This window comes from Herbaspirillum sp. 1173 (genome assembly GCF_031455335.1).
Classification (GTDB): Bacteria; Pseudomonadota; Gammaproteobacteria; order Burkholderiales; family Burkholderiaceae_D; genus Herbaspirillum; species Herbaspirillum huttiense.
On sequence record NZ_JAVDSP010000004.1, the window covers coordinates 115,344 to 172,103 of the forward strand.

The window sequence follows — 56,760 nt, forward strand, 5'->3', positions numbered from 1 at the left end:
CGCTGGAAAAACTGGCGGAGGTCTATCTCGGTCCGCTGGTGGGCAGCGGCATCGAAGGCTGGTTCGCTTACGTGGCCGCCTTGGCCTTCCTGCTGGTCAGGCCCAGTGGCCTGTTCGGCCAGCGTGCATGGCAAAGGGCCTGACATGACGACTTCTCTCGCTTCTTCGCCGCGCGTGCTGCCCCTGCGTGGCCTCTCGTGGCGGCGTGCTGCACCCTGGCTGCTGTTGCTGCTGGTGGCCTGGGTCATTCTTCCCTGGTTCGCCTCGCCCTATGTCATCGATGCCTTGCTGATTCCTTTCCTGGCACTCTCGCTGGCGGCGGTCGGACTCAATTTGCTGACTGGTTACGCGGGCCAGCTCTCGCTGGGCAGTTCGGCCTTCATGGCGGTGGGTGCCTTCGCTGCCTACAACCTCAACTTGCGCGTGGAGGGCCTGCCGCTGCTGGTCTCCATCGCGCTGGCCGGCGTGGCGGCGACCGCCATCGGTTTGGTGTTCGGCTTGCCCAGTCTGCGCCTGCGCGGTTTCTATCTGGCCGTCTCGACGCTGGCGGCGCAGTTCTTCGTGCAGTGGGTGCTGGTCAAGTTCAGCTGGTTCAGCAATGACAATCCGTCCGGCGTGATCGATGCGCCGCCGCTGGTGGTGGGCGGGCTGGCCTTCGATACGCCGGCGGGCCGCTACCTGTTCGCGCTGGCCATCGTCACGGTGCTGACCTTGCTGTGCTGGCGGCTGGTGCAGAGCCAGACCGGCCATCACTTCATCGCCGTACGCGACAACGAACAGGCCGCCCGCGTGATCGGCGTGCCGGTGCTGCGCACCAAGCTGCTGGCCTTTGCCGTGTCGTCCTTCGTCATCGGCGTGGCCGGTGTGCTGTGGGGCTTCGTCTACCTGCGCACGGTGGAGCCGGCCGGCTTCAATCTGGATCGTTCGCTGCAGATTCTCTTCATCGTCATCATCGGCGGGCTGGCGACCATTCGCGGGGCCTTCCTGGGGGCGGCGCTGATCGTGGTGTTTCCGCTGCTGCTGTCGCGCCTGGGCAGCCTGCTGCTGGGGCAGTGGTTCGACTCGGGCGTGCTGGAAATGAGCCAGCGCATCGTGCTGGGGGCGCTGATCATCTTCTTCCTCATCGTCGAGCCGCAGGGCCTGGCGGCCCTGTGGGAACGCGCACGCCGTCGCCTTCACAAGCGCGCGCCTGCGCCATAACTATTTACCTTCACTTCCACCCTCACCACGGAGAAGCTCTCTCACCATGCTGCACGCAAAATTATTAAAAACCTTCATTCTCTCCGCAGCCCTCCTGTCTGCAGGCCTGCAACATGCCCATGCCGATGAACAATTCTTCCCCCTGCAGAGTTACCGGGTGGGTCCGTATGCGGCTGGCGGGACCGGCTTCTTTGGCGGCTTCATCGATTACCTGAACCTGGTCAACCTGCGCGATGGCGGCGTGGGCGGCGTCAAGCTGACCTGGGAAGAAGGCGAGACCCAGTACGAAGTGGAGCGCGGCGTGGAAGTCTACGAGCGCCTCAAGCAGCGTCCCAACATCGCCACCTGGAACCCGCTCTCGGTCGGCATCGCCTATGCGCTGCTGGATCGCGTCACGGCCGACAAGGTACCGCTGCTGACCATCAACCACGGCCGCACCGATACCACCGATGGGCGCGTGTTCAAGTACATCTTCCCGCTGCTGCTCAACCCTTACAGCGAGACTTCGGGCATCGTCAACTACATCGCCAGCAAGGAAGGCGGCAGCGACAAGCTCAAGGGCAAGAAGATCGTGGTGCTGTATCACGGCTCGCCCTATGGCAAGGAGACCATCCCGATCTACAAGCTGCTGTCGGAAAAATATGGTTTCTCGCTGCAGCAGATCGAAGTGCCGCACCCCGGCAATGACCAGCAGGCGCAATGGCTGGCGGTCCGCCGCGCCAAGCCCGACTATGTGGTGCTGCGCGGCTGGGGCGTGATGAACCCGGTGGCGCTGAAGACGGCGCAGAAGTCGGGCTTCCCGGCGGATCACATCATCGGCAACGTCTGGTCCAATTCGGAGGAAGACGTGATCCCGGCCGGTGACGCTGCCAAGGGCTATGTGGCCATCACCACCGTGGCCGCAGGCGCGCAGTATCCGGTGCTGCAGGAAATCCAGAAGACCGTCTACGGCGCTGGCAAGGGCAACCTGCAGGATCCTAAGCGCATCGGCAGCGTCTATCACAATCTCGGCGTGCTCAACGGCATCCTCAACGTGGAAGCGATCCGCATCGCCCAGGCCAAATTCGGCAAGCGCACGCTCACCGGGGATGAAATCCGCTGGGGTCTGGAGAACCTCAATATCGACCAGGCCCGTACGGCTGCACTCGGTGCCAAGGGCCTGTTCCACTCCATCCACGTGACCTGGGACAACCACGAAGGCGATGGCCTGGTGGCCTTCCAGCAATGGGATGGCAAGCAGTGGAACGTGGTCTCCGACTGGATCGCCCCGGACTGGAAACTGCTGCGTCCCATCATCGAAAAGTCCGCCCTGGCCTATGCCAAGGAAAAGAACATCAAGGTGCGCAAGAGCATCGATGACTGAGGGCAGGGCGGTCCTGCGGTGATGCAGTGATGCGCTGATGCGGGACCACCTGCCGTCTTCTTCCACTTCCCCATTTTTTCTGAAAGGTCCGACCATGTCTGCCGTGCTCGCCCCCTCCACACAGTCTTATTCTCCCGCCAGCGGCCCGGTACCCGGCTTGCCGCGCGCGGCGCAACCGGCGCACGTGATCCGTGATGACGCCGAAGCCATCGCCGTCGCCCACACGCTGGCCAAGCGCCTGGCGCAAGGCGCTTCCGAACGCGACCAGCTGCGCCGCTGGCCGGTGGAAGAGATCGAGGCCTATTCGCAAAGCGGCCTGTGGGCCATCAACGTGCCGCGTGCCTTCGGCGGGGCCGAAGTCTCCTATGCCACGCTGGCCGAAGTGATCGCCATCATTTCCGCGGCCGACCCGTCGCTGGGCCAGATCACGCAGAATCACCTGGGCTTCGTGGCGGCGGTGCGCACCGTTTCCGATCCGGAACAGCAACAGCGTTTCTTTGCCGATTTCCTGCGCGGCGTGCGGTGGGGCAATGCCTTCTCCGAGTCGGGATCCAAGCGGGCTGCGGACTTCGAGACGCGCTTCGTCGATGCCGGTGACCACGTCATCGTAAGCGGCAAGAAGTTTTACTCCACCGGCGCGCTGCTGGCGCATTACGTGCCCATCGTCGCCAATGATGAAGAGAACCGCACCTGGTACGTGGTGGCCGAGCGCAATGCACCGGGCTTGACCGTCATCGACGACTGGTCAGCCTTCGGCCAGCGCACTACCCTGAGCGGCACCGTCATCATCGATCAGGTGAAAGTGCCGAAGACGCATCTGATCCCGGCCTACAAGGGCTACCTCGAACCCTCCGCCGACGGGGCCATCTTCCAGATCATCCAGGCTGCGGTGGACGTGGGCATTGCCCGCGCCGCGATTGCCGATACCCAGGACTTCGTGCGCACCAAGTCGCGCCCGTGGATCGACAGCCAGCGCGATCACGCCTGGGAAGATCCGTATTCCATCCAGGCCGTGGGCGACCTGCAGATCCGCCTGCATGCCAGCGAAGCGCTGCTGGAACGCGCGGGCCGCGCCATCGATGCGGCCGTCGCCGCTCCTGATGCCGAGAACGTGGCGCGTGCGCAGATCCTGACGGCGGAAGCCAAGGTGCTCTCCACCGAGATCGCCATCCACGCCACCAACAAGCTGTTCGAACTGGCGGGCACGCGTTCCACGCTGGGCCAGTACAACCTGGACCGTCATTGGCGCAATGCGCGCACGCACACGCTGCATGATCCGGTGCGCTGGAAATACGCCATCGTCGGCAATTACTACCTCAATGGCGTCAAGCCGCCTTTCCACGCATGGAGCTGAGATGAGTGCGCCGCTGTTGCAGATCGAGTCCATCGAGGTGCGTTATCAGGGCGCGCTGCTGGCCTTGCAGGATGTGAGCCTGGACGTACAGGCGGGCGAGATCCACGCCCTGCTGGGGGCCAATGGCGCGGGCAAGTCGACCACGCTCAAGGCGGTCTCCAATCTGCTGGCGGCGCAGCGCGGGCAGGTACGCGGCGGACGCATCCTGTTCGAGGGGCGGGAGGTGGCGCGCAGCAGTCCTGCCGACTTGGTGCGGCAGGGACTGGCGCAGGTGCTGGAAGGACGGCATTGTTTTTCGTCCCTCAGCGTGGAAGAGAATCTGCTGACCGGCTGGCCTGCGCACTTCACGCGGCGTGCCGTGCTGCGGGAGGCACTGGATCGCATCTATGCCTTCTTTCCGCTGCTGCATCAGCGTCGCCGCAGCCTGGCCGGGCTGTGCTCGGGCGGCGAGCAGCAGATGCTGGCCATCGGCCGCGCGCTGATCTCGCGGCCGCGGCTGCTGGTGCTGGATGAGCCCTCGATGGGGCTGGCACCGAAGGTGGTGGCGGACATCTTTGCGCAACTGAGCCGGCTCAACCGCGAGGAGGGCGTGGCCCTGCTGGTGGCCGAACAGAATTCGGCGGTGGCGCTGCAGTACGCGCATCGCGCCACGGTGCTGGAGCACGGGCACAGCGTGTTGAGCGGCGACGCCCGGGCGCTGCGGGAGCGCGCCGATATCCAGGCCTTCTATTTCGGCGAGGGCAATGTCGCGCAGGCCGCCTGACCTGCGTGAACAGGCCCTAATCCTGAAAGGCCTTCATGCGCGTACTCAGGTGCTGCAGCAGCCGGTTGGCCGCCGTCGACAATTGCCGTCCGGTGCGCGTGATGAGATGCGCCTCCGAGCGTGTCAGCAGCGTATTGCGCACCGGGATTGCGTACAGTTCACGCGCCGCCAGTTCGGTAGTGACCGCGAAGAGGGGCAAGAGCGTGAAGCCCAGCTCGGACTTCACGAAATGCTTGAGGATGGCAATCGAGTTGGTGGTGATGGTCGGCGTCAGGCGGGTCTTCTCGATCAGCGTGGCGGCTTCCACCAGTTGCCGCGTGCCATAGGCCAGATGCGTGAGCGCCATCGGATAGGCCGCCAGCTCGCGCAGCGTCACCGATTCCACCTTGCCCAGCAAGGGAAACTGCCGTCCCACGATGGCATACATGGGCTGGCGCGCCACCGCGCGGCTGACGATCTTGGCTTCCACCGGCGGATTGAAGACCAACCCGATTTCCGCCTCATCGGCCGCGACCGCACTGACGACTTCGTTGGTGCCTGCCAGATCCAGCACCAGTGAGATCTCCGGATACTTCTTGCAGAACTGCTTGATGGGTCCGCTCACCATGTCCGAGATGAATCCTTCCCCCATGATGATGTTGATCGATCCGCGCTTGAGTCCGCGGATCTCCTGCAGCTTGGCCAGCACGTCGGACTGGTGCGAACGCTGTTCGCGGTAATACTCCAGCAGCAGGGCCCCGGCCTCGGTCGGACTGACGCCGCGTTTGTGGCGTTCGATCAGCGGCACCGCCAGCTCCTGTTCCAGCAGGCTGATCTGGCGGCTCACCGCCGAAGGCGCGATGTCCAGCGCGTCGGCCGCAGCGCGCACGCTGCCGCTGCGTACTGCCTCGTGCAGATAGGCGATGCGGTGGTCGTTGAGGGTCTCGCCCATCGGATTCTCCGTGTTCTCGAAATTAGAACAATAAACATGATCTGTGCGGATTGATTGTAGTGATCAAAGCCGCCAAACTCAACGTCCATCAAAGGCAAGTTCGTGCAAAACACAGTGAACACCGTGCATCTTGTGGTGTATTTCGGTGATTTTGCTGCGATGCGCAAAATCGGTGCGAGCCGCGCATCACGCTGGCGCAAGCCTGCCTCGATTTGGTGAAGATGAGTTGATCGCAAGAGAACGCAGAGGACAAGGATGAAGAAAATCGGAGTGATTGGCCTGGGCAACATGGGCCGTGGGATGGCATTTTCCCTGCAGCGCGGGGGCTATGAGGTGACCGGCTATGACGCCCTCGCAGCGACCCGCACGGAGCTGGCGCAGCGGGGATTGCATTGCGTGGAGACGATTGCGGCTTTGGCTGCGGCGGTGGAACTGGTGGTGCTGTCGCTGCCGACCTCGGACATCGTGGAGCAGGTCGTGCTGGGCGAGGGCGGGCTGTTGCACAGTGGCAAGGCCGGACTGGTGATCGTCGATACCACTACCGCCGACCCCAACAGCACGCGCCGCCTGGCGGCCGAGTTGCAGGCAGCGGGGATGGAACTGGTCGATGCGCCGGTCAGCGGCGGCCCCAAGGGCGCGGCCACGGCCACCATGGGCATGGTCATCGGCGGCAGCGCCGAGATCGTGGCGCGCATCGAACCGGTGCTGGCCGTGATGAGCGCCAAGCGCGTGCACGTCGGTCCGGTGGGTGCCGGCCATGTGGCCAAGCTGCTCAACAACCTGGTCACCGGCACCCATCTGCTCATCGCCGGTGAGGCCGCGCGCATCGCTGCGGCTGCCGGACTGGATGCGCGCCAGATCTTCCAGGGGCTGGCCGCCGGCTCGGCCAACAGCAAGGTGATCGAGCATTTCTATCCGACCTGGATCTTCAATGAAGCCTTCGATTCCGGCTTCACCATGAAACTGATGCGCAAGGACCTGCGCCTGGCCATGAACCTGATCGAACAGACCGGGAGTGCCACGCCGCTGGCGCAGGAAGCCGGGCGGCTGTGGGCCAGGAGCGTGGAGCGCCTGGCTGATGCGGAAGATTTCAACCGCATCGTGACTTACATCGAACCTTCCCAACATTGATTGCCGGAGCACGCATGCAGCCCCATGACACAGACCAACTGATGCTGGCCTTCGGCCATTTCTTCCCCGCAGCCAAGGAAATCGGCTCCTGGATCAACGGCGAGCTGGTGGCCGGGCAGGGCGAGAGCATCCAGCTCTACAACCCGGCGACCGGCCGTCCTTCGCTGAGTTACCGCGATGGCGGTGCCGCTGCAGTGGAGGCCGCTGCAGCGGCCGCCCAGCTTGCGCAACGCCAGTGGTGGGCACTGAGCCATGCGGCCCGTGGCCGCGCGCTGTACGCGGTGGGCGCGGTCATCCGGGCCGAGGCCGAAGCCCTGGCGCGGCTGGAAGCGATCTCCTCCGGCAAGCCGATTCGCGACTGCCGTGCCGAGATGCAGAAGGTTGCCGAGATGTTCGAGTATTACGCCGGATGGGCCGACAAGTTCTATGGCGAAGTCATTCCGGTCCCCAGTTCGCACCTGAACTACACCCGCCGCGAACCTTATGGCACGGTGCTGCAGATGACGCCGTGGAATGCCCCGGCCTTTACCTGTGGCTGGCAGCTAGGTCCGGCGCTGGCCACCGGCAATGCGGTACTGCTCAAGCCCTCGGAGCTGACGCCGTTCTCGTCGCTGGCCATCGCGCGCCTCGGTGAGCAGGCCGGTCTGCCGGTCGGGCTGGTCAACGTGCTGGCCGGCCTCGGCCAGAGCATGGTGCCGCAGGCCATGGCGACCTGGTCGGTGAAGAAGGTGATCTTCGTCGGCTCGCCCGCCACCGGTGCGCTCATCGCCAAGGCCGCCGCCGAACGCGTGATGCCCTGCGTGCTGGAATTGGGCGGCAAGTCGGCCAACATCATCTTCGATGATGCCGACCTGCGCCTGGCCGCCTTCGGTGCGCAGGCGGCCATCTTCTCGGGGGCCGGACAGAGTTGCGTGGCGGGTTCGCGCCTGCTGGTCCAGCGCAAGGTGTATGAGCAGTTCGTCGAGACGGTTGCGGCCGGCGCGGAAAAGATCCGGCTCGGCGCACCGCTGGAGGACAGCACCGAAGTCGGGCCCATCAACAACCGCCGCCAGTACGAACACATCCAGCGCATGGTGGCCAGCGGACTGGAAGCGGGCGCGACCCTGGCCGCCGGTCATACGCGTTATGGCGATGAGGGCTATTTCGTGCGGCCGACCCTGCTGGCGCAGGCCAACAATGCGATGGAGGTGGCGCGCGCGGAGATCTTCGGTCCGGTGGCCGTGGCCATTCCTTTCGAGGATGAAGCCGAGGCCATCGCCATTGCCAACGACAGCGAATTCGGTCTGGCCGGTGCGGTGTGGACGCGCGACGTGGCACGTGCGCATCGGGTGGCTGCGGGCGTGAACGCCGGTACCTTCTGGGTCAACAGCTACAAGACCATCAACGTGGCCTCGCCCTTCGGCGGTTTCAATCGCAGCGGCTACGGGCGCTCCAGCGGCATGGAAGCGCTCTACGACTACACGCAGACCAAGAGCGTGTGGGTCGAGACCGCAGCCAATCCGGCCACGCCCTTCGGCTACGCCGGCTGACGATTCCGTTCCAGGCAGCACCACACCGACCGATCCACCATCACAGAGGGCTGCCCGGCCGATGCCGGGCGGCCAACGTCACGAGGGAGAAGCAAGATGCAAGCAAGCTACGCAAGCCATGTCGCGCAACCACAGGGAGAGCGGACCCGCTTTCCCTTCCTGAAGCTGTACTTCTTCACGGCCATCGTGATGTTGCTGGCCGACTGGATCGGTTCGGTCACGCTCAATGTCGGTCCGGGCAAGGTGGTGTTGCTGCCGATGGTGTGGGCCATCATCATGGGCGGGTTGCTGGGCTTGCTGCACAAGTCCATGCCCGCGCCCTTGCGCCTGGATACGTCCCTGCAGTTTCGTGCCGCGTCGGTGCTGCAGCCGGCGCTGCTGCTGTTCATCGCCAAACTCGGTCTGATGGTCGGCAGTTCGCTGCCCAAGCTGGCCGCCGCCGGCTGGGCGCTGGCCTTCCAGGAGCTGGGCCACTTCGTCGGCACCATCCTGATCGGCCTGCCCCTGGCACTGCTGCTGGGCATCAAGCGCGAAGCCATCGGTGCGACCTTCTCGGTGGGGCGCGAACCCAGCCTGGCCATCATCGGCGAGCGCTATGGCATGGATTCTCCCGAGGGACGCGGCGTGCTGGCCGAGTATCTGACCGGCACCCTGTTCGGTGCCGTGTTCATCGCCATCCTGGCCGGTTTCCTGGCCAGCCTCAACATCTTCCATCCCTACGCGCTGGCCATGGGCGCAGGTGTCGGATCGGGCAGCATGATGGCCGCCGCCGCCGGCGCCGTGGCTGCCCAGCAGACCGCGGAAGTGGCCAAGGATGTCATGACCTTCGCCGCCGCCAGCAACCTGATCACCACCACGCTGGGGACTTACTTCACGCTGTTCATCTCGCTGCCGCTGGCGGTGTATGGCTATCGGATTCTGGAGCCCATCCTGGGCCGCACCACGCGTGCCTCGACCGAGCAGAGCCAGGTCACGGCCAGCGATCATGCCGAAGTTCCTGAACTGAGCGAACTGCAGAAGTGGGGAGCCTGGGGCGTGGCCGCAGTACTGACGCTGGTGAGCGACTGGATCCTGTATGGCAGCAAGCCCGTCGAGACCTTGCCGGGCATGCTGGTGATCGTGGCCGCAGTGGCCGTGGGCGACATGCTGTGCCGCCTGACCGGCCGCAAGGTGCCGGCGGTGTGCTGGGTCTCCATCGTGGCCATGGCGCTGACTTCGCCGCTCTGTCCGTGGGCCGCACAACTGGTGGCGCTGACCGGCAAGATCAATTTCCTGTCGGTGACACCGGTGATGCTGACCTTCGCCGGTCTGTCGCTGGCCAAGGATATCCCGGCGTTCCGCCGCCTGGGCTGGCGCATCGTGCTGGTGTCCTTCGCCGCCAACGCCGGTACCTTCATCGGTGCCACACTGGTGGCCGAGATCTTCCACTGAGGGACCATAAAACTGGCGCTTGGCTGGCCCAGATCAAAACATCGGCAATGAGCGCAACAGCGCACTCACCCGGCTGACTATACTTGGCACCAGGATGGCCGCACGGCAACAGGCTGTGCGGCCATCTTGCTTTTACAAGTCTTCCAGGATGATGCGATGTTCAATCAACTCAAAGCCACCTTCAAGTATTTCAACGATGCCGTCCCGTTCAAGCTGGGTCCGGCCCTGATCGCCACGGCGGTCCTGATCCTGCTGCTGCTCACACCCTGCCCGGCGGGGCTGGAGCCCAAGGCCTGGGCGCTGGTGGCGATCTTCCTCACCACCATCGTGGCCATCATCCTGAAGGTCATGCCCATCGGCGTGATGGCGATGATGGCCATCGTCATCGTCTCGCTGTCGCAGGTCACCTCGACTTCCTCCAAAGGCGCGATTGCCGATGCGCTGGCCAGTTTTTCCAATCCGCTGATCTGGCTCATCGTGGTGGCCATCCTGATCTCGCGTGGCTTGAAAAAGACCGGGCTCGGCCGCCGCGTCGGGCTGATGTTCATTGCGCTGCTGGGCAAGCGCACGGTGGGCATCGGCTACGGGCTGGCCATCTGCGAACTGGTGCTGGCCCCGTTCACGCCCAGCAATACGGCGCGTGGCGGCGGCATCGTGCATCCCATCATGAAGTCGATTGCCAACGCCTTCGATTCCGATCCGGCCAAGGGCACGCAGAACAAGGTCGGCACCTATCTGGCGCTGGTCAACTATCACGCCAATCCGATCACCTCGGCCATGTTCCTCACCGCCACCGCGCCCAATCCGCTGGTGGTCAACTACGTGGCCAAGGCCACCGGCCATGCGCTGCAACTCTCATGGACCACCTGGGCGCTGTGCATGCTGCTGCCCGGCCTGGTGTGCCTGCTGATCATGCCGATGGTGATCTACCTGCTCTCGCCGCCGGAGCTGAAGTCCACGCCCAATGCGGTGGACTACGCCCGCAGCGAACTCGACAAGATGGGCAAACTCGGGGCCAGCGAAAAGGTGATGCTGGGGACCTTTGCGCTGTTGCTGCTGCTGTGGGCCAACGTCCCGGCCATGCTGCTGGGGGCGGCCTTCACGCTCGATCCCACGGTGGTGGCGTTCGTTGGATTGTTCGTGCTCATCATCACCGGCACGATTGACTGGGATGACGTGCTCTCGGAAAAGAGCGCGTGGGATACGCTGGTGTGGTTCGGTGCCCTGGTGATGCTGGCCGAGCAGTTGAACAAGACCGGCGTGGTGGCCTAGTTCTCGGAAGGCATGAAGGCCGCCATCGTGGCCAGCGGCATGGGCTGGATCGCGGTGGCTGCAGTGCTGCTGCTGGTGTTCGTCCTGTCGCATTACTTCTTCGCCAGTACCACCGCGCACATCAGCGCGATGATGCTGGCCTTCCTCACGGTGGGCGCGCAATTGCTGCCGCCGCAGTACGTGGTCCCCTTCATGCTGATGATGACCGCGGGCTCGGGCGTGATGATGACGCTGACGCATTACGCTACTGGCACTTCGCCGATCATCTTTGGTAGCGGTTACGTCTCCATGGGCAAGTGGTGGGGCGTGGGTTTCGTGATGGCGGTGGTGGAATTGCTGGTGTTTGCGACGGTGGGGATGGTGTGGTGGAAGGTGTTGGGGTATTGGTAAGAGTGCGGTGAGATCGAAGCGAAGCCAGATTGTCATCAGTTGTTCGCGATGCTGCTTCGCTTCGTGATTCGGCTCGGGCAGAATGCTGCTCCCTTTGTTACTTCCGAGAGACAGGCATCATGCGAGAGATCAGGGCTGTATCGCCCGGCGAATTGCTCAAGATCGAATTTCTGAAGCCCTGCGGTATTACCCAATACCGCTTGGCCAAGGAAATCGGCGTATCGCAATTGCGCATCAGCGAGATCGTCAATGGCAAGCGTGCCGTGACAGCCGATACCGATTTGCGGCTCGCACGCTTCTTCGGCCTCTCCGACGGATACTGGCTGCGCGCGCAAGTCGCGTATGACACTGAAGTCGCGCGTGAAAAGATGCGTGATGTGCTCGCTGGTATCAAGCAGTGGCAACCCAAGGAGCCGAGCCCGGTTTGAGCAGGCAGCGGCTTCAACGAAAATGACGGCTTCCCGAGAAGCCGTCATTTTTTATTGCGTCAAAGTTCTGCGTACGCCGGGACTGCTTACTTCAAGTCCAGCACAATCCGCCCATCAATCTTGCCCTCTTCCATGCGCGCAAAGATGGCATTGATGTTGTCCAGCTTGTCCCAGGTAAAGTGCGCCGCCACCTTGCCTTCGGCCGCGAAGACCAGCGACTCTTCCAGATCCTGGCGCGTACCGACGATGGAGCCGCGCACGGTGATGCGCTTCAACACCGTATTGAACACCGGCAGGCTGATGTCGCCCGGTGGCAGGCCCACCAGCGCCATGGTGCCGCGTGCACGCAGGAAACCGAACGCCTGTTCCATCGCCTTGGGCGACACCGCCGTTACCAGCGCACCATGCGCGCCACCGATGATGCGCTGGACTTCTGCCACCGCATTGTGGTCGCGGCCATCGACGGTCAGGTCGGCGCCCAGTTTTTTGGCCAGCGCCAGTTTGTCTTCGTGGATGTCGGCAGCGACTACGTGCATGCCCATGGCCTTGGCATATTGCACGGCCATGTGGCCCAGGCCGCCGATGCCGGAGATCACCACCCATTCACCGGGGCGCACCTCGGTTTCCTTCAAGCCCTTGTAGACGGTCACGCCTGCGCACAGCACGGGGGCTGCCGGGCCGAAGTCCAGGCCAGCGGGCAGGTGGCCGACGAAGTTGGGATCGGCCAGGCCATATTCGGCAAAGCTGCCGTTGACCGAATAGCCGGTGTTCTGTTGTTCGGCGCACAGGGTTTCCCAGCCGGTGCGGCAGGGCGAGCAGCAGCCACAGGCCGTATGCAGCCAGGGCACGCCGACGCGGTCGCCTTCCTTGACGTGCTTCACGCCCGCGCCCAGTGCTGCGACGTAGCCCGTGCCTTCGTGGCCGGGAATGAACGGGGGTGTGGGTTTGACGGGCCAGTCGCCATGGGCCGCATGCAGGTCGGTATGGCAGACACCGCTGGCTTCGAACTTGACCAGGATCTGGCCCGGACCAGGCGTGGGGACGGGCACTTGTTCAATCGACAGGGGCTTGCCGAATTCGCGGACGACGGCCGCTTTCATCATTTGCGTCATATGCACTCCTCGGGGGGATCAACGGGATGCCAGGGCAGGACGCGGCCTTGTGCTGCAATGGCCAACTGTTGTTCCTGCCTGCAAGCGTCAATATCCTCCGCGTGCCGCACGACGACAATCGATGATTGCGCATGGATTGATCCATGTCGCCCATCGTTGAAAAACAAGGTGAGTGCAGTTGCGCATGCCTTTGTCGCATGCGTGCCTGACGCGCTTACTTTGCGATCACCACTTCCACATCGGTTTCCGCCAGCAGGGTCGCCAGTTCCGGCGGGGGCGGGGCATCGGTGAAGAGCACGTCGATCTGCGACAGGTGCGCCATCTTCACCAGCGCCTGCCGCCCGAACTTGCTGGCATCGGCCACCAGCCAGACCTGGCGCGACTGCTCGATGATGGTCTGGGCGACCTTGACTTCACGGGCATCGAAGTCACGCAAGACGCCATCCATCTCGATGCTGGAAATGCCGATGATGCCGATGTCCACCTTGAACTGCCGGATGAAATCGATGGTGGCCTCGCCCACGATGCCGCGATCGCGCGCGCGCACCACGCCGCCGGCAATGATGACCTCGAGCGCCGGATTGCTGGCCAGCGAATTGGCCACGTTCAGGTTGTTGGTCACCACGTGCAGGTTCTTGTGCTGCTGCAGGGCGCGCGCCACCTCTTCCGTAGTCGTGCCCAGGTTCAGGATCAGCGAACAGCCATCCGGCACCCGCGCCGCCACCGTGCGGCCGATGCGGCGCTTGGCGTCGGCATGCATGACCTGGCGCTCGGGATAGGCAATGTTCTCGGTCGAGGACAGCAGCCCGACCCCGCCGTGATAACGCGCCAGCAAACTGGCATCAACCATCGCCTTGACGTCGCGGCGCACGGTCTGGGTGGTCACGTTCAACTGCTGGGCCAGCTCTTCCACCGAAATGGTGCCGTGCTTGCGAACGCATTCCAGCAGCGTCTGTTGCCTGGGATTGAGCATGGAGGTGATCGAAATCCGTTGATTTTTGGGAAACACTTTTGATTGGATATGAACATTAAAAAACATAAACGAACATAAAACAACAAATAATTGTTGATTTACTTTCGGGATGTCGCTTATCTTACGGTGCATTGGCAACTCCCGGGAAAGTGCGGGGTTGCCCCGGCAGCTGTTGCACGCAAACACAGCGGAACCGCTGAGACGGCAATACGGTTACCGCACACAAGCAACACGGCACCAATACGGCACCAATACGGCAGTAATACAGCGGAAACACGACAGCAATACAGTGGCAGCCCCGACAGCAGTACGGTGTCATTGGCGCGGCCAGTACAGTTTTGCTGCGGCACCAATACAGTTACAACCCGGAACCCATACGGATCCAATACGGAGAAGCGGCGAATGACGCTCGAATATGATCTCTTGGTGGTAGGCGGCGGCATCAACGGCGCAGGCATTGCGCGCGATGCGGCCGGGCGCGGCCTGCGCGTGCTGCTGTGCGAGCAGCATGACCTGGCCCAACATACCTCCTCGGCCAGCACCAAGCTCATCCACGGCGGCTTGCGCTACCTCGAATATTACGAATTCAAGCTGGTGCGCAAGGCCCTGCAGGAACGCGAAGTCCTGCTGCGCTCGGCACCGCACATCATCTGGCCGCTGCGCTTCGTCATGCCGCACGACGCCAACCAGCGTCCGGCCTGGATGATCCGCGCCGGCCTGTTCATGTACGACTACCTCGCCAAGCGCGAGATCCTGCCCGCCTCCGAAGGCGCGAACCTCGCCCGCCATCCGGGCGGGCAGCCGTTGAAGGGCGACTATCGCAAGGGCTTCGTCTATTCCGATGGCTGGGTCGACGATGCGCGCCTGGTGGTCTTGAACGCCATGGATGCCCAGGAACGCGGTGCCCGCATCCTCACCCGCACCAAGTGCATCAGCGCCCGCCGCGAAGGCGATACCTGGCATGCGGTGCTGGAACACCAGCACGCCAGCGGCGTACAGCAGGAAGAAGTGCGCGCCCGCGCCATCGTCAACGCCGCCGGTCCTTGGGCCGCGCGCTTTGCGCAGTCGGTGCCGCAGGCCAAGACCGGGCGCAGCCTGCGCCTGATCAAGGGCAGCCACATCGTGGTCAAGCGCCTGTTCGACCACCCCTACGCCTACATCTTCCAGAACCCGGACAAGCGCATCATCTTCGCCATTCCCTATCAGGAAGAGTTCACCCTCATCGGCACCACCGACCTCGAATACCACGGCGATGCCGGCAAGGTCGAGATCGATGCGGAAGAAATCGATTATCTCTGCGAGATGGCCAATCGCTACTTCAAGCGCCAGATCGGCAAGGAAGACGTGGTCTGGACCTACTCCGGCGTGCGTCCCCTGCTGGACGACAGCGCCGAGAATGCCTCGGCCATCACGCGCGACTACCTGCTCGAATGCGATGATGCGGGCGCGCCCATGTTGAACGTCTGGGGCGGCAAGATCACCACCTATCGCAAGCTGGCCGAAGAAGCGCTGTCCATGCTGGCCCCGCACCTGGGTGCGTCGAGCCAGCCGTGGACGGCCGGTGCGCCGCTGCCCGGCGGCGACCTGGAACAGCCCGGCAAGATGGTGGCGCGCTACGACTTCGATGCTTACCTGCGCAAGCTGCAGGCGCGGACTCCGTGGCTGCCGGCCGGGCTGGCCCATCGCTATGCGCGCAGCTATGGTTCACGCGTGGACCAGATCATCGGCCAGGCCGACAGCCTGGCAGCGCTGGGCGAAGAACTGACACCGGGCCTCTACGAGGCCGAGGCGCGCTACCTGGTGCAACACGAGTGGGCGCGCGGTGCGGATGACATCCTGTGGCGGCGAAGCAAGCTGGGCCTGCACTGCGGGCCGCAGCACAGAGGACGGCTGGAGGCGTGGCTGGCGAATTTGCCGGACGCCACGCCCCACTGAGCCAGGTCACCGCATACCAGATCAATCAAAAATGTAGCGAGGAGACAGCGTGACCCTGGAACTGAAACAAGTGGCCAAGACGGTCGGTGCCGAAACGCACCTGTACCCGCTTGACCTCCATCTCGCCAAAGGCGGCATCAACGTCCTGCTGGGCCCGACCCAGGCCGGCAAGACGTCCCTGATGCGCATCATCGCCGGGCTCGACAAGCCCACCGCAGGGCGCGTGCTGGTCGATGGCCAGGACGTCACCGGCGTGGGGGTGCGCGAGCGCAACCTGGCGATGGTGTACCAGCAATTCATCAACTATCCCGGCCTGACGGTGTTCGAGAACATCGCCGCGCCGCTGCGCCTGCAGAAGCAGCCCGAGCAGGAGATCAGCAAGCGCGTCAAGGAAATCGCCGACAAGCTGCACATCACCCACCTGCTGCAACGCCTGCCGCTGGAACTCTCCGGTGGCCAGCAGCAGCGTTGCGCGCTGGCGCGTGCGCTCATCAAGCGCGCCCCGCTGGTGCTGCTGGATGAACCGCTGGTCAACCTCGACTACAAGCTGCGCGAGGAATTGCGCAGCGAACTGATTTCGCTCTTCGCCACCGGCGACACCACCGTGGTCTACGCCACCACCGAGCCGCAGGAAGCGCTGCTGCTGGGCGGCCACACCGCCGTGATGCACGAGGGCCGCCTGCTGCAATTCGCGCCGACCCTGGAGCTGTTCAACAGCCCGGCCTCCACCCGCGTGGCAGCGATCTTCAATGATCCGCCGATGAACCTGCTGGACGCCACGGCCATCTCCACCGGCCAGGGCGTGGCTGCCATCCGCATGAACGATGGCAGCGTGCTGGAGATCGCCGGACGCAACTTGTCCCTGTCGGAAGGCCAGCCCTGCAAGCTGGGCATTCGCTGCAATGACGTGCGCCTGGAAGCGCTGACTGCACCGGGGGTAAGCCTGGGCTGCAGCGTGACCCTGGCCGAGCTCTCCGGTTCCGAAACCTACCTGCACCTGCGCCATGGCGATGTGCCCCTGGTGGCACAGCTGTCGGGCGTGCATGAAGTGGCCATCGGCAGCACGGTGCAAGTGAGCATCGCCGCCGCCAAGGCCTTCCTGTTCGATACACAGGGACGCCTGCTGAGCGCCCCGCTGGAGACCCGCTGACATGGCCCGCATCGAATTCAAGAACCTGGGCCACGCCTACAGTGGCAACCCGGCCAGCCTCAAGGACTATGCCCTGCAACCCATGAACATGGTGTGGGAAGACGGCGGCGCCTATGCACTGCTGGGCCCCTCGGGCTGCGGCAAGTCCACGCTGTTGAACATCATTTCCGGCCTGCTGCAGCCCTCCGAAGGGCAGGTGCTCTTCGATGGCCGCGACATGACCCGCATGGCCACCCGCGATCGCAACATCGCGCAGGTGTTCCAGTTCCCGGTCCTGTACGACACCATGAGCGTGTTCGACAACCTGGCCTTCCCGCTGCGCAACCGCAAGATCGCCGAGCGCGAAGTGCAGGCGCGCGTGCGCGAGATCGCCGAGATGCTCGACCTGACCCGCGACCTCAAGCAGCGCGCCGCCGGTCTCTCGGCCGATGCCAAGCAAAAGATTTCGCTGGGCCGTGGCCTGGTACGCAAGGACGTGGCGGCCATCCTCTTCGATGAACCGCTGACGGTGATCGATCCGCACATGAAGTGGGAGCTGCGCCAGAAACTCAAGGAAATCCATCACCAGTTGAAGCTGACCCTCATCTACGTCACCCACGACCAGGTCGAGGCGCTGACCTTCGCCGATGAAGTGGTGGTCATGACCGAGGGCAAGGTGGTGCAGCAGGGCAAGCCGGAGGCGCTGTTCCTGCGCCCCGATCACACCTTCGTCGGTTACTTCATCGGCAGCCCCGGCATGAACTTCTGCCCGGTGCGCGTGGAGGGCGATGCGGTCCTGCTGGGCCAGCAGCGCCTGCAGGTCGAGGCCGCGCAATTGCAGGCCCTGAAGAACAGCAGCGGTGAGCTGAAGCTGGGCATCCGTCCCGAATTCGTCGAGCTGGCCGCACCCGGTACGGCCGGTGCGGTCAGTGCCGAGGTCACTCAGGTCCAGCATCTGGGCACCAGCCAGCTGGTGACCGCGCAGTTCGAGGGCATGAGCGTGAAGGCGCGCGTGGCGCCCGAACTGAAGATCGCCACCGGTGCACAGTGGCTGCGACTGGCCAAGCCGGAGACGATCTACTTCAGCAACGACGAGAGAATTGGACGCTAAGCCATGAACAAGCCCTACAACAACAAGGCCTGGTTCTTCATCCTCCCGGTCTTCCTGACAGTGGCCTTCTCGGCCATCATTCCGCTGATGACGGTGGTCAACTATTCGGTGCAGGACATCATCAGCCCCGAACAGAAAGTCTTCGTGGGCCTGGACTGGTTCCGCGACGTCATGCGCGACAGCGAGCTGCATGCGGCCCTGCTGCGCCAGCTGATCTTCTCCTTCTGCGTGCTGCTGGTGCAGCTGCCGCTGGGCATCGGCCTGGCGCTGGCCATGCCGCACAAGGGCTGGAAATCCTCGGCCACGCTGGTGATCCTGGCCATGCCGCTGCTCATTCCATGGAACGTGGTCGGCACCATCTGGCAGATCTTCGGCCGTGGCGACATCGGGCTGGGTGGCCACCTGCTGAACGTGCTGGGCATCGATTACAACTACGCCTCCAATCCGCTGGACGCCTGGCTGACCGTGCTGCTCATGGACGTGTGGCACTGGACGCCGCTGGTGGCGCTGCTGGCCTTCGCCGGTCTGCGTTCGATTCCGGACGCGTATTACCAGGCGGCGCAGATCGACGGTGCCAGCCGCTGGGCGGTGTTCCGTTTCATCCAGCTGCCCAAGATGCGCGGCGTGCTGGTGATCGCGGTGCTGCTGCGTTTCATGGACAGCTTCATGATTTACACCGAGCCTTTCGTGCTCACCGGTGGCGGTCCCGGCAACTCGACCACCTTCCTGAGCCAGTACCTCACGCAGAAAGCCGTGGGCCAGTTCGACCTTGGTCCGGCTGCCGCCTTCTCGCTGATCTACTTCCTCATCATCCTGCTGTTGTCCTTCGTGCTCTACAACTGGATGCAGAGCGCCGGCAACAACGCCAATGCTTCGGGTGGCCAACATGAATAAGACCCAGGACAAGACCTTCACCCGCACCCTGGTGATGCTGGTCTACATCGCCTTCACGCTGGTGCCGCTGTACTGGCTGCTGAACACGTCGCTGAAGACCAACGAGGAGACGCTGTCGGTCTTCACGCTCTGGCCCAATGCGCCGACGCTGAACAACTACAAGACGATCTTCACCGATCCGTCCTGGTATTCGGGCTACATCAATTCCATCATCTACGTGGCCATGAACACGGTCATGTCGCTGCTGGTGGCCTTGCCGGCCGCGTATGCCTTCTCGCGCTATCGCTTCCTGGGCGACAAGCACATGTTCTTCTGGCTGCTGACCAATCGCATGACGCCGCCTGCGGTGTTTCTGCTGCCGTTCTTCCAGCTCTATTCGACCATCGGGCTGTCGGACACGCACATCGCGGTGGCGCTGGCGCACATGCTCTTCAACGTGCCGCTGGCGGTGTGGATCCTGGAAGGCTTCATGTCGGGCGTGCCGCGCGAGATCGATGAGACGGCCTATATCGACGGCTTCTCCTTCCCGCGTTTCTTCCTGCGCATCTTCCTGCCGCTGATCAAGTCGGGCGTGGGCGTGACGGCCTTCTTCTGCTTCATGTTCAGCTGGGTGGAACTGCTGCTGGCCCGTACGCTCACCTCCGTCAACGCCAAGCCCATCAGCGCCATCATGACGCGTACCGCATCGGCGGCGGGCATGGATTGGGGCATCCTGGCCGCGGCCGGCGTGCTGACGATTGTTCCGGGAGCCCTGGTGATCTGGTTCGTGCGCAACCACATCGCCAAGGGCTTCGCAATGGGGAGAGTGTGATCATGGGAAATGCTTTGTCGTGGATGTCGTGGACGCCACCGGTTGCGATCTTTTTCGTCTGCGTGGTGCTGATGCTGATCGGCATGACGGTGTGGGAGATCCGCTCGCCGACCATCGAGCGCAAGGGCTTTTTGCCCATGCGCACCACGCGCGGTGACCGCCTGTTCATCGGGCTGCTCACGGCCGCTTACATCAACCTGGCCTGGGTCGGACTGACCGATATGGAACAGTGGTATGCGGCGGCGCTGGGCTTCGTGGCGCTGGTGCTGATCATGCGCAAGGGCTAAGACGAGTTTTCAGGCAGCAGGCAACAGATCTGTAATCACAATGGACGTCCGGGGATTCTCCTTCCCTACCCGGCACGCCAACTCAGGGGAAGGTGACGAGGAGACATGATGCAGAACATGCGGAAAATCAAACTGACCGTGCTGGCCGCCGCCATGGCCATGGCCGGTATCGCGGGCAATGCCTGGGCCGACATCAAGGCCGCCGAGAAGTGGGTGGATGCCGAATTCCAGCCCAGCACGCTGTCGCGTCCACAGCAGGTCACCGAGATGCAATGGTTCATCGACGCCGCCGCCAAGCTCAAGGCCAAGGGCGTCAAGGAAATCCACGTGGTCTCCGAGACCCTGGATACGCACGCCTATGAATCCAAGACCCTGGCCAAGGCCTTCGAGGAAATCACCGGCATCAAGGTCATCCACGACGTGATCCAGGAAGGCGACGTGGTCGAGAAGATGCAGACCTCGCTGCAATCGGGCAAGTCCATCTATGACGGCTGGGTCAACGACTCCGACCTGATCGGTACTCACTACCGCAACGGCCAGACCGTGGTGCTGAGCGACTACATGGCCGGCCCCGGCAAGGAATACACCAACCCCGGCCTGGACCTGAAGGACTTCATCGGTACCAGCTTCACCACCGCGCCGGACGGCAAGCTCTACCAGCTGCCCGACCAGCAGTTCGCCAACCTGTACTGGTTCCGCGCCGACTGGTTCGCGCGCAAGGACCTGCAGGACAAGTTCAAGGCCAAGTACGGCTATGAACTGGGCGTGCCGCAGAACTGGTCGGCCTACGAAGACATCGCCGCCTTCTTCACCAATGACGTCAAGGAACTGGACGGCAAGAAGGTCTTCGGCCACATGGATTACGGCAAGAAGGATCCGTCGCTGGGCTGGCGCTTCACCGATGCCTGGCTGTCCATGGCCGGTGCCGCCGACAAGGGCCTGCCCAACGGCTTGCCGGTCGATGAGTGGGGTATCCGCGTGGCCGATGACAAGTGCACCCCGGTCGGTGCCTCGACCTCGCGCGGCGGTGCCACCAACTCGCCTGCAGCGGTCTACGCCCTGACCAAGTACCTGGACTGGATGAAGAAGTACGCTCCGCCCGAAGCACTGGGCATGACCTTCTCCGAAGCCGGCCCGGTGCCCGCCCAAGGCCACATCGCGCAGCAGATCTTCTGGTACAGCGCCTTCACCGCCAGCATGACCAAGCAGGGCCTGCCGGTGGTCAACGCCGACGGTTCGCCCAAGTGGCGCATGGCCCCCGGCCCGCACGGTCCGTACTGGAAGGACGGCATGCAGAACGGCTACCAGGACGTCGGCTCGTGGACCTTCCTGAAGAGCACCCCGCCGGACCAGATGGCCGCCGCCTGGCTGTATGCGCAGTTCACGACCTCCAAGACCGTCTCGCTGAAGAAGTCCATCGTCGGCGTGACCTTCATCCGTGACTCCGACATCCGCTCCGACTACTTCACCAAGAACGCTGCCAAGTACGGTGGCCTGATCGAGTTCTACCGCAGCCCGGCCCGGGTGGCGTGGACCCCGACCGGCACCAACGTGCCTGACTATCCGAAGATGGCGCAGATCTGGTGGAAGAACATCTCCTCGGCCATCTCCGGCGAGAAGACCCCGCAAGGCGCCATGGACAATCTGGCCGATGAAATGGACGGTATCATGGCCCGCCTGCAGCGCGCGGGCATGAAGCAATGCGCGCCCAAGCTGAACCCGAAGAAGGATCCGGCCACCTGGCTGTCCGACAAGGGCGCACCGTGGGCCAAGCTGGCCAACGAAAAGCCGAAGGGCGAAACCATCCCCTACGACAAGCTGCTGCAAGCCTGGAAGGATGGCCGCGTTCGCTGATGCAGCCTGAGCGCCCTCACGCGTGAGATGACGCCATCCCGGCCGGTGTCGGGGTGGCGTCTTCACGTTGATCGGGTGCGTGTTGACTTGGTTTCGGGTTGAACCTTAGTCTCTCCCGAGAATGGCCGCATCTGGATTGCGGTTGCGGCCCGCAGGAATGTGTTATTCCATTTTCAAACTTTAGTTTTTCAGTCGTCTGCAAGGAATCGTCATGGCCTATCTGCTCGCCCTCGATCAGGGTACCTCCAGCTCGCGCAGCATCATCTTCGACCAGAGTGGCGCCATCGTCGCCACGGCCCAGCAGGAATTTCCGCAGATCTTCCCGCAGCCGGGCTGGGTCGAGCACGACCCCATGGACCTGTGGCAGAGCCAGTTGCAGACGGCACAGAAGGTGCTGGCGCAAAGCGGCATCAAGGCCGAAGAACTGACCGCCCTGGGCATCACCAACCAGCGCGAGACCACCGTGGTGTGGGAGCGCGCCACCGGCAAGCCGGTCTACAACGCCGTGGTCTGGCAGGACCGCCGCGCTGAAGTCGTGTGCGCAGCGCTGCGTGACCGTGGCCTGGGCGAGGCCATCCAGAAGAAGACCGGCCTGGTGCTCGATCCTTATTTTTCCGGCACCAAGCTGCGCTGGATCCTCGACAATGTCGACGGCCTGCGTGCGCGTGCCGAACGGGGCGAACTGCTGTTCGGTACCGTCGATTCCTGGCTGGTCTGGAACCTGACCGAGGGCCGCCTGCACGTGAGCGATGTGTCCAATGCCTCGCGCACCATGCTGTGGAATATCCACACCGGGGCCTGGGATGAAGAGCTGTTGCAATGGCTGGATATTCCCGCCGCGATGCTGCCGCAGGTGCATGCCTCGGCCCACCTCTATGGCGAGATCGATGCGCAGCACCTGGGCGCGGCGGTCAAGATCGGCGGCATCGCCGGCGACCAGCAGTCGGCCCTGTTCGGCCAGGCCTGCGTGCGTCCCGGCATGGCCAAGAATACCTACGGTACCGGCTGCTTCATGCTGCTGCATACCGGCGACCAGTGCGCCACTTCGCACAACGGCCTCATCAGTACCGCTGCCTGCCAGGTCGATGAACGCAAACAATATGCGCTCGAAGGCAGTGTCTTCATCGGCGGTGCGGTGGTGCAGTGGCTGCGCGATGGCCTCAAGGCCATCAAGACCTCCACCGACGTCGAGGGACTGGCCTGCACGGTGGAAGATTCGGGGGGCGTGGTGTTCGTGCCGTCCTTCACCGGACTGGGGGCGCCTTACTGGAACCCGGGGGCCAAGGGCGCCATCGTCGGCTTGAGCCGGGGCAGCACGGTGGCCCACATCGCCCGTGCGGCGCTGGAATCGATTGCCTTCCAGAGTACTGCCCTGCTCAATGCGATGGTCAAGGATGCGGTCTCGCCCATCACCGAATTGCGCGTGGATGGCGGGGCGGCGGCCAACAATCTGCTGCTGCAGTTCCAGGCCGATCTGCTGGGCATTCCGGTGATCCGTCCCCAGGTCACCGAAACCACCGCGCTGGGTGCGGCCTATCTGGCCGGAGTGGCCACCGGTGTCTATCGTGATTTGTCGGAGCTGTCCGCGCAGTGGCGCATGGAGCGCACCTTCGAGCCGCGCTTCACGCGCGAGCAGGCGCAGGAGCGTATCCACGCGTGGGAAGCGGCGATTCGGCAGGTCAGTGCAGGCTGAGGCGCTCTCGGAACGGGGGCGTTGGTTCCGCCGGTTTCAATTGAAACAGGGCGCACGCCTTTTGACACAGGACGATAACAACACTGCGCCATGATCCTCTCAAGCCCGGCGCATCCCGCTGCCGGGCATGAGACAAGGAGCGGATCATGGAACACCTGCTGCTGGACGCGATGCAACTGGCCGATGGCTTCATTGAGGCTGCCACCACCTTCCTGATGGCATGTGACATCAGCGTGCCCACGGCCTCGCACGAGGCACACGGGCGTCACTTCATGACGGTGCTGGGGATGGCCTGATCAGGCCGGACCGGTCAGCGGGCTCAGGCTCAGACTCAGGAGGGCGTGCCCGTACTGAGCATGCGCATGGTATCGAGATGGCTCAGGCGCGCCCATTCCTCGCCGCCACGGGCAACGATGGTATCGGCTTCGGGCGTGGCCATGAGGTCGAGGATCTCGGTGTCGCTCATTTCCATGTCGTCGTTGTAGCGGAACACCTTCAGTACCGGCCGTGTCAGGTCCTGCGCATTCTGGCGGATCACGAAGCCGGAGCGGCCGGATTCCAGCTTGACGATGGAACCCACCGGATAGATGCCGAGGGTCTTGACGAAGGCCAGGAACATGGCGCGGTCGAAGTGGCCGGTCCAGGACGCCATGCTGGAAATCGCTTCGGCCGGGTCCCAGGCTCGCTTGTAGGGACGGTCCGAGGTGAGCGCGTCATACACGTCGCAGATCGCCGCCATGCGCGCATACAGGCTGATCTGGCCACTGCGCAGCAGTTCCGGATAGCCGTGGCCATCCATCTTCTCGTGATGGTGCAGGCAGACATCGCGCGCGTAATCGGGCACGTTGGGGTCCTGGCTCAGGTATTTGTAGCCCAGCTCGGGGTGCTTCTTGATCTGGGTGAATTCTTCGTCGGTCAGCTTGCCCGGTTTGTTGAGCAGTTCATGCGGCAGGAAGGCCTTGCCCACGTCGTGCAGGAAGCCGCCCAGGCCGGCTTCGCGGCAGGCCTTCTCATCCAGGCCGAGGGTGCGGCCGAGGGCCACCATCAGGGCGCACACCGCCACCGAGTGCAGGTAGGTATATTCATCGGCCAGCTTCAGGCGCAACACGCTGAGCGTGCCATTCGGGCTTTGCAGGACGGCACCGGCAATTTCTTCCACCACCGTGACGCAGCGCTCCATGTCCAGCGCCTTGCCCAGCCGGGCTTCGCTGAACATGGCCTTGGTCGCCTTCTTGGCGTTCTCGCGCAAGGCTTCGGCTTCCATCAGGGTGGTGTCGATGTCGGGGCCGGGCGGCAGTTCGGGGCTAGGCTCGGCGGGCGCTGCGGCTTCATCCTGGCCGCTCTCGGCAGGCGCTTCGGCCACATCCAGGCCGCGCTCCGGATCGATCCAGCAGTGCTCGATGCCGCTGGCATGCGCCTGCTTGAGGTCAGCTTCGTTCTTGAGCAGGAACTTGTTCTTCCAGAACGGATGGTCCAGCCAGGCCGCTTCGAAGCCGCAGAAATACATCCCGAGGACCAGATCCTCCGTTTTAATTTTTTTCAACATTTCTCGAACATCTTTCCGGCGCACCGGGGAACGGGTTGGCGTGGCATCCCTGGGCCGCAGGCGGTGGAGCGCCGAGGGCAGTGCGGTCAGGATTGCCGGTCGTTAATGATCTCATATGCATGACCATATGTGAACGATTCTGCTTTTTGCAATTTCGCCAATGTCGTCCCGGACGGGCCGCTCAGACTACCGCCGGCTTGATCAGCGGCTGCTCGGCCAGGGTGCTGCGGATCAGGCCCAGGGCGTGCTGCAGGTCGCTGCGGCTGGCGATGCCGCCGATGCACACCCGCACCGCCTGCAGCGGGGGCGCCGTCACCGAGAAGGCGTCCACGCCCACCACGGCCACGCCGTTGCTGCGCATCTGCGCCGAAAAGCTGCTGGCCTGCCAGCCGCCGGGCAGCTTGAGCCACAGATGGAAGGCCTCCGCTTCCGAGGCATAGCTGTGCTCGGGGAGGATGCGGGCCACGATCTTCTGCCGCGCCATCGATTCCTTGCGGATGTTGGCCAGCGCCAGGTCGGCCACGCCGTCGCGGATCCAGTGCGTGGCCAGGGTCGAGGTGAGCGGCGAGGCCATCACCGTGGTGGCGCGCAGGGCTGCGGTCAGGCGCGCGGCGGCGGCAGCGTCGGGGGCCACCATGTAGGCAATGCGCAGGCCCGCGCCTACGCTCTTGGCCAGGCCGGTCACATAGTAAGTCAGCTCGCTGCCGATGCTGGCGATGGCCGGTGGCGCTGCGCGGGGCAGGAACCCATAGGCGTCATCCTCGATGATGGCCACTTCATAGTGGCGTGCAATGTCCACCAGCGCCTGGCGGCGTGACAGCGAGGTGGTGCAGGTGGTCGGATTGAGCAGGGTGGGATTGCAGTACAGCGCCTTGGGCGCATATTGCGCGCAGGCACCGGCGAAGGCCACGGCATCGATGCCCTCGTTGTCCATCGGCAAGCCGACCAGCTTGATGTTGAGATGTCCGGCCAGCGCCCGCAGGCCGGGATAGGTCACGTCCTCGCAACAGAGCACGCCGCCCGGTCCGACCAGCATGGTCAGGATGGCCAGCAGCGCACATTGTGCGCCCGGCGTCACCAGCACCCGTTCCGGTTCCACCACCAGCGCGCGCCGGCGCAGCCAGAGCGCGCCGGCCTCACGATCCTCAGTCGAGCCGCCGAAATCCTGATAGCGCAGCAGATCACGCAGGCGCCCGTTGACCTTGTTCCAGCCCGCCTGCATCAACTCCATCAGCTCCGGCGACTCCGGCTCGGGCGGCATGTTCATCGACATGTCGACGTTGGGCCGGCCTTCGGTCACGCGCGGAATGCGCGGCCGCCGCTTGCCGCAGACGAAGGTGCCGCGTCCCACTACCGAATCCACCAGGCCGCGCCGATGCGCTTCCGTATAGGCGCGGGCCACGGTGGTGAAGTCCAGGTCCAGCAACTCGGCCAGCTTGCGCTGCGGCGGCAGACGCTGTTCGGGTTGCAGGTGGCCGGTGGCGACATCCTCGGCAATCGCATTGGCGATGGCCAGATAGAGCGGGCCGCCGCCCTTCTTCAACTTGGGAACCCACACGCTGCTGTGCTTGGACATGGTGCCTTCCTTGATTGCCGGCGTTCAATATTGACTGCATCGAAACATCTCATTGAATGCAAGTTGCATTCCATCCAATCGCCGCCGCGGTTGTCGCCAATTGCACCGTCGTGCATCACGTCGCGCACCCTTGCGCACCAACTCAACACATCTCGCCGCGCCAGAGTGCAAGCGGGTTTGCGCGGTGTTGGCGAATTGTATGGAGCGATTGAATGGATTGCTTCGCCAGGGTCAAAAAACACCTCGCCGATCATGATTCGCCAAGCCGCACCGATGCTGGCCTGCGCCTTCGCGTGGAGAGATTGACGGGATTTTTATGCAGTCAATTCCTGCATTGACGGGGTGCCGATGGCACGCCTGATGCATTCAATGCCAGCGTCGCGGCGAGGTCGCCGGACCACTTCCCCAAGTGCCGACCCACAGCAATCGAGAGGAGTATCACCATGCCCGCAGTCACCAAAGCAGCCCACGCCCCCGGCGATTTCCTGGTGGATTATGAAGAGAAGGTGTTCGAAGACGTCAAAGCCCAGCCGGGCGAAAAAGCGCTGGTGACCTTCCACACCGTGGCATTCGAAGGCTCGATCGGTTTCGTCAATCTGTTGCAGGCCACGCGCCTGAAGCGCAAGGGTTTCGAGACCTCGATCCTGCTCTATGGCCCCGGCGTGACCCTGGGCGTGCAGCGCGGTTTCCCGACCCTGGGGGATGAGGCTTTTCCCGGTCACCAGAACTTCAACAAGCAGATCGTCAAGTTCATGGAAGAGGGCGGCAAGGTCTACGCCTGCCGCTTCGCGCTGCAGGCTTTGTACGGCCATGGCGAGCCCTCGCTGATCCCGGGCATCCGTCCCATCAATCCGCTGGACGTGCTGGACCTGGTGCTGCTGCATCGTCGCGACAACGCCTTCATTCTCGACACCTGGACCCTGTAAGCGGAAGGGCGGCCCATGAGCATGCACAAGAGAACGGTACGGGCGGCGGCGGTGCAGATCGCGCCCGACCTAGACAGCGAACACGGCACCGTGGCCAAGGTGTGCCAGGCCATCGCCGATGCTGCGGCCCAAGGTGCGCAACTGGTGGTCTTCCCGGAGACCTTCGTTCCCTACTATCCGTATTTCTCGTTCGTGCGGCCGCCCTTCGCTTCGGGGCCGGAACACCTGCTGCTCTACGAGCGCGCCGTGACGGTGCCCGGTCCCGTGACCCAGGCCGTATCCGCCGCCGCTCGCCAACACGGGACGGTGGTGGTACTGGGCGTCAATGAACGCGACCACGGCACGCTCTACAACGCGCAGCTGGTCTTCGATGCCGATGGCACGCTGGTGCTGAAGCGCCGCAAGATCACGCCGACCTATCACGAACGCATGATCTGGGGCCAGGGCGATGCCAGCGGCCTGAAGGTGGTGCCGACCGCCGTCGGCCGTCTCGGTGCACTGGCCTGCTGGGAACACTACAACCCGCTGGCGCGCTACAGCCTGATGGCGCAGCACGAGGAAATTCACTGCGCGCAATTCCCCGGCTCCATGGTGGGGCAGATCTTTGCCGACCAGATGGAGGTGACCATCCGCCATCACGCCCTCGAATCGGGCTGCTTCGTCATCAATGCCACCGGCTGGCTCAGCGATGAACAGATCGCCGCCATCGAGCCCGATCCCCAGGCGCAGAAGGCGCTGCGCGGTGGCTGCTGTACCGCCATCGTGTCGCCCGAAGGCAAGCTGCTGGCCGAGCCCCTGCGCAGCGGCGAAGGCATCCTGGTGGCCGACCTCGACATGGAGCTGGTCACCAAGCGCAAGCGCATGATGGATTCGGTGGGCCACTATGCGCGCCCGGAACTGCTGCACCTGGTGATCGATGATCGCCGCACGTCTCCCATGTCCTCGCTGTTCCCGGCCGAACAGCCTGCTCCCGTCACTCATCCTTCCGCGAGGTTCCCTCATGCAGACAGCCGTCATCCAGTTGCATCCCCAGCGCCCGAGCCGCAAGGCGGCCGTGGAGCTGATCTCGGAACTGCAGTCCCTGGGACTGCGTCTTGACGATCCCGCTGCCGGCGCGCAGAGCCGCCGGGGCGGGGCAGGGCCGTCGGATCACAAGGCGGTGACCGTCGATGGCCACACCGTGATGATCCCGGTGCATACCGCCGGGGCCTGGTCCTCGCCCTACGTGGCCACGCAGCCGGGTGCCGATGGCGCTGCCCGCATCCTGCGCGATGGCGTCGAGGTGGGCGTGGTGTCCTTCCCGCATCAGCCGCGCTTCTACAAGATGCAGACCTTCGATGGCATCCCCTACGGCAAGATCGCCACGCTGCATGGCGCCGATGTGCTGGCCACCACCATCCTGCAGAGCTGCATCCGTTACGAGAGCCGCCGCAAGTCCTGCCAGTTCTGCGCCATCGGCCAGTCGCTGGCGGCCGGCCGCACCATCCTGCGCAAGACCCCCGAGCAATTGGGCGAGGTGGCGCGCGCGGCGGTGCTGCTCGATGGCGTCAAGCATATGGTCATGACCACTGGCACGCCCAATGCCACCGATCGCGGCGCGCAGCTGCTGTGCGAAAGCGCCTTCGGCGTGAAGTCGGCAGTGAACCTGCCGATCCAGGGCCAGTGCGAGCCGCCGGACGACAATGCCTGGTTCCGCCGCATGGCCGATGCCGGCATCGATACCCTGGGCATGCATCTGGAAGCGGTCACGCCGGAAGTGCGCAAACGCATCATGCCCGGCAAGGCCACCGTACCTGTCGAGCGCTACATGGAAGCCTTCGCCGCTGCCGTCGAGGTCTTCGGGCGCGGGCAGGTCAGCACCTACATCCTGGCCGGCCTGGGCGACAGCGACGAGGCCATCCTGAAAATGAGCGAGCAGCTCATCGCGCTGGGCGTGTATCCCTTCGTGGTGCCGTTCGTACCGATCTCGGGCACGCCGCTGGAAGACCATCCCTCGCCGGATGCCGTCGCCATGCGCCGCCTGCTGGCACCGCTGGCGGCCATGCTGGAGCACGCCGGCATGCGATCGGGCGATGCCAAGGCCGGGTGCGGCAAGTGCGGTGCCTGCTCTTCGCTGTCTTCGTTCGAAAGGAAGTGAGATGAGCGACGTCGCCGAACACGCATCGCTGGCCCCCGAGATCCTGGCACGGGGCGTGCGCATCAAGCTGGCGCTGGACACTGGGGAGCGCGAAGCAGCGCGCCGCCTGCGCCGTGCCGTATTTTGCGCCGAACAGAAGGTATTTCAGGAGGACGATGGCGACGCTACCGATGCCATCGCCATGCCCATCGTGGCCGTTCTGGAGCGCGATGAGGGTTGGCGGGAAATCATAGGAACGGTGCGAATCCATGAATCTTCGCCAGGCGTGTGGCATGGCTCGCGGCTGGCCGTGGCACGGCAGGCGCGCCGCGTCGGTTCGGTCGGCAGCGGTCTCATCCGGCTGGCCGTCTGCACCGCGCATGCGCACGGCTGCCACACCTTCCTGGCCCAGGTGCAGAGCCAGAATGCGCCGCTGTTTCACCGCCTGCACTGGCATACGCTGGCAGAGATTGAAGTCCATGGTCTGCCGCATCACCTGATGCAGGCCGACCTGTCGTTCTATCCACCGATCAGCGATGGCGATGTCGGTTTCGTCGTCGGCCGCGAGGAGCGCACGCCATGAATGCGCGCGACAGCCTGCCCACGCTGGCGCAGATCATCGAGACCCTGCGTGCCTCGCGCGGCATCGCGCACAAGCGCGATATCGATGCCGTGATGCAAGCGCTGCCGCCGGCCCCGGCCATGCAGCACCAGGGCCATACGCTGGCCGTAGGCGACGACTGCGCCGCCATTCCGGATGGCGACGGCTATCTGCTGTTTGCCATCGAAGGTTTCCTCAACGAGTTCGTCGAACAGCAGCCCTGGTTTGCCGGCTACTGCGGCGTGATGGTCAACGTCAGCGACATCTACGCCATGGGCGGACGTCCGCTGGCAGTGGTCGATGCCCTGTGGAGCCGTGGTGGCGAGGCCGCGCGGCCCATCCTCGACGGGCTGGCCGAGGGCGCGCGCGTCTATGGGGTGCCGCTGGTGGGCGGCCACAGCAATCGCCGCAATGACCGCGAGCAGCTCTCCGTCTCGATCATCGGCCGGGCCACGCGCCTGCTGACCAGTTTTGATGCGCGCAGCGGTGAACACCTGGTGGCCGCCATCGATCTGCGCGGGCGCTTCCAGGAACCGTATGCCTACTGGAATGCCAGTACCGGCGCGCCCGCCGAACGTCTGCGCGGCGACCTCGAAGTGTTGCCCGCACTGGCCGAAGCGGGTCTGGCGCGTGCCGCCAAGGACATCAGCATGGCCGGCGTGATCGGCACCGCCTTGATGCTGCTGGAGTGCTCCGCCAAGGGCGCGGTGATCGATCTGGAGGCCATGCCGTGTCCGCCTGGTGTCGATTTCCAGCGCTGGCTGAGCGCCTTTCCCAGTTATGGATTCCTGTTGAGCGTGGCCGATGATGACCTGCCGGAGGTGCTGGCCCGCTTTGCTGCGCGCGGGATTGCGGCAGCGTCCATCGGCCGCATCGATGACAGCTGCCAGCTCGATCTGTGCTGGCACGGACAGCGTTTGCCCTTCTGGAACCTGGCTGAGGAAGCGCTGATCGGTTGCGGTCCGCGCCGGGAGGCCTGAATGGAGACGTCACGCACACCGCTGCGCATCGCCATGCTGACCCACTCCGTCAATCCGCGCGGCGGCGTGGTGCATGCCCTGCAACTGGCCGAGGGCCTGCAGGCGCTCGGCCATGAGGTCAGCCTGTTTGCGCCGGATGCGCGCGGCAAGGGCTTGTTCCGTCCGGCAGCCTGCACCTTCCATCCGGTGCCCGGGCCGGTGCAGTGCGAGGGTGTCGTCGGCATGGTGCGCCAGCGTATCGAGGACTACCTGCGCTGCTTTGAGCAGACCGATATGCACGCCTTCGATCTTTGTCACGCCCAGGATTCCATCAGCGCCAATGCACTGGCCACGCTGGTGGAGCGGGGCGTGATCCGGGGCTACGTGCGCACCGTCCATCACCTCGACCAGTTCGATGATCCGCAGTTGCATGCATGGCAGGAACGCGGCTATCGCATGGCCGACCGTGTGCTGTGCGTCAGCCACACCTGGCAGGACATCCTGCAGCGCGAGCATGGGGTGCGCGCCGAACTGGTGTCCAACGGCGTCGACATGCTGCGCCATTCGCCCCGGCCGGAACCGCGCGACCAGGCCGTGCGGCGCGCGCAAAGCCTGACCGGCAAGCCGCTGTTGCTGGCCGTGGGCGGCGTGGAGCCACGCAAGAATACGCTGGGCATCCTGCAGGCATTCGTGCGCCTGCGCCGCGTTTATCCGCAGGCGCAACTGGTCATCGCCGGGGGCGCGAGCGTGCTGGATCACGCCGGTTATCAGCGCGCTTTCCAGACCGAGCTGGCGGCCGCCGCCTTGCCGGCCGACGCCGTGCGCATCCTCGGGCAAGTGGACGACGCCGACATGCCGTCGCTGTTCCGTTGCGCCGATGTGCTGGTCTTTCCTTCCCTGAAGGAAGGCTTCGGGCTGGTGGTGCTGGAAGCCATGGCCAGTGGCGTGCCGGTGGTGGTGTCGCGCATCGCGCCCTTTACCGAGTATCTCGATGGCGATTGCTGTGCCTGGGTCGATCCGCACGATCCGGCCTCGATGGCCGCCGGCATCGCGCATGCGCTGGCGCCGGCGGCGCGGCCTGGCCTGATCGCGGCAGGCCTGGAAGTCTGTGCGCGTTTCTCGTGGCAGCGCTCGGCACGCCGGCATGTGGAGCTGTATGCAGATTTCATCCGCTGCCAGCCCGTGGCAGCGTCATTCCAAGAGGAACACCATGCCTGAAATGCACTTTCGTGTCCGCTGGCCGGACGACACCGTCACCGACTGCTATTCCCCCTCGCTGGTGGTCAAGGAACATCTGGAGGAGGGACGCAGCTACGCGCTGGCCGACTTTGTTCAGCGCAGCGCCACGGCCTTGAACATCGGCAGCGAGCGGGTCCGGGCGAAATACGGCTTCGCCTGTTCCTCGGCGCTGGACCAGCTGCGCCGCATCGAGGAGATGGCGGCCCGTTTCGAGGCCAATGCCGATCCGGTGGTCAGGGTCGAGTCCTTCATGCCCTGATCGCTCCTCACGCCATCATTCATCACGACATCACTGCAAGAGGTACACCATGTCCATCCAAGTCTCAGGCGCGGCGCGCCACCATAGCGTCATCATCATCGGCGGCGGCCAGGCCGGCCTGTCGATCAGCTGGTACCTGAAGCAAGCCGGCATCGATCACGTGGTACTGGAAAAACACCAGGTCGGCCACGCCTGGCGGCATGAACGCTGGGATACCTTTTGCCTGGTCACGCCCAACTGGCAATGCAACCTGCCCGGCTATCCGTATCGCGGCGACGATCCCTATGGCTTCATGAAGAAGGACGAGATCGTGGCCTACCTCGATGGTTTCGTGGCCAGCTTCCAGCCACCGGTGCGCGAAGGCGTGACGGTCGGGAAGCTGTGGCGCGCGGGGGAGCGCTGGCATCTCAGCGCCAGCGATGGTGCCTACACGGCGGACCAGGTGGTGGTGGCCGTCGGCGGTTACCACATCCCGGTGGTGCCGCGCGCGGCCGAGCGCCTGCCGGCCGATATCGTGCAGATCCATTCCAGCCAGTATCTCAATCCGCAGTCGCTGCCCGAGGGCGAAGTGCTGGTGGTCGGCACCGGCCAGTCCGGCTGCCAGATCGCCGAGGACCTGCACCTGGCCGGCCGGCGCGTGCATCTGGGCGTGGGTGAAGCTCCGCGCGTGGCGCGTACCTATCGCGGCAAGGATGTGGTGGAGTGGCTGGACAAGATGAAGTATTACGACCTTCCGGTCGACCAGCATCCGCTGGGCACCGGGGTGCGCGAGAAGACCAATCACTACGTCACGGGCCGGGATGGCGGGCGCGACATCGACCTGCGCAAGTTCGCCCTGGAAGGCATGCAGCTCTACGGCAAGTTCGACACGCTGGAGGGCGAGGTGGTGCGTTTCGGTGGCGGCCTCAAGGGCTATCTCGACGAGGCCGATGCAGTCTCCGAAAGCATCAAGGACAGCATCGACAAGTTCATCGCCGCGCAGCAGATCGAGGCCCCGACGGAGGCCCGCTATGTGCCCGTCTGGCAGCCGCCCGCTGAGGAAGTGCGCACGCTCGACCTGCGCGCACGGGGTATCTCGGCCGTGGTGTGGTGCATCGGATTCCGTACCGACTTCAGCTGGATCGCCGAACCCATCTTCGACGGGCGCGGCTACCCCGGCCATGTGCGCGGCGTGACGGCTGCACCGGGTCTGTATTTCCTCGGCCTGCCCTGGCAATACACCTGGGGCTCGGGCCGCTTCTCGGGCATCGACCGCGATGCCCGCCATCTGTTCGAGCACATCAGTGCGCTGCGGGCGCAGGCCGGTCAGCCGGATCTGTCGCAGGCGGCCTGAGAGCCCTGGAACACCGGCCAAGCGCGCCGTCACGAAAAAAAGCCCGTCCGGGGGAGGGACGGGCTGAAAGATCCGCTGGATGTCGTCGCAGCGGACAAGGGGAAAGAGGAGATCCCGATGTGCGTACTTTAGGCCCCGAAAATTAAGCCAGACTTAAATCGCAAGAAAAGTGCAGCGCCCGCCGTGCGGCAAGCAGGGTGGGCGTTTCCGCATGGCAACGTGGCATGCGCGCATCACTTCATCTGCATGTGCCGGGAACTTCACGATTTTGTGAAACGCCCGCATCGCCCGCTGTTACGCTTGCAATCAATCGGATCGCGTGACTACAACGGGGGAAGGATCCGACATGGCGTCATCCGCATCAGAACGGGGCGAGCCACGGCAGCGGCCGGGCTCATGACTGCGGACGGCACCATTCCCTGCACTCCGGCCAGACCGGGGTCATAACGACATTCCATCCGCCTTCAGGTCCGACCACAGCCTTGCTGTGGCCGGGGCCGGCGTTTGCCGATCATCCACAGTTTTTCCAGATCCACACATCATGACATCTTCCTCCCTGCGTACCCGACTCATTGCCCTCTGTGCGGGCATCGTCGTGCTGGCCATGCTGGTCATCGTCCTGACCAACTTCCTCACGGCGCGATCGCGCACCATGAGCGCGCTGGATGGCCAGATGGCCCAGCTGGCGCAAAGCCAGGCGTCTGCCATTGCCGAATGGTCCGACGCCCGCAAACTGGTGGTGTCTTCCATCAAGCAGGCGGCCGATGCGGCCGAGCCCTTGCCCTTCGTGAAGGCGGCCGAGACCGCCGGTGGCTTCGACCTGGCCTACATCGGCTATGCCGACAAGCACGCCGTGTTCTCGCAGCAGCGCAACCGGGCCCCCGATTACGATCCGACCAAGCGTCCCTGGTACCAGCTGGCCGCCTCCAGCAAAGGACCGGTGCTGACCGCGCCCTACACCAGCGCCAGTACCGGCAAGCTGCTGGTGACCTTTGCCGAAGCCATCAGCAAGGATGGCCAGGTCACTGCCGTGGCCGCAGCCGACGTGCTGCTCGACAGCGTGGTGGCCGACGTGGTGGCCATCAAGCCGACCCCCAACAGCTACGCCTTCCTGGTCGATCTGGGCGGCAAGATCATCGCCCACCCCAATGACAAGCTGCGGCTGAAGCCGCTGTCGGACCTGGATGCCGCCATCACCCCGCAATCGCTGGCCGCCGCCATGGCCGCCAACAGCCATCAGGAACTGGCCCTGGATGGCCGCCAGCAGATGCTGTTCGCTGCCCGTGTGGCCGGCACCGACTGGCTGCTGGTGGTGGCGGTGGACCGCGCCGATGCGCTGGCTTCGCTGACCGCCATGCTGGCCAGCTCGGGCGTCATGGCCGTGCTGGTGACCATCCTCGCGGCGCTGGTGCTGGGTGCCCTGATCTCGCGCGTGTTGCGCCGCCTGTCGGTGGTGCAGCGTGCGCTGGAAGAAATCGCCGATGGCGATGGCGACCTGACCCGCCGCCTCGATACCCACGGCAGTACCGATGAGCTGGGCCGCATCAGTGCCGCCTTCAATCGCTTCGTCGACAAGGTCGAGCACGTCATGCTCGACATCCGCGAAGCCAGCCACACCATCCATGCCGCCACGCGCGACATCGCCAGCGGCAACATGGACCTGTCGCAGCGTACCGAATCGCAGGCCAGCTCGCTGGAGCAGACCGCGGCCGCCATGGAGCAACTGACCTCCAGCGTGCGCCAGAACGCCGACAACGCCCAGGAAGCCAATACGCTCTCGCAGTCCGCCTCCGAGATCGCCGGCCGTGGCGGTGCCATGGTGGAGCAGGTGGTGCAGACCATGAGCGCCATCAATGCCTCCTCGCAGAAAATCGTGGACATCATCAGCGTGATCGACGGCATCGCCTTTCAGACCAATATCCTGGCCCTGAATGCAGCGGTGGAAGCGGCCCGCGCCGGCGAGCAGGGACGCGGCTTTGCAGTGGTGGCCTCGGAAGTGCGCTCGCTGGCCCAGCGTTCGGCCACGGCCGCCAAGGAGATCAAGGTCCTGATCGGCGATTCGGTGGAGCAGGTACGCGCCGGCGAGCAGACCGTCAGCGAAGCGGGCAGCACCATCCGCAGCGTGGTGGAAAGCGTGCGCAAGGTCAGCGACGTGGTGGCCGAGATCACCTCCGCCAGCCGCGAGCAGAGCCAGGGCATCCAGCAGACCAACGACGCCGTGGCCCACATGGATCAGGCCACGCAGCAGAACGCAGCACTGGTGGAAGAGGCCGCCGCCGGGGCGCAGCAACTGCAGGAGCAGGCAGCGCGCCTGGCTGAAGTGGTGGCCTTGTTCCGCTTGCGGGATGCCGCGCGGCAGTGATTCACGCTGCAGGCCGGTTCGACACCGAAGTCATCTTGATGAAAAAACCGCGCTGGCCTGACAGGCCAGCGCGGTTTTTCTTTGGGTAAAAGGGCAACTCCTTCTCAGCGCTCGCGCACATCCGGCAGCAGCACCGTCAGCACGCCCGCCAGCGGCAGGAAAGCGCACAGGCCATAGACCCAGGCGATGCCGTAGAGGTCGGCCAGATGGCCCAGCAGGGCCGCGCCGATCCCGCCGAAGCCGAACATGAGACCGAAGAACACGCCGGCGATCATGCCGACCTTGCCCGGCACCAGTTCCTGCGCATAGACCACGATGGCGGCGAAGGCCGAGGAGATGACCAGTCCGATCACCACCGACAGTACGGCCGTCCAGAACAGGTTGGCGTGCGGCAGCATCAGGGCGAAGGGCGCGGCGCCCAGGATCGAGATCCAGATCACCAGCTTGCGGCCGATGCGGTCGCCAATCGGGCCGCCGACGAAGGTGCCCACCGCCACCGCGCCCAGGAACAGGAACAGATACAGCTGCGAGGAGGCCACCGACATCTGGAAGCGTTCGATCAGGTAGAAGGTGAAGTAACTGGTGAAGCTGGCCATGTAGAAGTATTTGGAAAACACCAGCAGCGCCAGCACCACCAGCGCGCGGCGCACGGTAGCCGCCGGCAGTGCCTGCGCCGCACGCGGCCTGGCCTTGCCCTTGTTGGCGGCGAGATGGCCGCGATACCAGGCCGACACCCGCGACAGCACCACGATGGCCAGCACCGACAGCAGCACGAACCAGGCCACGTTGCCTTGGCCATACGGCACCACGATGGCCGCCGCCAGCAGCGGGCCGAAGGCCGAACCGGCATTGCCGCCGACCTGGAAGGTCGACTGGGCCAGGCCGAAGCGGCCACCGGAGGCCATGCGCGCGATGCGCGAGGCTTCCGGGTGGAAGGTCGAGGAGCCGATGCCGATCAGGGCGGCGGCCAGCAGGAAGGCAGTGAAGCTGCCCGCCAGCGCCAGCAGCACGATGCCGACCAGGGTGGCCACGGCACCGGTGGGCAGCAGCCAGGGCTGGGGATGGCGGTCGGTATACATGCCGATCCAGGGTTGCAGCAGGGAGGCGGTGACCTGGAAGGTCAGCGTGATCAGCCCGACCTGGGTAAAGGTTAGCCCGTAGCCGGTCTTGAGCATGGGATAGATCGAGGGCAGCAGCGCCTGAATCATGTCATTGATCAGGTGGGCGCCGCCGCAGGCCAGGATGATGCTCATCACCAGCGGCTGGGCGGCGATGGCCGCAGGAGAATCGGTGGAGGCCGTCGCGCCGGAAGGCAGGGTGGCATTGGAGTCGGTGGCACTGGTCATGGTGTCGGGGATGGCAAGCACGAGGAAGACTCGAAGCGTATCATTGGCACCTATTCATGCTGATGACACTTGTTGTCGAATAAATGCCATGCGTGCCCACCTGACTTCCGTCTGCCCCAGCGCCGAAGTGGATGCCTTCCAGCACCTGCCCAGCAGCGTGGTGGCCTTTGCCCGCGAGCTGTCGGCGCGCGACCTGCTGACGGCGCACTCGCACCGGCGTGGCCAGCTGCTCTATGCAGTGGACGGGGTGATGCAGGTGCGCACCCCGCAAGGCGTGTGGCTGGTACCGCCGCAGCGGGCGTTGTGGGTGCCGCCACAGGTGGAGCACGAGATCCTGATGCTCACGCGCGTGAGCATGCGCACCCTCTACATCGAGGAGCGGCAGGGCCAGGCGCTGGGCGCGCAATGCCGGCTGCTGGAAGTGTCGGTGCTGCTGCGCGAATTGATTCTGGCCTTGCTGGCCGAGCCGCGCGAGTATGCGCCGCGCAGCCGGGCCGGCCATGTGGCCGAACTGATCCTGTCGGAACTGGCCCGTGCGCCGGCCATTCCGGTGGCCATCCCGTGGCCGCGCGACCGCCGCCTGCAGGCCATCTGCGAAGCCATTCTGGACGATCCCGGGCGGCAGTTTTCGCTGGCCGACTGGGCCGGGATGGGCGGGGCCAGCGTGCGCACGGTGATCCGGCTGTTTCCGAAGGAAACGGGTTTGCAGTTTCGCCACTGGGTGCAGCAGGTGCACCTGAGCGAAGCGCTGGTGCGGCTGGCGCGCGGGGATGCCGTGGGGGTGGTGGCGCAGGCACTGGGCTATCGCAGCCAGAGCGCGTTTTCCAACATGTTCCGCAAGGCCCTGCGCAGCTCGCCCAATCACTACCTGCCGCGCCAGGACCGGCGGCGCATCACGCTGGCCTCAACCGCTCAGTAGTTGATGACCACCACCTTGGGGCCACGCCGGTCCGCCGGTGCGGAAGCCTGCGCGCGGTCTGCCCCTGCGGCGCGCTCGGGACGCTGCGGGTCACGCTCCAGGAAGTAGGGATCATCCTGCGGGGCGAGGGCCGTGATGGCCCCCATGATCTGCTGGGCGCGTTCATTGGCTACGCCCTCGCCGACGGAGCAGACCTGGAAGAAATCGGCGCTGCCCTCGGAAAAATCGACGCGGCATTTCTCCGCCACCACTACCGAGATATCAAGCGCACCGGCATTGGCGGCCAGGGCCCGCTCGGTGCGGGCCGCTTGCCAGGTCAGCATCAGCGCCAGCAGCGCGACGACGGCATGGGTCTTGTTCATGGGATTCTCCTGTTCCGCCCTAATGTAGCGCTTCGCCATGCCCCTGCGCATCGGAGAAATCCTGAGCCGCCACGTTCGCCGCAATCGTCTCAATCGCCCGAGACGCCGCGTCCCGCCTGGATGATGCCGGTTTGCAAGTGTAAAGATTGCCGATCTTTTACCGTAATCAAGTCATGAGAACTCCGAACCAGGAGAGTGGACATGGCAATGGAAACCGATCTGGCCATCACGGCGCGCGATGCGCTCACGCAACTGGCCCAGCAACAACAGCCGCGCAACGAGGCCAACGCTGCGCCGCCGGGAGCGCCCGTGGCGACCGTCACCGCGCTGCCCGAAGAAGGCGTGACGCTGTCGCTGTCGGCCCAGGGCAAATTGATGGCGGCCCTGGCCACGGCGGTCGATAGCGTGACCACGGCGGCGGTCGATTCGACCGAGGCGGCCCAGGCCAGTCCCATGCAAGGCGTGGTGAAGACCCTCATCGATGCCGCGCGCCCGATCACGCGTGACACGCTCTTTGCCATCGAAGCACGGCTGGTGGCCGCGCGCCGCGGGGCCGATGCGATTGCGGCCGCCGATGCCGAGCTGCCACCGTCGAATGATCCGCAGCGGCTGCGCCAGGCACGCCAGGCCACCGAGTCCTTGTATGGACGTGCGGACAATCCGTTTACCTACATGTCGCGCGCCGAGCTGTCGGCCATCGTCTATGACGAGAGCGGCGCCTACACCACCAACGAGCGCTACGCAGCGGCCAACCAGCGCACTGCGCTGGATCAGAAGTACTGGGCACCGGTGTTCCAGCGCGCGTTGGAGAGCGGTGACTGGAAGCCGGTCATCACGGCGGCGCTGGTGTTCTATGCCAGCTTGTCTGCATTGGAGCAGACCGCTTATCCGGACAACTACGCGCAACTGCTGCAGCAGTATCTCGATCTCTACCAGTTGCAGTCGCCTTCCTCGCCGAATGCTTTACCGCCGCAACAACAAGCCGACCTGGCGCGCATGCTGGAAACCCTGGTGCTGCCGCTCGGTCCGCTGGCGCTGGCCGGCGGCGTGATTCGCGGACTGATGCTGCCCCGTCTCGGCCCCTCGCTGGCCGAACTGATCGCCGCCGCACCGCGCCTGGCCGATCTGGTTCAGATCAGCAACAGCGCCCATGCGGCGCAGGACAGCGCCTATCTGGTGCTGCTGCAACGCGTCTTCGGCGTCACGCGCCGCGAGGACGAGCCGTCCCCGGTGCGCCGTGCTGCGGCAGGGACCAATCCACGTGACTTCCTCGCCTATGGGGATCGCCGCCTGTTGGCCGAGGCCTACGCCTATGCGCAGTCGCATGCAATGGCGCTGGAAGACATCGATGCCCTGGCGCGCGACCTGGCGGCCTATCGCCGCTGGCGTGCCGCAGCGGCGGGCCTGACGGCCGTGGGCCAGTCGGGAGACGCTGGCATGGAGGCGGTGGAGCAGGTTTTGTCGCATGCCGCGCGCATGAGCAGCGAAGAGGCCGTGATCGCGCGCCGCCTGCTGGCCAGCCGCGCGGCCAGCCAGACGCAACTCGATCATGGTTTCCTGGCCTGGCTGTTGGACCCCGCCGGCGGCGGCTGGCGCGATGGCGAACTGAGCGGCCATGCCAGCAATTTCAGCGCGCTGGAGAAATTGCTGGCCGGTCTGGCCGGGGTGGCCATCGGCGACAGCCTGGGCGAGTCCGGCGAGCTGGAAGCCTCCTATCGCATGGTGCTCGAACGCATCGCCTTGCAGGATCAGGAACCGCAGTGGCTGCGCCAGCCCGCGCAAGCCGCCGCCGACGGCACGCGTACGCTCACGCTGGCTGCGCAGATGGCGGCGCTGGCGCGCAGCGATGCTGCCGACAATGCCTTCATGAACAATGCCCTGATGCTGCTGCGCATGTATCGCATGTCATTGACCATGAGCCCGGCCGAACAGCGCACGCTGGCCGAGCTGGTCTACTCCGCCATGAAAAAGCGCCGCGTGCGCGCACGCCGTGGAAAACTCTTCGTGGCATGGGCCGAGCGCAGTCCGTTGATGCCCTCGCTGCCGGGCTGAGACAGTCGCCTCATGCATCGGGCCAGGCGCGCTGCAGGATGGCTTCCTGCGCCGCCAGGCTGGTGCCGCCGAGGGTACCGTAGACACGTCCGCCATCGCCGTCGGCGCGGCTGGCCAGGAAGGCATCGGCCGATCCGCCCGGGGCATGGCACGCCATCAGCATGCCCTGCAGGGCCAGCACCAGTTGCTGTACCAGACGCCGGGCACAGGCTTCCCGTTCTTCCTCTGCTGCCGACAGCATCTGCTTGAGTGAGCGCACCCGCTGCGCCAGCGCAGGATGGGTGCTGGCCGCATCGTCCAGTGCCATCAGCAGTTGCGCGAAGCCTTCGGTCTCGCGGCTGATGGCACGCAGCACGTCCAGGCACATCACATTGCCCGAGCCTTCCCAGATCGAATTGACCGGCGCTTCGCGATAGAGCCGCGCCATCGGACCGGTTTCCACGTAGCCGTTGCCGCCCCAGACTTCCATGCATTCACCGGTGAATTCCAGCGCGCGCTTGCAGATCCAGAACTTGGCGGCGGGCGTGACGATGCGCTTCCACGCGCGTTGCAAGGGATCATCGGGCGCATCGAAGGCATGCGCCACGCGCAGCATCAGCAGGGTGGCGGCCTCGCTCTCCAGCGCCAGGTCGGCCAGTACGGCGCGCATGATGGGCTGTTCGGCCAGCCGGCGGCCGAAGGCACTGCGGTGGCGCGCATGGTGGATGGCCTGCACCAGGGCCTGCCGCATCAGCGCGGCGCTGCCGATGATGCAATCCAGGCGCGTGTGGTTGGCCATCTCGATGATGGTCGGAATGCCGCGCCCATCCTCGCCGACCATGATGCCCATGGCTTCCTCGAATTCCACTTCGCTGCTGCTGTTGGAGCGGTTGCCGAGCTTGTCCTTGAGGCGCTGTATCAGGATGGGATTGCGCGTGCCATCCGGCAGCCAGCGCGGCACGAAGAAACAGGACAGGCCGTTCTCGGTGCGCGCCAGCATCAGGTGCGCATCGCACATCGGTGCCGAGAAGAACCACTTGTGACCGGAGAGCAGGTAAGCCTTGCCGCGCCCGTCTTCCAGCGGATCGGCCGGCATGGCGATGGAGGCATTGCTGCGCACGTCGGAACCCCCCTGTTTTTCGGTCATGCCCATGCCGATCAGGATGGAGCGCTTCTGCGTGATCGGCAGGTCGCGCCCGTCGTGCTCGCGCGAGAAGAGGCGGCTGCGCAATTGTTCGAACAGCGCCGGTTCCTGCTGCAGCACCGGGATGGCGGCGAAGGTCATGGTGGTCGGGCAGAGCGAACCGGCTTCGATCTGCGCATGCAGGAAGTAGCCGGCGGCGCGCGCGGCGTGGGCACCATCGCCCGGCTGCATCCACGGCAGCGCATGCAGGCCGGCGCGGCGCAGCTGTTCCAGCAGCGTATGCCAGGCCGGGTGGAATTCCACCACGTCGATGCGATGGCCGGTGCGGTCATGCGTGTGCAGCACCGGCGTGTGCGTGTTGGCCAGCGCGGCCAGTTCACGCATCTCGGCCCGGCCCAGCAGCTCGCCCTGGCTGGCCAGGGTGCAGTCGTGCCAGTGTGCGCCTTCGCGCTGCACCGCTTCGCTCAGGGCGAGGTCACTGCGGTAGAGGTTGTAGTCGCACAGGTCGGGGACCTGATTGGTGATGTCATGGGTGTGCATGTCGTCTCCATGGTTGCGCAGCCGCTTGCCGATGAGTACGCCCTGTTGGAGTTGTGATGGGACGTGTTCACTACCGTTCACTACAGTGTAGGGCATCGTCGATGGGCAGGCAGGGCAACATTCCTTTAAATGATTTGGCTATATCCTTATAAGCATCTTGTTAGGCCGCGCCGCCGGCACATGCGGTGGAGTCATATTAGAATGCCCCTTTCGACCAAAGATCGCCCCGTGCCTGCGCACGGCTGCGCAAGGAAGCCAAGCAGATGTCTTATCCGACCATCGAATCCACCATCGGCAATACTCCGCTGATCCAGCTGCCGCGCATCGGCGGCGAAGAAGCCAAGCGCCGCAACAACCTCATCCTCGGCAAGCTCGAAGGCAACAATCCTGCCGGTTCGGTCAAGGACCGTGCCGCCTACTCGATGATCACCCGCGCCGAAGCGCGCGGCCAGATCAAGCCCGGCGATACCCTCATCGAAGCCACCAGCGGCAATACCGGCATCGCCCTGGCGATGGTGGCGGCCATGCGCGGCTACAAGATGGTGTTGCTGATGCCGGAAAATCTTTCCGAAGAACGTCGCCAGAGCATGGCCGCCTATGGGGCGAAGATCGTGCTGACACCCAAGAGCGGCGGCATGGAATACGCCCGCGACCTGGCCGAGCAGATGCAGAAGAACGGCGAAGGCCTGATCCTCGACCAGTTCGCCAATGCCGACAATCCGCTGGCGCACTATGAGACCACCGGTCCGGAAATCTGGCGCGACACCAAGGGCAGCATCACCCACTTCGTCAGCGCCATGGGCACCACCGGCACTATCATGGGCGTGTCGCAGTACCTCAAGGAACAGAATGCCCAGGTGCAGATCGTGGGCGCGCAGCCGGAAGAGGGCTCGTCCATTCCCGGCATCCGCAAGTGGCCGGAAGCCTACCTGCCCAAGATCTTTGACCGCTCCCGCGTGGACCAGGTGGAATCCGTCAGCCAGGCCGATGCCGAAAACATGGCGCGCAAGCTGGCCGTGACGGAAGGCCTGTTCTGCGGCATCTCCGCCGCAGGGGCCTGTGAAGTTGCGGTGCGCCTGTCGCATCAGCTGGAGAATGCGACCATCGTCTTCATCGTGTGCGATCGCGGGGATCGTTATCTGTCCACTGGGGTGTTCCCGGCTTGAGGCGGTGAAGGCAGTGCGTGGTCCGCAGCAGCGGACGCGCACGATGCGCACAACAGGATGCAATGAAAAACGGAGCCGATGGCTCCGTTTTTTTATATGGTCGGGTGCAAGGAAAACTTAGTTTTTTTCGTACGGAAACTAAGTTTTTCCTGAAGCTCTGCCTCAGCAACAGCACCGCAGGGGCAATGCTGCCGGACAGAAGCGGATTACTCGGGGGTGCCGCCAGTCGGTGCCGGTGCGCCGGGCGCTGCACCTGGCTTCGGCTTGAACTGCTTGTCGCTGATGCGGAATTTTTCGCGGCGGTCGCCCATCAGTTCGCGCAGTTCGCGGATCGACAGTTCGCTCACCTCGTGCATGCGGATCAGCAGCGATGCGCCCACTGGCAGGCGACGGTGACGGATCTTGCTGATCACCGGCGGTGCCACTTCCAGCGCACGCGACAGGGCGGCATCATTCTTCAGATGCAGCTTTTCGATCAGCGCATCGAGCAGATGGTTGGGATCGTAGTTGACGTGATCGGTGATCGAGTTGGATTCAGCAGTATCGTGGGTATTCATGATCGGGACGTTCCATTATGCAGATGTTTGTGGAAGGCATTGCGCCTATGCATTAATTGTTTGTAAAACTGCAAAACGCGACTGACGTTATCCGAGAAGGCGTTGCCTCTTTCTGCAAGATATCGAAAGCCCTATCAAAGAACGGCTTCAAAACAACACGGTTCAAGTTCTCTGTTCTCTGACCTAGTGCGCCTGAAGCAGCAGCACAACAATAATTCTATGTCTATATAGAAATAATTGCACATTTTTCATGCAGTCAGAAAATTCTATTCCACAATAGTTGCAGAAACTCATTTTCGAATTTGTAACAGATATTAACAGGATTTTTTGCGCAGTTGCTATTGTTGTTCTTTTGATACGACAAATGGAAGCATATTCCAGCCACTTAGCCCCAGATTGCGCAAGGTAGCCATGTTTTTCTCAAAGATGGCGGCCGCGTCGGGGTAGGCAGCCACCGCCCGGTCGATGCTGCTTTCTCGCAACAGATGGAGGATGGGAAAAGGCGAGCGATTGCTGTAGTTCTCGATATCGTCCGGTCCCGTGTCGGCAAACTGGTAATCCGGATGGAAGCTGGCGATCTGCAATTCCCCGTCCAGCTCCATTCTTTCCAGCAGGCGATCGGCCCAGTCCAGGAAATCGTTGTACTCGTGAAAATCGGCTAATGCGAGCGGCAGGATGAAGAGGGTGGTGTCGACCTGTTCCGGGTCGGCTTTTGCCAGAAAGCTCAGTTCTTGTTCCAGCTCAACAGAAAGATCATTCCAATCCTGCTGCCGGCTGACGTGGTATCTGACCTGATTCTTCACATGCACGGACTTGGCAAATGGACAGAGATTCAGGCCGATCACGGCCTGCTCCAGCCAGGCGCGTGTCAGCGCCACGACAGCGTCGTCGCTCGGAGTTGTCAGGGAAGGGGCAGGGGAAGGTGAAGAAGTGCTCATACAGGCATTGTCGCACGGCCATGGCGGGGGCAGCCACGGTGACAGGCCACCGGCTTGATCTGTCCCATCACAAACGCCCACAGCCGCGCCAGATCGGCTATGCTTGCCAACCTTTGACGGTAGCCCGCCACGCCGGGCCGCCTTTCCCTTGCACGAACAGATTCCCATGGCGCTCAAATCCACCATCTTCAAGGCCGACCTGCAGATTTCCGATATGGATCGGCACTATTACCAGCAGCACGCACTGACCATCGCCCGCCATCCCTCCGAGACCGACGAGCGCATGATGATCCGCGTGCTGGCCTTCGCCCTCAATGCCAGCGAGGCGCTGGCCTTCGGCAAGGGCTTGTCCGATACCGACGAGCCGGACCTGTGGCAGAAGGACCTGACCGGTGCCATCGAAGTGTGGGTGGAAGTCGGCCAGCCGGATGACCGCGCCATCCTCAAGGCCTGTGGCCGTGCCGACAAGGTGCTGGTCTACAGCTACAGCAGCACCTCGCACATCTGGTGGGGCCAGACCGGCAGCCGCGTCGACCGCGCCAAGAACCTCAAGGTCATCAACATCCCGGCCGAAGCCAGCCAGGCCCTGGCGGCGCTGGCCCAGCGCACCATGCAGCTGCAATGCACGATCCAGGATGGACAGATCTGGCTCGGTGCCAATGAGAACATGGTGTTGATCGAGCCGGAAACGGTGAAGGACTTTGCCTGATACCTTGCCTGATACCTTGCCTGATGCAACGGGTCAGCAAGTAGCACGGCAGTCCCGGCAGAAAAAAACGCGTCCGAAAACTTAGTTTTCCGGACGCGTTTTTTTAATCTGCAGCAAGCAAAAACTTAGTTTTTTTCCAGCGCCTGCGCGCGTTGTTCCAGATGCCCCAGCAGTCGCTGCCCTTCTTCGGAATGGAACCAGTCGGCATGGCCGAGGAAGTAGGTGTCATAAGCCAGCGAGGCATTCTGCGGCGACTGCGTGACGCCGTGGAAATAATCCAGCTCGGCCAGTGCGAACTCGGCATGCACCAGCGGCAGCAATGCCGCCAGGGCGCGCATCTGGCGTGCCGTCAGGGGTAAGGTGGTGGCATAGCCATCGAGCATCGCATCCAGCAGATCCAGATGCACCAGCTGCACGGCACGCTGCGGAATGGCCAGCCACTCGACGATGTTGCGCTCGATCGCCGTGGCCAGGTCGTGCAGGGCGCAGGTGCGGTCACACAAACCGAAATCGAGCACGGTCTGCACCTGCGCTTCAGGCGTGGCATCGCTCCACAGCAGGTTGGAGGCGTGCCAGTCATTGTGCGTCCACAGCGGGACGAATTCATCCAGATAGGGCTTGAGCGCGGCGTGCCAGGGCAGCAGGTGCTGTGCCACTTCGCCGCGCCACGGACGGTTTTCCAGATAGTCGGCAATGGCCGGGCGCTGCTCGATGTAATGCTGCAGCGGACGGACCGGATCTTCCTGCGAGAAGATGGTGAAGCTCGACACCAGCGGGCGCGCCGGCCGTGCCGGCGCATCGTAACCTGCCGAGGCCAGGTGCAGGCGGGCCAGCATCTGTCCCGCTGAGCGGGCATGGGTGCAACTGGTGAAGGGCGTCCACGACATCGCCTCGCGATACAGGTCGACCCCCGGCGCCAGCGGGAAGACCTCATAGGTCCAGTACTCATCGGCCAGTGCCGTCGCGCCCTCACGGGTGGCCAGCGCGCTGCTGACCGGCAGCCCGCGCGCCTGCAGGTGGGCGACGAAGCGATGTTCTTCGGCCAGCGCCGCCACATCGCGCACGCGCGCATGATGGCGCTTGACGATGATGGGCCCGCTCTCGGTCTGCATCACGCAGGCCGCCGAGAACGGGCGCGGGCTGTGCCACTCCAGTCGCAGCGGCTGGCCCACGTCGGGATAGTGGCGCAGCACGCGCGCCACCTCGGCCGAGGTCAGCGCGGGCCAGTCGGAGATGACCGGCTCCACTCCCATGCCGTGGCTGATGACGCGGGTGAGATGATGGGAAGCGGCGTCCATGGTGACTCAGCAGGGCGGCAGATCAGAAATCATATTGCAGCGACAGCCGCGCAGTACGCGGCGCGCCGAGGTGCACGTAGCCGTCGCCCAGGTACTGGCCGGCATCCTTCCAGTAACGCTTGTCGAAGACGTTGTCGAGGTTGGCGCGCAAGGTGGCGGTGTGGCCGCTGATGCGCAGCTTGTAGCGCAGGCCGGCATTGAACACATGCACCGCCGGCAGACTCACGCTGCCGTCGCGGGTAGCGGGCTTGCTGGCGCTGTAGAGCCAGCTGCCCATCAGGTTCACGCCTTCCACGCCCGGCAGGGCATAGTCGGCATGGACGCTGCTGCGCAGGCGCGGTACGTTGACCACTTGCTGGCCATCGTAGGCAGCAGTGCCGGTATCGCTGGCGCGCGCGCGGGTGGCCGTCACGCTGGCACCGACGGCCAGGCGCGGGGTGAGCTTGCCGCTGGCACCGAGTTCGAGGCCGGTGTTGGTTTGCTGGCCTTGCTGGACATAGGTGAAGCCGCTGCTGCTGTTGTCCGGTTGCTGGTACTCGTAGGCCTTGCGAATGCGGAATACGGCAGCGGTCAGCGCCATGTCCGGCGAGACGTCATATTTCACGCCGGCTTCCAGTTGACGTGCCACGGAGGGCGGCAGCGTGGTCGGGAAGTTGCTGACCCAGAAGGGCGCAGACGTGCCCAGCGTCAGCGTCTCGGCATAGCTGCCGTAGAGCGAGACGTTCTGCATCGGCTTGAAGATCAAAGCCAGTTGCGGCAGGAACAGATTGCGCGAAGTCGCACGGGTGACGCTGCCGTCCGAAGCGAAGGCCTGCTCGTTGAGCCACACCTGTCGGCCCCCGGCAATGGCTTGCCAGCGCTCGGAGAATTGCAGGCGGTCGCTGAAGAACAGGGCCTTCTGGCGGCTGTCCAGATTGCGATACGCCGGGCCGGGGACATCGGTGGCCGGCGTCAGTGCCGCCGTGCCGCTGTATATGTTGCCACTGCCGACCAGCACGCTGATGCCATCCGATTTATCCACCACCCGGCGCGACATGGCCACGCCCATGGTCAGCTCATGCTTGAGCCAGCCCGTCGCGAACTTGCCGATCATGACCGCCTGCGCTTCATCGTTGCGGCGTTCGTCATTGGGCACGCGATAGTCATACACATCGAAATCGCCGTTGGCCGCAAAGGTCGAGGATGCCCCGCCACCGCTGCCATAAGGGAAGGCCAGGTAATCATCGATGACGGCCCGGCTGCGGCCCGCCTGCACGTAACCATGCCAGTTGGCATTGAAATCGGTATCCACCCGCAGGCGATAGTTCAGCGAGCTGTCACGCACCGGCTGCGCCCACGATTGCGGCGTCAGCATGGTCCTGGGCGAGACGCCCGAGGGCAGCGTGGTGCCGCCCAGCAGCTGGTACCCGGCCACCGAGTGCTGGGCCTTCTGCTGGTATTCGGCATCGAACTGCACCAGCGTCTTCGACGACAGCGCCCAGGTCGCCGAGAGCGAAGCGAAGTCACGCCAGCCATCGCCATTGTTGACGTAGGAGTGGATGTCTTCATGCGCGGCATTGATGCGCAGGCCGAACTGTTTCTGTTCACCGAAGAGCGTGCCCAGGTCGGTGGCCAGATAGCGCGATCCATAGGAGTCGGTCCCCAGCGTGATCGAACGCACATCGGCCGGACGCTTGGTCACGTAGTTGACGATGCCGCCCGCGCTGCTCACACCGGCCTGCAGGCCGGCCACCCCCTTGAGGAATTCGACGCGCTCCTTGTTCTCCAGCGCGATGGTCTGTTCGCCGGCCACGGTGAGTCCGTCGATGCGATAGGCGCTGGCCGGGTCCAGCGTGATGCCGCGAATGCTGAAGTTTTCGTAGTAACCGACCGGCGCATAGTTCTCGTTGATGGACGCATCGTTCTTGACCACATCCGAGAGCAGGCGCGATTGCTGGTCCTGAATCTGCGCGGCAGTGACCACCGCCACCGAGGCCGGCGTATCGATCAGTGGCGCATCGTCGAAACCGGCCACGCCCGCCGAGCGCACGCGGCTGGCGTCGCGGCCGGTACCGCTGGCGGTGACGTTGACCGTGGGCAGGGACTCGCCCTTGTCGTCGGCGGCGTCAGCCGCACGGGCGATGGCCGGCAGGCCGAGCGAGGTGCCGGCCAGCGTCAGCATGAGCGTGGAGGCCAGGGGTGCAATGCGTTTCATCGTGGTTCTATCGTGGAAAGAAAGGAGCAGGAGCACGCAGTGCGCGCTCCCTCATCAACAGTGCCATCAAGGGTGAATCCGGGTGGGCGAGACGGCAGGTCAGCGGTTGCGTGCCGCCGCGACCGCACGGCCAAGATCGGCCACCGACATCGCATAGAAGTAGCTGCGATTGTACTGCGTGATGGCGTAGAAGTTGTTGGTGGCCACCCAGTACTCGGTCGGGCCGGTGCCGTTCTGCAGGTCGACCAGGCCATAGCGCAGGCCGGCCGGCAGGGCGGACGTGGAGATGCCGGCCGCTTGCAGTTCCTCGATGGTGTACTTGGCTTCCAGGCCCTGGTTGAGCATGGCTTCCCACTGGCGGTTGTCATTCGAGACCGTGACCGGGAAGGCCACCGGTTCGCCGCGCTGCCAGCCGTGCACGGCCAGGTAGTGGGCCACGCTGCCAATGGCGTCCACCGGCGAATTGCGCAGGTCGATCTTGCCATCGCCATCGAAGTCCACCGCGTATTCGCGGATGCTGCCCGGCATGAACTGCGGCCAGCCGATGGCCCCGGCATAGGAACCGCGCAAGGACATCGGATCGATGCCGGCCTCGCGCGCCAGCAGCAGGGTGTTTTCCAGCTCGCCCCGGAAGAAGGCCATGCGCGCATCACGGTTGGGGGTGTTGGGGTAGTCGAAGGCCAGCGTGGTCAGCACATCCATCACGCGGAAGTTGCCGGTGTTGCGGCCGTAGACGGTTTCCACGCCGATGATGCCGACGATGATGTCCATGGGCACGCCGTATTGCGCCTCGGCGCGGGCCAGGGCCACACCGTAGGTGTTCCAGAAATCGACGCCGGCATTGATGCGCACCGGTTCCACGAAGCGCGCGCGGTAGGCCGCCCAGTTCTTGGGCTTGGTGCTGGGGGCCGGCTTGATGAGCTGGATGGCGCTGTCCACGTAGCGGGTCCGGGCGAAGAGGGCGTTGAGATCGCTGCGCTGGAACTGGTTGCGGTCGGCCATCTCGTCCATGAAGCGGGCGACATCCTTCCACTCGTTGAAGTTGACGAACTCGCCCTGGTCATCAGCGGCCACTTTCTTCTTGGCCTGCGGCTTGGCTTTCTTCTCTGCTGCCTTCTTGTCTTTGTTGTCCACCGCCTTTTTCTGGGTTTTCTTTTCCACAGGCTTGCCGTCCTGCGCCTGCACGGTCATCGGCAAGGCACACAGTGTGGAGATCAGCAGGGTGGAGGCGAGGGCGGTCAGGCGAGGCAGGGAGATGGGCATGAGCAGGATGAGCAGCAGGGGAGGCCAGACAAGCGTGCAAGTATACCGCATCGGCCGCCGCGCCCTGCGCTGGTGCATGATGCCGACGCGGCTTTGACCACGATAGGCGACAGCCAATGTACACTAGTCCGAGGAGACAACCCGGCCAGCCTGGTGTTTGCCGGGTGGCAATATCATCGCAACAAGATCGCAACGAGATTGCAACAAGAGCAAGAATGACTACCGCCATCTATACGCACGCCGATTGCCAGCGCCATGAAATGGGTGACTGGCACCCTGAGACGCCCGCTCGTCTCGAGGCGATCGAAGACCAGCTGATCCTGAGCCGCATCGATCAGTTCCTCGACCGCCGCGAAGCCCCGCTGGCCGATCCGGCCGAACTGGAGCGCGTGCATACTGCCGCCGCCGTCGATTACGTGCGCGAGCACAGCCATGCCCTGAGCCTGTCGGGGCAGTCGTATCACTCCGTCGATGGCGACACGCTGCTCAACAAGCACAGCTGGAAAGCCGCCCTGCGCGCGGCCGGCGCGGCGGTGGCCGCAACCGATGCGGTGCTGGCCGGCGAACTGGACAATGCCTTCTGCGCAGTGCGTCCGCCGGGCCATCACGCCACGCCCGCCAAGGCCATGGGCTTCTGCCTGTTCAACAACGTGGCGGTGGCGGCGCGGCATGCCATCGATGTGCACGGGCTGGAACGGGTGGCGGTGATCGATTTCGACGTGCATCACGGCAATGGCACCGAAGACATCTTTGCCCATGATCCCCGGGTGCTGATGGTGAGTTTCTTCCAGCACCCCTTCTATCCCTTCTCGGGCGACGGGCCGACCGAATCGCACATCGTCAACGTGCCGGTGCCGGCCTATTCCGATGGCAGTGCGGTGCGCCAGCTGGTGACCGAGAAATGGCTGCCGGCGCTGCATGCGCACCAGCCGCAGATGATCTTCATCTCGGCCGGTTTCGATGCCCACCGCGAGGATGACATGGGCCAGATGGGCCTGGTGGAAGCCGATTACGCCTGGATGACGCGGCAGATCATGAAGATCGCCGACCAGTACGCCAAGGGTCGCATCGTCAGTTGCCTGGAGGGCGGCTACAACCTCTCTGCGCTGGGGCGCAGTGTGGTGGCTCACCTGAAGGTGCTGGCCGACCTGGAATGAGAGTTAGGTTTTCCACAGGCGTTTTTAAGTAATGGCGCGATAAAAACTAAGGTTTTTGTCGCGCCTTGTTTTTATGCACAGGGGGCAGTTTGTCCGCCGCCCGCTGCATGCTTCCTCAAACCTCTGCAGGCGCATTTGCCTCATGGGCCTCATGGGTCTTATGGGCCTCATAGGCCGCAATGATCGCATCGGCCACCGCCCGCACCCGTGCCGTGCGGTTCAGGTCGCTGTGCAGTACCAGCCACATGTCGTAAGGCACGGCCCGCTGCGGCCAGATGCGCACCAGGCCGCTGGCCTTGTCGCCCACATGCGTGGGCAGTTCGCCGATGCCGAAACCCGCCTGCAGGCTGTCGACCATGACCAGCCCGGTACTCACTTCCATGGCCACGTTGGCGTGGGCGATGGATTCGCCGCAGATCTGCTCGGACTTGCTGGGCGAGACGCTGCGCGGATAGATCACCACGTCATGTCCCTTCAGGCCGGTGCCGGGGTCGGGCAGGCCGCGCTTTTTCACATAGGCTTTCGAGGCATACATGCCGGTATGCAGCCGTTTCAGATGGCGCGCGATCAGGTCCGGCGCATCCGGGCGCACGGTACGCACGGCGATGTCGGCCTCGCGCTTGGTGAGGTTGGTGAGCTGGGTGGAGGTCGAGAGCACCACGCGGATTTTCGGATGCTCCTGGTGCAGCCGGTGCAACGCCGGTAACAGAAAATGGCGCGCCGTGATGTCGGTGGCCGCCAGCCGTACCACGCCGCACAGGCGTTCATCCATGCCCTGCATCTGGCGTTGCAGCTGTTCCGCGCCTTGCTCCATCTGCGTAGCGGCAGCAGCCGCCATCTCGCCCGCCGGGGTCGGCACATAGCCACTGGGCGTGCGCAGGAACAGGCGCGCACCCAGCGAGCTTTCCAGTGCGGCCAGGCGGCGGCCTGCGGTGGCCTGGTCGATCTCCAGATGTTCGGCGGCCCCGCGCAAGGTGCCTACGCGATAGATGGCCAGGAAGATGCGGGCGTTGTCCCAATCCATGATGTGCCTTTGCTGCAAGAGGGGATTCAGTGAAGACGTGATGCAAATTTGCATCAGCGCGCTGATTTTATACCTCTTTATTGCATCACCGCCCAAGCCTAGAATCTGCCCCATTCAACCCCGCCCCGGTCTTCTCCGGTCGCGGGATTGCGGTTCTCCCTCGCACCCTGCGTGCAGAAAGTCCTGTTGCCATGTCTTCCACACAATGCCCTCGTGCGCCAGCCTCGGTGCTGGCACCTCCCCTTGCCGATGCCGCGCCGCATGCCGGCACGCTGCCGCTGGTGGCCTTGGCCATCGGTTTCGTCATGGCCATGCTGGATGTGACGGTGGTCAACGTCGGGCTGTCCAATATCTCCAGCAGCCTGGATGCGCCCTTGTCGATGCTGGTGTGGATCGTCGATGGCTATACGCTGACCTTCGCCTCCATGCTGCTGGTGGGCGGCGCGCTGGCCGACCGCTTCGGTGCGCGGCGCCTTTATCTGACCGGGCTGTTCCTGTTCGTAGTGGCCTCGCTGCTGTGCGGGGCTGCACCCAATGGGCCCTTCCTGATCGCGGCACGCCTGCTGCAGGGTTTGGGCGCGGCCTTCTTCATGCCCAGTTCGCTGAGCCTGCTCACGCACGTGTATGAGGATGACCGCGTGCGTGCCCGCATGCTGGGCGTCTGGTCGGCCACCGTCGGCCTGGCCGCTGCTGCCGGGCCGCTGCTGGGCGGGGTGCTGATCCACTGGCTGGGCTGGCGCAGCGTGTTCCTCATCAACGTGCCGGTCGGTCTTCTGGGTTTGCTGATGGCGCGCAAGCTCATTCCCCAAGTTGCCGGACACGCCCGTGCGCTGCATCTGTTCAGCCACCTGGCCGGGGTGGTGATGCTGGCCGGGATTTCCTTCGTGCTGATCCAGGGGCCGGTGTATGGCTGGGCTTCTCCGCGCATCCTGGCGGCGCTGGCAGTGGCGGTGCTGGCCGCCGTGGCGCTGGTGCGCCATGAACTGCGCGGCATTGCGCCGCTGTTGCCCAAGGCGCTGTTTGCCACGCCGCAGTTTGCGGCGGCCAATGGCATTGGCTTTCTCATCAACTTCGGCGTCTATGGCAACCTGTTCTACCTGGCGCTGTTCCTGCAGCAGGGACGCGGCGCGGATGCCCTGCAGACCGGGCTGCAACTGGTACCGATGATGGCCGTGGTCTTCTTCGGCAACCTGATGTCAGGCCGCATGGCTGCGCACTGGGGGCCGCGCGTGCCGCTGCTGCTGGGCCTCTCGGTGGGGACCGTCTTTACCGCCGTGGCCATGAGTTTCCGTCCCGAGACGCCGTACTGGCTGCTGGCCCTGGTATGCGCGGCGGCCAACCTGGGCATCAGTACCGCCATTCCTTCCATGACCACGGTGGTCATGCAGGTGGCCGGCAAGGCCCACGCCAACAGTGCGGCGGCGGCGCTCAATGCCAATCGCCAGATCGGTGCCCTGGTCGGCGTGGCCCTGATGGGCGCGATCCTGCACAGCGTGGCGGGCTGGAGCCTGCGCAATCCGCTGGCGTTCGGCGTGATGGCGCTGGCTTATGGCGTCGCCCTGTGGCTGGTGTGGCGCTTCGTGGGTGTTGTCAAGGAGCAATGGGTGACGCGCCGCGCGTGAGCGCGGGTGTTGTTCCCCGTCCAACGGCCTGCCCCGACTTGTGCGCGGCAGGCCGTTTTCTTGGGGATTTGTTAGGGATTGGCGGGGCAGGGCCGTAAAATAGCGCCTTCAACGAAATACGCATCAGAAAGAAGCTCCGCATGTCCATCCAATGGTTCCCCGGTCACATGAACTCCGCCCGCCGCAAGGCCGCGGAGAGCATGGAAAAAGTCGATATGGTCATCGAAGTGGTCGATGCCCGCCTGCCGCAGGCCAGCTGCAATCCCATGATCGAGCAGTTGCGCAATGCGCGCCAGCGTCCTTGCCTGAAGATCCTCAACAAGACCGACATGGCCGATCCGGTGGCCACCCAAGCCTGGATCGACTACTACAACAGCCAGAAGGGCGTCACGGCCGTGGCCCTGTCCTGCAAGAAGCCGTCCGATGTGGCGCGCGTGCCCAAGCTGGCGATTCAGGTGGCACCGCATCGCGGCACTGCCCTGAAACCGCTGCGCATGATGATCATGGGCATCCCCAACGTGGGCAAGTCGACCCTGATGAATGCGCTGCTGAAAAAGCGCGTGGCCGCCGTCGGCGATGAACCGGCCGTGACCAAGACCCAGCAGCGTCTCTACCTGGGCAACAACATGGTGCTCACCGATACCCCCGGCATGCTCTGGCCCAAGATCGAGCATCCCAGCGATGGCCTGATGCTGGCGGCCAGCCATGCGGTGGGCAGCAATGCGCTGATCGAAGAGGAAGTGGCGACCTTCCTGGCTGACCTGCTGCTGCAGCGCTATCCGCAGTTGCTCAAGGCGCGTTATGGCTTCAATACCGAAGGCATGGACGGCGTAGCCGTGGTGGAGGGCGTGGCGGCCAAGCGTGGCTTCCGCCTCAAGGGCGGCGAATACGATTTCGAGAAGGCCGCGCACACCTTCCTGCAGGATTACCGCAGCGGCGCACTGGGCCGCATCTCGCTGGAAACGCCGCAGTCGCGTGCCGAGCTGCTGGCGACCTATCAGTCCACCGACAATCCCGATGCCCTGCAGGCCGAGGATGACGAGGAAGACGACGAGGATTACGACTGGCGAGACGCTCCGGATCACCGGGGGCGTTGAATCTAAGTTTTGCTTTCCGGAAAACTTAGAAACCGGAGGTCAAAAACTAAGTTTTTGAGGGATTACCGGCAAGCGAAAAATTCCCGCCCAATGAAAAAGGCCAGCTCGATGAGCTGGCCTTTTCGTTGATGCAGGCAAGTCAGGCGTTGCGGATTACCAGGAGGTGATCACGGAACCCTTGTACTTTTCCAGCACGAACTTCTTCACTTCCGGGCTGTGGTAAGCCTTGACCAGCTTGGCGACCCAAGGCTTGTCCTTGTCGGCGATACGCACGGCGATGACGTTGGCGTAGGGACCGGTGGAGGCTTCCACGGCAATCGCATCCTTGGTCGGCGACAGGCCGGCCGATTCGGCGTAGTTGCCGTTGATGACGGCAGCATCGAAGTCATCCAGCGAACGCGGCAGCTGGGCGGCGTCCAGTTCGACGATCTTGATCTTCTTGGGGTTTTCCACGATGTCCAGCGGGGTTGCCTTCAGGCCGGCATCGGCTTTCAGCTTGATCACGCCCTTGGCTTGCAGCACCAGCAGGGCGCGGCCGCCGTTGGTCGGATCGTTGGGCACGCCCACGCGTGCACCTTGTTTCAGGTCGTTGAGCGACTTGATCTTCTTGGAGTACACGCCCATCGGGAAGGTGATGGTGCTGCCCACGCTCACGAACTTGTAGCCACGGTCCTTGATCTGCGCATCCAGGTAGGGCTGGTGCTGGTAGGAGTTGGCGTCCAGGTCGCCGGCGGCCAGCGCGGCGTTGGGCTGGATGTAGTCGGTGAATTCGATGACCTTCATCTGCACGCCGTCTTTTTCCAGCAGCTTCTTGACCTGTTCCATGATCTCGGCGTGCGGACCGGCGGTCACGCCCATCTTGATCTGGTCTTCGGCCATGGCGGG

Annotated in this window: 48 protein-coding genes and 2 pseudogenes (2 of these 50 running past the window's edge); 35 read left to right on the plus strand and 15 right to left on the minus strand. The window is 64.2% G+C overall.

Going from position 1 to position 56,760, the window contains the following annotated elements; all coding sequences use genetic code 11:
• The 5 genes from J2X56_RS15220 to J2X56_RS15240 all read left to right on the plus strand — a co-directional run.
• Positions 1–143: the end of a branched-chain amino acid ABC transporter permease gene (locus tag J2X56_RS15220; protein WP_121044613.1), read on the plus strand. The gene continues 754 nt to the left of window position 1, outside the view; the window shows 143 of its 897 coding nt (coding positions 755–897); its start codon lies beyond the left edge, outside the window; its stop codon occupies positions 141–143.
• 1 nt (position 144) lies between these two features.
• Positions 145–1,200, plus strand: a complete 1,056-nt coding sequence (locus J2X56_RS15225; protein WP_134137293.1) for a branched-chain amino acid ABC transporter permease — start codon at positions 145–147, stop codon at positions 1,198–1,200.
• 46 nt (positions 1,201–1,246) lie between these two features.
• On the plus strand, positions 1,247–2,563 hold the full coding sequence (locus J2X56_RS15230; RefSeq protein WP_121044608.1) for an ABC transporter substrate-binding protein: 1,317 nt from the start codon (positions 1,247–1,249) through the stop codon (positions 2,561–2,563).
• A gap of 94 nt (positions 2,564–2,657) precedes the next feature.
• The gene (locus J2X56_RS15235) at positions 2,658–3,917 is read left to right on the plus strand and encodes an SfnB family sulfur acquisition oxidoreductase (protein ID WP_051057714.1); all 1,260 of its coding nucleotides are present in this window, start codon (positions 2,658–2,660) and stop codon (positions 3,915–3,917) included.
• A gap of 1 nt (position 3,918) precedes the next feature.
• A complete protein-coding gene (locus tag J2X56_RS15240; RefSeq protein WP_204724912.1) occupies positions 3,919–4,680 on the plus strand; it encodes an ABC transporter ATP-binding protein in 762 nt (253 codons plus the stop codon).
• Between the two features lie 16 nt (positions 4,681–4,696).
• Here J2X56_RS15240 and J2X56_RS15245 read toward each other — a convergent pair whose 3' ends face one another.
• Positions 4,697–5,611, minus strand: a complete 915-nt coding sequence (locus J2X56_RS15245) for a LysR family transcriptional regulator (protein WP_034341250.1) — start codon at positions 5,609–5,611, stop codon at positions 4,697–4,699.
• A 249-nt stretch (positions 5,612–5,860) separates the two neighbouring features.
• On the opposite strand from J2X56_RS15245, the pseudogene J2X56_RS15250 reads away from it, so the two are divergent.
• The 5 genes and pseudogenes from J2X56_RS15250 to J2X56_RS15270 form a co-directional block, all read left to right on the plus strand.
• Positions 5,861–6,742 (plus strand): annotated as a pseudogene (locus J2X56_RS15250) (NAD(P)-dependent oxidoreductase); the annotation flags it as partial.
• A gap of 14 nt (positions 6,743–6,756) precedes the next feature.
• On the plus strand, positions 6,757–8,271 hold the full coding sequence (locus J2X56_RS15255) for an aldehyde dehydrogenase family protein (protein ID WP_121044598.1): 1,515 nt from the start codon (positions 6,757–6,759) through the stop codon (positions 8,269–8,271).
• Positions 8,272–8,367: 96 nt separating this feature from the next.
• Positions 8,368–9,702, plus strand: coding sequence for a DUF3100 domain-containing protein (locus J2X56_RS15260; RefSeq protein ID WP_121044595.1), 1,335 nt, complete (start codon positions 8,368–8,370; stop codon positions 9,700–9,702).
• Positions 9,703–9,858: 156 nt separating this feature from the next.
• Positions 9,859–11,364: pseudogene (locus tag J2X56_RS15265) on the plus strand (DASS family sodium-coupled anion symporter).
• 119 nt (positions 11,365–11,483) lie between these two features.
• The gene (locus J2X56_RS15270) at positions 11,484–11,792 is read left to right on the plus strand and encodes a HigA family addiction module antitoxin (protein ID WP_121044588.1); all 309 of its coding nucleotides are present in this window, start codon (positions 11,484–11,486) and stop codon (positions 11,790–11,792) included.
• Positions 11,793–11,878: 86 nt separating this feature from the next.
• Here J2X56_RS15270 and adhP read toward each other — a convergent pair whose 3' ends face one another.
• Both adhP and J2X56_RS15280 read right to left on the minus strand, forming a co-directional pair.
• Complete coding sequence (gene adhP / locus J2X56_RS15275) at positions 11,879–12,904, minus strand: alcohol dehydrogenase AdhP (protein ID WP_121044585.1); 1,026 nt, start codon at positions 12,902–12,904, stop codon at positions 11,879–11,881.
• 214 nt (positions 12,905–13,118) lie between these two features.
• Positions 13,119–13,877: a DeoR/GlpR family DNA-binding transcription regulator gene (locus J2X56_RS15280; RefSeq protein WP_034331224.1), complete on the minus strand. Its 759-nt coding sequence runs from the start codon at positions 13,875–13,877 to the stop codon at positions 13,119–13,121.
• A gap of 402 nt (positions 13,878–14,279) precedes the next feature.
• On the opposite strand from J2X56_RS15280, the gene glpD reads away from it, so the two are divergent.
• The 9 genes from glpD to J2X56_RS15325 all read left to right on the plus strand — a co-directional run bounded on the left by glpD (position 14,280) and on the right by J2X56_RS15325 (position 23,887).
• Complete coding sequence (glpD, locus tag J2X56_RS15285; protein ID WP_252697421.1) at positions 14,280–15,812, plus strand: glycerol-3-phosphate dehydrogenase; 1,533 nt, start codon at positions 14,280–14,282, stop codon at positions 15,810–15,812.
• Between the two features lie 49 nt (positions 15,813–15,861).
• Complete coding sequence (locus J2X56_RS15290) at positions 15,862–16,962, plus strand: ABC transporter ATP-binding protein (protein WP_310160719.1); 1,101 nt, start codon at positions 15,862–15,864, stop codon at positions 16,960–16,962.
• 1 nt (position 16,963) lies between these two features.
• Positions 16,964–18,052: an ABC transporter ATP-binding protein gene (locus J2X56_RS15295; protein ID WP_252697419.1), complete on the plus strand. Its 1,089-nt coding sequence runs from the start codon at positions 16,964–16,966 to the stop codon at positions 18,050–18,052.
• 3 nt (positions 18,053–18,055) lie between these two features.
• Entirely contained in the window at positions 18,056–18,946 is an 891-nt protein-coding gene (locus J2X56_RS15300; RefSeq protein ID WP_121044573.1) for a carbohydrate ABC transporter permease, read from the plus strand.
• The gene (locus J2X56_RS15305) at positions 18,939–19,757 is read left to right on the plus strand and encodes a carbohydrate ABC transporter permease (RefSeq protein ID WP_088754752.1); all 819 of its coding nucleotides are present in this window, start codon (positions 18,939–18,941) and stop codon (positions 19,755–19,757) included. The genes J2X56_RS15300 and J2X56_RS15305 overlap by 8 nt, the downstream gene beginning before the upstream one ends.
• A 2-nt stretch (positions 19,758–19,759) precedes the next feature.
• Positions 19,760–20,044: a DUF2160 domain-containing protein gene (locus J2X56_RS15310; protein ID WP_039790026.1), complete on the plus strand. Its 285-nt coding sequence runs from the start codon at positions 19,760–19,762 to the stop codon at positions 20,042–20,044.
• Positions 20,045–20,149: 105 nt separating this feature from the next.
• Positions 20,150–21,898 (plus strand): ABC transporter substrate-binding protein, encoded by a 1,749-nt coding sequence (locus J2X56_RS15315; RefSeq protein ID WP_121044570.1) that lies wholly within the window; start codon positions 20,150–20,152, stop codon positions 21,896–21,898.
• 211 nt (positions 21,899–22,109) lie between these two features.
• Complete coding sequence (gene glpK, locus J2X56_RS15320; RefSeq protein ID WP_310160720.1) at positions 22,110–23,591, plus strand: glycerol kinase GlpK; 1,482 nt, start codon at positions 22,110–22,112, stop codon at positions 23,589–23,591.
• A gap of 146 nt (positions 23,592–23,737) precedes the next feature.
• Complete coding sequence (locus J2X56_RS15325) at positions 23,738–23,887, plus strand: hypothetical protein (protein WP_158601276.1); 150 nt, start codon at positions 23,738–23,740, stop codon at positions 23,885–23,887.
• Between the two features lie 35 nt (positions 23,888–23,922).
• On the opposite strand, the gene J2X56_RS15330 is transcribed toward J2X56_RS15325, so the two are convergent.
• Positions 23,923–25,137: an HD-GYP domain-containing protein gene (locus J2X56_RS15330; protein ID WP_134137274.1), complete on the minus strand. Its 1,215-nt coding sequence runs from the start codon at positions 25,135–25,137 to the stop codon at positions 23,923–23,925.
• 181 nt (positions 25,138–25,318) lie between these two features.
• Positions 25,319–26,713 carry a PLP-dependent aminotransferase family protein gene (locus J2X56_RS15335; RefSeq protein WP_121044561.1) on the minus strand — a complete coding sequence of 465 codons (1,395 nt, stop codon included), beginning with the start codon at positions 26,711–26,713 and terminating at the stop codon, positions 25,319–25,321.
• Positions 26,714–27,156: 443 nt separating this feature from the next.
• Between J2X56_RS15335 and J2X56_RS15340 the strand changes: the two genes are divergently transcribed.
• From J2X56_RS15340 to J2X56_RS15380, 9 genes are all read left to right on the plus strand, one after another.
• Entirely contained in the window at positions 27,157–27,639 is a 483-nt protein-coding gene (locus tag J2X56_RS15340) for an MSMEG_0572/Sll0783 family nitrogen starvation response protein (protein ID WP_006463016.1), read from the plus strand.
• Between the two features lie 15 nt (positions 27,640–27,654).
• Positions 27,655–28,737 (plus strand): Nit6803 family nitrilase, encoded by a 1,083-nt coding sequence (locus J2X56_RS15345; protein ID WP_039790018.1) that lies wholly within the window; start codon positions 27,655–27,657, stop codon positions 28,735–28,737.
• Positions 28,694–29,776 (plus strand): MSMEG_0568 family radical SAM protein, encoded by a 1,083-nt coding sequence (locus tag J2X56_RS15350; protein ID WP_121044812.1) that lies wholly within the window; start codon positions 28,694–28,696, stop codon positions 29,774–29,776. Before J2X56_RS15345 ends, J2X56_RS15350 begins: the two co-directional genes overlap by 44 nt.
• Position 29,777: 1 nt before the next feature.
• Entirely contained in the window at positions 29,778–30,338 is a 561-nt protein-coding gene (locus tag J2X56_RS15355) for an MSMEG_0567/Sll0786 family nitrogen starvation N-acetyltransferase (protein WP_209532230.1), read from the plus strand.
• Positions 30,335–31,336, plus strand: a complete 1,002-nt coding sequence (locus tag J2X56_RS15360) for a sll0787 family AIR synthase-like protein (protein WP_310160724.1) — start codon at positions 30,335–30,337, stop codon at positions 31,334–31,336. The genes J2X56_RS15355 and J2X56_RS15360 overlap by 4 nt, the downstream gene beginning before the upstream one ends.
• Positions 31,337–32,533: an MSMEG_0565 family glycosyltransferase gene (locus tag J2X56_RS15365; RefSeq protein ID WP_310160726.1), complete on the plus strand. Its 1,197-nt coding sequence runs from the start codon at positions 31,337–31,339 to the stop codon at positions 32,531–32,533.
• Positions 32,526–32,813, plus strand: coding sequence for an MSMEG_0570 family nitrogen starvation response protein (locus J2X56_RS15370; protein WP_252697410.1), 288 nt, complete (start codon positions 32,526–32,528; stop codon positions 32,811–32,813). The genes J2X56_RS15365 and J2X56_RS15370 overlap by 8 nt, the downstream gene beginning before the upstream one ends.
• Before the next feature lie 49 nt (positions 32,814–32,862).
• The gene (locus J2X56_RS15375; protein ID WP_310160727.1) at positions 32,863–34,146 is read left to right on the plus strand and encodes an MSMEG_0569 family flavin-dependent oxidoreductase; all 1,284 of its coding nucleotides are present in this window, start codon (positions 32,863–32,865) and stop codon (positions 34,144–34,146) included.
• A 541-nt stretch (positions 34,147–34,687) separates the two neighbouring features.
• Positions 34,688–36,508, plus strand: a complete 1,821-nt coding sequence (locus J2X56_RS15380; protein ID WP_134137270.1) for a methyl-accepting chemotaxis protein — start codon at positions 34,688–34,690, stop codon at positions 36,506–36,508.
• 104 nt (positions 36,509–36,612) lie between these two features.
• Here J2X56_RS15380 and J2X56_RS15385 read toward each other — a convergent pair whose 3' ends face one another.
• Positions 36,613–37,854, minus strand: a complete 1,242-nt coding sequence (locus J2X56_RS15385; protein WP_121044808.1) for an MFS transporter — start codon at positions 37,852–37,854, stop codon at positions 36,613–36,615.
• Between the two features lie 88 nt (positions 37,855–37,942).
• On the opposite strand from J2X56_RS15385, the gene J2X56_RS15390 reads away from it, so the two are divergent.
• Positions 37,943–38,773, plus strand: coding sequence for a helix-turn-helix transcriptional regulator (locus J2X56_RS15390; protein ID WP_209567897.1), 831 nt, complete (start codon positions 37,943–37,945; stop codon positions 38,771–38,773).
• Here the strand turns inward: J2X56_RS15390 and J2X56_RS15395 are convergent.
• The gene (locus J2X56_RS15395; protein WP_209567895.1) at positions 38,767–39,135 is read right to left on the minus strand and encodes a hypothetical protein; all 369 of its coding nucleotides are present in this window, start codon (positions 39,133–39,135) and stop codon (positions 38,767–38,769) included. The two genes, J2X56_RS15390 and J2X56_RS15395, sit on opposite strands and share 7 nt — an antisense overlap.
• 201 nt (positions 39,136–39,336) lie before the next feature.
• On the opposite strand from J2X56_RS15395, the gene J2X56_RS15400 reads away from it, so the two are divergent.
• A complete protein-coding gene (locus J2X56_RS15400; RefSeq protein ID WP_209567893.1) occupies positions 39,337–41,187 on the plus strand; it encodes a hypothetical protein in 1,851 nt (616 codons plus the stop codon).
• Positions 41,188–41,197: 10 nt separating this feature from the next.
• Here the strand turns inward: J2X56_RS15400 and J2X56_RS15405 are convergent, their stop codons facing one another.
• Positions 41,198–42,850, minus strand: coding sequence for an isovaleryl-CoA dehydrogenase (locus J2X56_RS15405; protein WP_310160731.1), 1,653 nt, complete (start codon positions 42,848–42,850; stop codon positions 41,198–41,200).
• 263 nt (positions 42,851–43,113) lie between these two features.
• Between J2X56_RS15405 and cysM the strand changes: the two genes are divergently transcribed.
• The gene (cysM, locus tag J2X56_RS15410; RefSeq protein WP_034338429.1) at positions 43,114–44,016 is read left to right on the plus strand and encodes a cysteine synthase CysM; all 903 of its coding nucleotides are present in this window, start codon (positions 43,114–43,116) and stop codon (positions 44,014–44,016) included.
• Positions 44,017–44,222: 206 nt separating this feature from the next.
• On the opposite strand, the gene J2X56_RS15415 is transcribed toward cysM, so the two are convergent.
• Positions 44,223–44,573, minus strand: a complete 351-nt coding sequence (locus J2X56_RS15415; protein WP_088754773.1) for a hypothetical protein — start codon at positions 44,571–44,573, stop codon at positions 44,223–44,225.
• A 338-nt stretch (positions 44,574–44,911) separates the two neighbouring features.
• Positions 44,912–45,511: a DUF1415 domain-containing protein gene (locus J2X56_RS15420; protein WP_121044536.1), complete on the minus strand. Its 600-nt coding sequence runs from the start codon at positions 45,509–45,511 to the stop codon at positions 44,912–44,914.
• A gap of 166 nt (positions 45,512–45,677) precedes the next feature.
• On the opposite strand from J2X56_RS15420, the gene J2X56_RS15425 reads away from it, so the two are divergent.
• The gene (locus J2X56_RS15425) at positions 45,678–46,220 is read left to right on the plus strand and encodes a YaeQ family protein (protein WP_034333929.1); all 543 of its coding nucleotides are present in this window, start codon (positions 45,678–45,680) and stop codon (positions 46,218–46,220) included.
• Between the two features lie 125 nt (positions 46,221–46,345).
• Here the strand turns inward: J2X56_RS15425 and J2X56_RS15430 are convergent, their stop codons facing one another.
• The 3 genes from J2X56_RS15430 to mltB form a co-directional block, all read right to left on the minus strand.
• Entirely contained in the window at positions 46,346–47,518 is a 1,173-nt protein-coding gene (locus tag J2X56_RS15430) for a phosphotransferase (protein WP_310160735.1), read from the minus strand.
• A 22-nt stretch (positions 47,519–47,540) separates the two neighbouring features.
• Positions 47,541–49,712, minus strand: a complete 2,172-nt coding sequence (locus J2X56_RS15435; protein WP_310160737.1) for a TonB-dependent siderophore receptor — start codon at positions 49,710–49,712, stop codon at positions 47,541–47,543.
• Positions 49,713–49,811: 99 nt separating this feature from the next.
• On the minus strand, positions 49,812–50,975 hold the full coding sequence (gene mltB, locus J2X56_RS15440; RefSeq protein WP_310160739.1) for a lytic murein transglycosylase B: 1,164 nt from the start codon (positions 50,973–50,975) through the stop codon (positions 49,812–49,814).
• 215 nt (positions 50,976–51,190) lie between these two features.
• Here mltB and J2X56_RS15445 point away from each other — a divergent pair, with 215 nt between their 5' ends.
• On the plus strand, positions 51,191–52,132 hold the full coding sequence (locus tag J2X56_RS15445; RefSeq protein ID WP_034333926.1) for a histone deacetylase family protein: 942 nt from the start codon (positions 51,191–51,193) through the stop codon (positions 52,130–52,132).
• 115 nt (positions 52,133–52,247) lie between these two features.
• Here J2X56_RS15445 and J2X56_RS15450 read toward each other — a convergent pair whose 3' ends face one another.
• The gene (locus J2X56_RS15450) at positions 52,248–53,156 is read right to left on the minus strand and encodes a LysR family transcriptional regulator (protein ID WP_134137258.1); all 909 of its coding nucleotides are present in this window, start codon (positions 53,154–53,156) and stop codon (positions 52,248–52,250) included.
• A gap of 191 nt (positions 53,157–53,347) precedes the next feature.
• On the opposite strand from J2X56_RS15450, the gene J2X56_RS15455 reads away from it, so the two are divergent.
• Positions 53,348–54,778, plus strand: coding sequence for an MFS transporter (locus J2X56_RS15455; protein WP_310160743.1), 1,431 nt, complete (start codon positions 53,348–53,350; stop codon positions 54,776–54,778).
• Between the two features lie 140 nt (positions 54,779–54,918).
• Positions 54,919–55,875 carry a ribosome biogenesis GTPase YlqF gene (ylqF, locus tag J2X56_RS15460; protein ID WP_083859647.1) on the plus strand — a complete coding sequence of 319 codons (957 nt, stop codon included), beginning with the start codon at positions 54,919–54,921 and terminating at the stop codon, positions 55,873–55,875.
• A gap of 153 nt (positions 55,876–56,028) precedes the next feature.
• Here ylqF and J2X56_RS15465 read toward each other — a convergent pair whose 3' ends face one another.
• Positions 56,029–56,760, minus strand: partial view of a MetQ/NlpA family ABC transporter substrate-binding protein gene (locus J2X56_RS15465; protein ID WP_121044522.1) — the 3' portion only. The gene runs 66 nt beyond the window's last position; 732 of the gene's 798 nt are visible here — the last part of the coding sequence; the start codon falls outside the window, past its right edge — the gene reads right to left on this strand; it ends in the stop codon at positions 56,029–56,031.

Excerpts from the sequence above, each read along its gene's own strand:
- mltB (WP_310160739.1), bottom strand. The coding sequence starts at position 50,975 with ATGCCCATCTCCCTGCCTCGCCTGACCGCCCTCGCCTCCACCCTGCTG.
- J2X56_RS15425 (WP_034333929.1), top strand. The coding sequence starts at position 45,678 with ATGGCGCTCAAATCCACCATCTTCAAGGCCGACCTGCAGATTTCCGAT.
- J2X56_RS15355 (WP_209532230.1), top strand. The coding sequence starts at position 29,778 with ATGAGCGACGTCGCCGAACACGCATCGCTGGCCCCCGAGATCCTGGCA.
- J2X56_RS15255 (WP_121044598.1), top strand. The coding sequence starts at position 6,757 with ATGCAGCCCCATGACACAGACCAACTGATGCTGGCCTTCGGCCATTTC.
- J2X56_RS15450 (WP_134137258.1), bottom strand. The coding sequence starts at position 53,156 with ATGGATTGGGACAACGCCCGCATCTTCCTGGCCATCTATCGCGTAGGC.
- J2X56_RS15380 (WP_134137270.1), top strand. The coding sequence starts at position 34,688 with ATGACATCTTCCTCCCTGCGTACCCGACTCATTGCCCTCTGTGCGGGC.
- glpD (WP_252697421.1), top strand. The coding sequence starts at position 14,280 with ATGACGCTCGAATATGATCTCTTGGTGGTAGGCGGCGGCATCAACGGC.
- J2X56_RS15225 (WP_134137293.1), top strand. The coding sequence starts at position 145 with ATGACGACTTCTCTCGCTTCTTCGCCGCGCGTGCTGCCCCTGCGTGGC.
- J2X56_RS15315 (WP_121044570.1), top strand. The coding sequence starts at position 20,150 with ATGATGCAGAACATGCGGAAAATCAAACTGACCGTGCTGGCCGCCGCC.
- J2X56_RS15435 (WP_310160737.1), bottom strand. The coding sequence starts at position 49,712 with ATGAAACGCATTGCACCCCTGGCCTCCACGCTCATGCTGACGCTGGCC.
- J2X56_RS15415 (WP_088754773.1), bottom strand. The coding sequence starts at position 44,573 with ATGAATACCCACGATACTGCTGAATCCAACTCGATCACCGATCACGTC.
- J2X56_RS15400 (WP_209567893.1), top strand. The coding sequence starts at position 39,337 with ATGGCAATGGAAACCGATCTGGCCATCACGGCGCGCGATGCGCTCACG.
- J2X56_RS15330 (WP_134137274.1), bottom strand. The coding sequence starts at position 25,137 with ATGTTGAAAAAAATTAAAACGGAGGATCTGGTCCTCGGGATGTATTTC.
- cysM (WP_034338429.1), top strand. The coding sequence starts at position 43,114 with ATGTCTTATCCGACCATCGAATCCACCATCGGCAATACTCCGCTGATC.
- J2X56_RS15230 (WP_121044608.1), top strand. The coding sequence starts at position 1,247 with ATGCTGCACGCAAAATTATTAAAAACCTTCATTCTCTCCGCAGCCCTC.
- ylqF (WP_083859647.1), top strand. The coding sequence starts at position 54,919 with ATGTCCATCCAATGGTTCCCCGGTCACATGAACTCCGCCCGCCGCAAG.
- J2X56_RS15300 (WP_121044573.1), top strand. The coding sequence starts at position 18,056 with ATGAACAAGCCCTACAACAACAAGGCCTGGTTCTTCATCCTCCCGGTC.
- J2X56_RS15295 (WP_252697419.1), top strand. The coding sequence starts at position 16,964 with ATGGCCCGCATCGAATTCAAGAACCTGGGCCACGCCTACAGTGGCAAC.
- J2X56_RS15360 (WP_310160724.1), top strand. The coding sequence starts at position 30,335 with ATGAATGCGCGCGACAGCCTGCCCACGCTGGCGCAGATCATCGAGACC.
- J2X56_RS15375 (WP_310160727.1), top strand. The coding sequence starts at position 32,863 with ATGTCCATCCAAGTCTCAGGCGCGGCGCGCCACCATAGCGTCATCATC.
- J2X56_RS15235 (WP_051057714.1), top strand. The coding sequence starts at position 2,658 with ATGTCTGCCGTGCTCGCCCCCTCCACACAGTCTTATTCTCCCGCCAGC.
- adhP (WP_121044585.1), bottom strand. The coding sequence starts at position 12,904 with ATGACGCAAATGATGAAAGCGGCCGTCGTCCGCGAATTCGGCAAGCCC.
- J2X56_RS15455 (WP_310160743.1), top strand. The coding sequence starts at position 53,348 with ATGTCTTCCACACAATGCCCTCGTGCGCCAGCCTCGGTGCTGGCACCT.
- J2X56_RS15445 (WP_034333926.1), top strand. The coding sequence starts at position 51,191 with ATGACTACCGCCATCTATACGCACGCCGATTGCCAGCGCCATGAAATG.
- J2X56_RS15340 (WP_006463016.1), top strand. The coding sequence starts at position 27,157 with ATGCCCGCAGTCACCAAAGCAGCCCACGCCCCCGGCGATTTCCTGGTG.
- J2X56_RS15240 (WP_204724912.1), top strand. The coding sequence starts at position 3,919 with ATGAGTGCGCCGCTGTTGCAGATCGAGTCCATCGAGGTGCGTTATCAG.
- J2X56_RS15310 (WP_039790026.1), top strand. The coding sequence starts at position 19,760 with ATGGGAAATGCTTTGTCGTGGATGTCGTGGACGCCACCGGTTGCGATC.
- J2X56_RS15420 (WP_121044536.1), bottom strand. The coding sequence starts at position 45,511 with ATGAGCACTTCTTCACCTTCCCCTGCCCCTTCCCTGACAACTCCGAGC.
- J2X56_RS15325 (WP_158601276.1), top strand. The coding sequence starts at position 23,738 with ATGGAACACCTGCTGCTGGACGCGATGCAACTGGCCGATGGCTTCATT.
- J2X56_RS15280 (WP_034331224.1), bottom strand. The coding sequence starts at position 13,877 with ATGCTCAATCCCAGGCAACAGACGCTGCTGGAATGCGTTCGCAAGCAC.
- J2X56_RS15345 (WP_039790018.1), top strand. The coding sequence starts at position 27,655 with ATGAGCATGCACAAGAGAACGGTACGGGCGGCGGCGGTGCAGATCGCG.
- J2X56_RS15305 (WP_088754752.1), top strand. The coding sequence starts at position 18,939 with ATGAATAAGACCCAGGACAAGACCTTCACCCGCACCCTGGTGATGCTG.
- J2X56_RS15370 (WP_252697410.1), top strand. The coding sequence starts at position 32,526 with ATGCCTGAAATGCACTTTCGTGTCCGCTGGCCGGACGACACCGTCACC.
- J2X56_RS15405 (WP_310160731.1), bottom strand. The coding sequence starts at position 42,850 with ATGCACACCCATGACATCACCAATCAGGTCCCCGACCTGTGCGACTAC.
- J2X56_RS15395 (WP_209567895.1), bottom strand. The coding sequence starts at position 39,135 with ATGAACAAGACCCATGCCGTCGTCGCGCTGCTGGCGCTGATGCTGACC.
- J2X56_RS15365 (WP_310160726.1), top strand. The coding sequence starts at position 31,337 with ATGGAGACGTCACGCACACCGCTGCGCATCGCCATGCTGACCCACTCC.
- J2X56_RS15390 (WP_209567897.1), top strand. The coding sequence starts at position 37,943 with ATGCGTGCCCACCTGACTTCCGTCTGCCCCAGCGCCGAAGTGGATGCC.
- J2X56_RS15385 (WP_121044808.1), bottom strand. The coding sequence starts at position 37,854 with ATGACCAGTGCCACCGACTCCAATGCCACCCTGCCTTCCGGCGCGACG.
- J2X56_RS15270 (WP_121044588.1), top strand. The coding sequence starts at position 11,484 with ATGCGAGAGATCAGGGCTGTATCGCCCGGCGAATTGCTCAAGATCGAA.
- J2X56_RS15260 (WP_121044595.1), top strand. The coding sequence starts at position 8,368 with ATGCAAGCAAGCTACGCAAGCCATGTCGCGCAACCACAGGGAGAGCGG.
- J2X56_RS15335 (WP_121044561.1), bottom strand. The coding sequence starts at position 26,713 with ATGTCCAAGCACAGCAGCGTGTGGGTTCCCAAGTTGAAGAAGGGCGGC.
- J2X56_RS15245 (WP_034341250.1), bottom strand. The coding sequence starts at position 5,611 with ATGGGCGAGACCCTCAACGACCACCGCATCGCCTATCTGCACGAGGCA.
- J2X56_RS15430 (WP_310160735.1), bottom strand. The coding sequence starts at position 47,518 with ATGGACGCCGCTTCCCATCATCTCACCCGCGTCATCAGCCACGGCATG.
- glpK (WP_310160720.1), top strand. The coding sequence starts at position 22,110 with ATGGCCTATCTGCTCGCCCTCGATCAGGGTACCTCCAGCTCGCGCAGC.